The sequence below is a fragment of the Burkholderia sp. AU17457 genome, assembly GCF_002223255.1.
Taxonomy (GTDB): domain Bacteria; phylum Pseudomonadota; class Gammaproteobacteria; order Burkholderiales; family Burkholderiaceae; genus Burkholderia; species Burkholderia sola.
Genome location: NZ_NKFB01000002.1, coordinates 55,941 through 110,561, shown reverse-complemented (window position 1 = coordinate 110,561; position 54,621 = coordinate 55,941). Strand labels below are relative to the sequence as shown.

The following is a 54,621-nucleotide window of genomic DNA, read 5'->3' as shown; positions in this document are numbered from 1 at the left end:
GTTCGAGAAGGCGATCAACGACGCGCTCGATTCGCTGCGCAAGGACGGCACGCTGAAGAAGATCTCGACGCACTGGTTCGGCAGCGACGTGACGGTGCCGGTCGCGCAGTAAGCGGTTCGCCGCGCGTTCAATGCGTCACGCTTTTCGCGGCGGCGAAGGCGTGACGCGCGGTTGCAGCGCTCCCCTTCTTTCCTTTTCCTTTTTCGGTCAGGCCGACTCGTCGAAGCGGGCAAGCGGCATCTCACCGGTCGGCGTCGGCGCCGGGCGCGCCGCTATCTCGTACATGCTGCGGAACAGGCGGATTCTTGATCGCTGCAATGACAGCGATGGACAAAATAGCCGGCAACGACCGATGTTCGCGAAGCTGCGCACCGCGCGCTTCCTCGAAAGTGCGTCGAGCGCAACGGGCCGATCGTCCAGTATCCAGTGCGCGAGCTGCTCGGCCTGGCCGACGTCGACCGCATTGAGGACTGCGTTCTCGACTTTCTATCGCGGTAGGGCGACGCACAGGCCGGTTTTCATTTCAAGGCCGTGTGGTCGGCTGCCTCTCGCACTCCCAAACGGACATTCCATGCCAATGGCGACCGATATTTCGTCCATGGGGTCCAGTAAAATTAAATAATCAATTTATTAATTTTACAAAATCGAAAACTCGAACAAACCAGTACTTTATATCACCTTATATCGCCGCAATTTCATAAATTAAATCAAACCATATTTCATTTACCAAAATCACGATTCTTGTTAAATAAGGTTAACCCCAGCAAATATACCAGTCGCAAACTTCCCCACAGATCCTAATATTCATCTGCCGAGTCAATGCAATCTCGGTACCTCCCCAAAAAACGGGGTCTGAGTTTAACAAACGATTAATCGAGGGAAAAATGGGCCAATACATTATCGAGTACGCTCAAGATCCGGATTATCGGCTTGCTGTCACGGATCAAATTTCTGGAAGTGCTGTCGTACTCAGAAACAAGAAGGGGCTGACGGGGCGTCATTGCATTTGGGATATCAACTTTGACAACGGCATCATCGCGCTGAGCGGCAGTGGCGACGTGCTGGCAATCGGTGCGGACCGGATCGCACCGGAAGCGTATCTGAAGCTCAAGCCGACTTCCGAAGCAATACCTTGGGATTTCTTCGACAAGCCCGGATACATCGTGCCTTTCGCCGATCCCAACCTCTGCCTCGACGACAAGGACCGCGTCGTTCGGGACGGAAACCCGATCTGGCTCTACCCGGTCAACGGCTCGCCCGCCCAGCAATGGAAATTGGTCTCGCTGTTCAAACTCAAGACCCTCGAATAACACGACGATCAAAGTCGCGCCTCACTTAGGCCGCCCCGACCTTCGCTTCATACACAGCGCTCGAGTCGGATCACGCCACTAGTGCTGAAGCCCGCGGACCGAGAATCCGCGGGCTTTTTCGTTGTGGCCCGTCCCGACACAACTGAATTTACGCGTCCCTCCGGCGACACAGCGCATGTACGACTTGTTCCTGTCGAGGCTCGCGGCCGTTATCGGCGATCGTGAGCTCGACACGATCACGCCGACAGACGTGGCAGAAATCTGGCGAGCGACGTCGGAGAAGTGCGGCATCGTGACGGCAAACCGCACGAAATCCGTGCTGTCGCTCGTACTCAACTGCGGCAGACTCTGGAACATGATAACGATCGCGAACCCGTGCGCAAGGGGTACGTGGAAAGAAGGAGACTGGCCGGCAGAACATCCCCATCGATGACGAGTTGTATGCGTCGGTCTATGCTGTTGCGGATCAACCCCTTCGCAATGCGATGGACCTGGCTGATCTAGGCGCGCAACGGCCATCCGATGTTCTCGACGTGTTGAAGACGAACATCGTCAAAGGCAACCTGATCTTCCGCACACGTAAGGCCGGCGCGTTCGTCACCATCCAGATCCCTGACGACCTCGCTGCATGGATCGAGCGCCTCCTGGCGTGGCGCGGCACGAAGGTCGACATGTCGCCGTATCTGCTGCTCGACGAGGAAGGCTACCCGCCGACGAAGGGCAAGTTGCGCTCGCGATTTGATAAGGCGCGCGAGTTAGCCGGCATTGACAAGGCGCAGTTTCAGTTCCGCGACCTTCGCGCGCGCGGCGTAACGCACAAGACGATCGACGAAGGGCTCGAAGCAGGGTAGCGCCTGGTGGGCCACAGCGGGTCAGGGATGACGGCGCGCTACGTACGGGGCGCACGGCCGCTAAAGCCATCGCGTTGATTGCCTTGTTGCCGGCGGCGACACGCCGGCAGCTTCGGTGCGCGACGCTGCAATGCATCGAGCACGCGTAACAGGCCGCTCTTCAGCGGGCCCGCAACCGGCTTCTCGACTATAACGTGCGCCAGGAGCGCAGCTCCGATCACCATAACGATTACCGACCAGAACACTACGACCTGATTCACAGCCGTACCGACCGTGTTGAAAATCATGTAACCGACATTCTGGTGGATCAGGTACAGGGGGTAACTGACTGCGCCGAACCAGACCCACCGCGGGCTGGCGAGCATCGGCATGCGACGCAGTGCCAGCGCCAGCATAACCACGAAGAAAGAGGTCATCACGGCCGCCACGACCGCTGGGTCCAGTGCATTCTCGAAGTGGTCGCTGGAATACGACAGGAGCTGGAATTCGTGATGGAGCGACAGCATCCAGGCTGCGCAAACGAGTACGAGGCGCGACCACGACAGGCCACGTGCACGAATGAGGAAACACGCAGCGCCGGCAATGAAGAAACCGGCATAGTCCGTCACCAGAAAACCCTTGAGCTTGATGAACGGAAATAGGTCCACGAGCACGGTGGAGATGAGCCACACGAACAGCCAGCGCTCGGCGCGATGGATCTGGCCGACGATGAGTAGAATGCCGACCAGGCGATAGAACCGCAGCTCCGCGCCGAGCGACCAGTACGCGCCATCGATTGGATCGGCACCGAAGCCGCCGCCGAGCGTGACCATGTTCACGAGGTATTGCGGCCACGTCGCGACGAAGCGTTCACCGCCGATCGCGAGCGTCACGAGGAAGGTGATCGTGCAACAGACCCAGAAGGCGGGCAGCAGGCGAGACGCCCGTGACGCGATGAAACGCTTGATGCTTCCGTCGCCCGCCGTCATCAGGATCACGAAACCGCTGATCATAAAAAACAGGTGCACGCCCAGGAACCCGTACTGCGCGACAGGCTTGAGCGCCGGATAGTGCATGGTCGTCAGGTCGTCGGCGGCGTAGCCTCGAAATGCGTAGTGAAAGAACACAACGGCAACGGCGGCGATGAAGCGGAGAACATCCAGCTCGGGAATTCGGGAAGACTTCACGATCGATTTTTGTTGGATTTGTCGTTGTGGACTGCGCCGGCCGGGCGGCAGTTTGACCTCGCACGACGGTCTATTCGTGCGCGCTCGCCCATTATGGACGAGCTGGTCTTAGGGCGCCGTCTAGCGTCTTTTGGAAACGTGACGGGTGCTTTGGAAACGCGAAGGGGTTACGCAAACATCGCGTAACCCCTTGCTGGATATGGTGCCGGCTGCAGGACTCGAACCCGCCACCTGATGATTACAAATCAACTGCTCTACCAGATGAGCTAAGCCGGCGTAGCGCGAGATTCTACCTCATTTCACGATCTTGAGGCGAGGTCTGCTGCCGCCTTTCGAGCCGTCGCCGTCGGTTTTCGGCGGTTCGTCGGCGCCTTCGGAAGGCTCCTCGTTCGCGCCGCTGCCGACGACCGGCGCCAACGGCGATACGGACTCGTCACGCTGCGCGTCATCGGCTTGCACGACATCATCGTCGAACGCGCCCGAATCCTCGCCTTCGCCCGCGACCGCATCGACCTGGAACGCCATACCCTGCCCGTTCTCGCGCGCGTAGATCGCGAGCACGTTCGCCACCGGAATCTCGATCTTGTGCGCCTTCCCGGAGAACCGGGCCGTGAACTCGATCCACTCGTTGCCCATCTGCAGCTGGCTCGTCGCCTCGAAGCTGATGTTGAGCACGATCTCGCCGTCACGCACGAACTGACGCGGCACGCGCGTCGAGTTGTCGACCCTCACCGCGATATGCGGCGTGTAACCGTTATCGGTGCACCACTCGTACAACGCGCGCAGCAGATAAGGCTTCGTTGAAATCTCTTGCATCACAATCCTCGAACCCGGAGCGGGCGCGCGGCACGCCGCCACCCGCTCCGTCATGCCTTCATTGCAACATTAACGACGCATGACCTTTTCGGACGGCGTCAGTGCTTCGATGTAGGCCGGGCGGCTGAAGATCCGTTCGGCATACTTCATCAGCGGCGCGGCGTTCTTCGACAGCTCGATGCCGTAGTGATCCAGGCGCCACAGCAGCGGTGCGATCGCGACGTCGAGCATCGAGAACTCCTCGCCGAGCATGTACTTGTTCTTCACGAAGATCGGCGCGAGCTGCGTCAGGCGATCGCGGATCGCGAGGCGCGCCTTCTCGTGATTCTTCTCCGCCGCCTTGCCCTTCTCGTTCTCGAGCGTGCTGACGTGGACGAACAGTTCCTTCTCGAAGTTGAGCAGGAACAGGCGCGCGCGAGCGCGCTGCACCGGGTCGGCCGGCATCAGCTGCGGATGCGGGAAGCGCTCGTCGATGTACTCGTTGATGATGTTCGATTCGTACAGGATCAGATCGCGCTCGACCAGGATCGGCACCTGACCGTACGGGTTCATCACCGAAATGTCTTCCGGCTTGTTGAACAGGTCGACGTCGCGGATTTCGAAGTCCATGCCCTTCTCGAACAGCACCAGCCGGCAACGCTGGGAGAACGGGCAAGTTGTGCCGGAATACAGAACCATCATATTTGCGTTTCCTCAAAAAAGCCGAGGGCCGGCACGCGGCGCAACCCCTTTCACGGGTTCCGCCTTGCGCCGGCCCCACGCCGGTCAGGCGTGTTTACTTGATATCTTTCCAGTACGCGGCATTGAGCCGCCAGGCCAGGAAAGTCAGGACACCGAGAAAGATCAGCACCCACACGCCGAGGCGTTTGCGGGTCTGCTGGGCCGGCTCGGACATCCACGTCATATAGGCCACCAGGTCGGCCACCGCAGCATCGTAGTCGGGCGACGAGAGCGTGCCCGGCGTGACCTGCTGGAAGCCGACGAGCACGTGGGCCTTCTCGCCCGTCTCCTCGTCCGTCTTGTCTTCGAATTTGGCAACGCGCTGCCCCTGCAGCTGCCACAACACATGGGGCATGCCGACGTTCTCGAACACCGCGTTGTTCCAGCCGGTCGGCCGCGTATCGTCACGGTAGAAGCTCCGCAGATACGTGTACAGCCAGTCGCGGCCGCGCGCACGCTCCTCGACCGACAGGTCGGGCGGCGTGGTGCCGAGCCAGTTCTTCGCGTCGTCGGGCCGCATCGCCACGGACATCGTGTTTCCGACCTTGTCGGTCGTGAACAGGAGATTCGTTTCGATCTCCTTCTGGGATATGCCCAGATCCGTCAGACGGTTGTAGCGCATCAGGTTCGCGCTGTGGCAGTTCAGGCAATAGTTTACAAACAATTGCGCGCCGTGCTGAAGCGAAACGAGATTTTCCGTGTTATCGGGCGCCCGGTCGAGCGGAAAATTACCCTCCGCCCGCACGGCCGGCGCCGCCAGCAGCGCACAGGCGGTCGCCCCGATCAGCGCGAGTGTCGAAAGCAGTTTCTTCATGTCGTTCTCTCCTCGCTCACGTTAATGGGGCTTGAAGCGCACCCGTTCCGGCGGCTGCTTGAACGTGCCAAGCGGCGTCCAGACGGGCATGCCGAGGAAGAACGCGAAGTAGATCAACGCGCAGAACTGCGCGATCAGCGTCGCCGCCGGCGAGGGCGGCCGCGTGCCGAGGAACGCGAGGGTCAGGAACGCCGCGACGAAGATCCCGAGGAACACCTTGTGGAACAGCGGCCGGTAGCGGATCGACTTCACCGGGCTGCGGTCGAGCCACGGCAGGAAGAACAGCGAGATCACCGCCGAGCCCATCACGACGACGCCCCAGAACTTCGACTCCGTCAGGTACATGAACACGACGATCGCGGCGGCCAGCACCGGCAGCCCGACCTTCCACTTGCCGCGCGCGCGGATCAGCGCGAGCACGCCGAGCAGCGCGATCACGACCATCAGCACGATCTTGAACGGGTCGGTGGTCGCGCGCAGCATCGCGTAGAACGCGGTGAAGTACCAGACCGGCGCGATCTCGGGCGGCGTCTGCAGCGGGTTCGCCGGGACGAAGTTGTTCGCCTCGAGGAAGTAGCCGCCCATCTCCGGCGAGAAGAACACGATCAGCGCGAACACCATCAGGAACACGCACACGCCGAGGAAATCGTGCACCGAGTAGTACGGGTGGAACGGGATGCCGTCGAGCGGAATGCCGTTCTCGTCCTTCTTCGCCTTGATTTCGATGCCGTCCGGGTTGTTCGACCCGACTTCGTGCAGCGCAACGAGGTGCGCGACGACGAGTCCGACCAGCACGAGCGGGATCGCGATCACGTGGAACGCGAAGAACCGGTTCAGCGTGACGTCGGACACGACGTAGTCGCCGCGAATCCACAGCGACAGGTCCGGGCCGACGAACGGGATCGCCGAGAACAGGTTCACGATCACCTGCGCGCCCCAGAACGACATCTGGCCCCACGGCAGCAGGTAGCCGAAGAACGCCTCGGCCATCAGGCAGAGGAAGATCGCGCAGCCGAAGATCCAGACGAGTTCGCGCGGCTTGCGGTACGACCCGTACAGCAGCCCGCGGAACATGTGCAGGTAGACGACCACGAAGAACATCGATGCACCGGTCGAGTGCATGTAGCGGATCAGCCAGCCCCACGGCACCTCGCGCATGATGTACTCGACCGACGCGAACGCGAGCGTCGAGTCGGGCTTGTAGTTCATCGTCAGGAAGATGCCCGTGACGATCTGGTTCACGAGCACCAGCAGCGCGAGGGAGCCGAAGAAGTACCAGAAGTTGAAGTTCTTCGGCGCGTAGTACTCGGATACGTGTTTCTTCCAGGTGGACGTGAGCGGGAAGCGCTGGTCGATCCAGCCGGTGAAACCTGTCGTGGAGACTTCCTTGTTGTCGGCGGCCATCACGCTTCTCCTTTCTCGTCCTTGCCGATCACGAGGGTCGTCGCCGACGTGAACATGTAGGGCGGGATGTCGAGATTCTGAGGCGCCGGCTTGTTCTTGAACACGCGGCCGGCGAGGTCGTAGGTCGAACCGTGGCACGGGCACAGGAAACCGCCCGGCCAGTCGTCCGGCAGGTTCGGCTGCGGACCCGGCGTGAAGCGTTGGCTAGGCGTGCAGCCGAGATGCGTACACACGGCCATCACGACGAGAATGTTCTTGCGATCGGCCCGTGCACGATATTCGTTCGCGCAATACGCGGGCAACGGCATCGAATACGGGGATTTCGTGGTCGGATCGGCCACTTCCTTGTCGGCCTTGACCACGTCGGCCAGCATCGAATCGGTGCGATTCAGGATCCAGACGGGCTTGCCGCGCCACGGCACGGTGACCATTTCGCCGGGCTTCAGGCCGCTGATATCGACCTCGACCGGTGCACCGGCCGCTTTCGCTTTCGCGGACGGCGCAAGCGACGCCGCGAAAGGTATGACGGTGGCGACGCCTCCTACGCCACCTGCTACGGATGTCGCAATCAGCCAGGTACGGCGGCCGCTGTCGACGCGTTTCTCTTCCTTGTCTCGCATCACACGCCCCACTTCTGAGTTGGATTTTCCGTCACGACTTTCCATTCCGCCGCTAGTTTGCGCGAATGGAGTCGCCATTTACAAGGCCCGGAGATGAAAATCCCTTCGAAGTGTTTGATAGTTAAGGGTTATCCCCCACTATCGGAGCGATTAAATCATTTCTCTTTTAAGCAGGTGCTACATAGAGAAATTTCGATGCGCCGCCGCAAATTCGTTGCTCACACCGGATTATGAATATCGATAAAAAGGTGTTCGAGATCGAATTCCTCGGACAAGTGGCGCCCCAGCGCCTGGATTCCGTAGCGCTCGGTCGCATGGTGCCCCGCCGCAACGAACGCGACGCCGCTCTCCGCGGCTGCATGCGTGGTCGACTCGGACACCTCGCCGGTCAGGAACACGTCCGCGCCGGCGTCGATCGCCGCGTCGAAATAGCTCTGCGCGGCGCCCGTGCACCACGCGATGCGGCGCAGCTGCGTGTCCGGATCGCCGAGCACGAGCGGCGTGCGGCCGAGCGTGCGCTCGACCTTCGCGACGAAGTGCTCGAGCGTGACGGGCATCGGCAGCGTCGCCATCCAGCCGAGATCGCCTTCGCCGAAACGCTGCTCGCCGATCAGGCCGAGTTTTTCGCCGAGCTGCGCGTTGTTGCCGAACTGGGGGTGCGCGTCGAGCGGCAGGTGGAACGCGAACAGGTTCAGGTCGTTCGCGAGCAGCAGCTTCAGCCGCTGATACTTGCGGCCGGTGATCTGCGGCGCCTCGTTGCGCCAGAAATAGCCGTGATGGACGAGCACGGCATCCGCCCCCCATTCGAGCGCGGCTTCGAGGAGCGCGACCGACGCCGTCACGCCGGTGGCGATCTTCTCGATCTTGCGGCGCCCTTCGACCTGGAGGCCGTTCGGGCAATAGTCCTTGAAGCGCGCGGTTTCAAGGGTATTGTTCAAGTACAATTCGAGTTCGATCCGATCCATATAAACCTCTAATCCATTCAGATGCTTAGACGCTTCTGGCTGTTCTTCGCGCAGGCGGTGACCGTACTGCTCGCGCTGATGTTCATCGTCGTGACGCTCAAGCCGCAATGGCTGCAACGGCAAGGACAGCTCGGCAAGCAGCTCGCCACGCCGATCGTCGCGCTACGCGAAGTCGCGCCGGGCATCGGCGGCGCACCGGCGACCACGTCGTATGCCGAAGCCGCGCAGAAGGCGATGCCGGCCGTCGTCAACGTGTTCTCCAGCAAGGACGGCTCGCTGCCGCCCGACCCGCGCGCGAAGGATCCGCTGTTCCGCTACTTCTTCGGCGACCGCAACGCCCGCAAGCAGCAGGACGAACCGGCCGCCAACCTCGGCTCGGGCGTTATCGTGAGCCCTGAAGGTTACATTCTAACGAACCAGCACGTCGTCGACGGCGCCGACCAGATCGAAGTCGCGCTCGCCGACGGCCGCACGGGCACCGCGAAGGTGATCGGCAGCGATCCCGAAACCGATCTCGCGGTGCTGAAGATCAACATGACGAACCTGCCGACGATCACGCTCGGCCGCTCCGACCAGTCGCGCGTCGGCGACGTCGTGCTCGCGATCGGCAACCCGTTCGGCGTCGGCCAGACGGTCACGATGGGGATCATCAGCGCGCTCGGCCGCAACCACCTCGGCATCAACACGTTCGAGAACTTCATCCAGACCGACGCGCCGATCAACCCCGGCAACTCCGGCGGCGCGCTGGTCGACGTGAACGGCAACCTGCTCGGCATCAACACGGCGATCTACTCGCGCTCGGGCGGCTCGCTCGGCATCGGTTTCGCGATTCCGGTCTCGACCGCTCGCACGGTGCTCGAAAGCATCATCACGACGGGTTCGGTCACGCGCGGCTGGATCGGCGTCGAGCCGCAGGACGTCACGCCGGAAATCGCCGAGTCGTTCGGGTTGCAGCAGAAATCGGGCGCGATCGTCGCGGGCGTGCTGCAAGGCGGCCCGGCCGACAAGGCCGGCATCAAGCCGGGCGACATCCTGGTGAGCGTCAATAGCGAGGAAATCACCGACACGACGAAGCTGCTGAACGTCGTCGCACAGATCAAGCCGGGCACGCCGACCAAGGTACACGTCGTACGCAAGGGCAAACAGTTCGACGTGAACGTCGTGATCGGCAAGCGCCCGCCGCCGCCGAAGCAGACGCTCGACGAGCAGGACGGCGATAGCGAATGACGGTCGGCGGGCAGCGCACCGCCTGCCGGTCATGATGCGACGCGGAAACGGGAAAAGGCAGCCGGTTGGCTGCCTTTTTGCTTTGCTTCAAACGGCGTCTGGCGGAAGGTAGCTTTGCGATGCGCCGGCTGGCGGCCCAACGCGGTACCCGGCGCCCCCGGCCGGGCCGGAAAGCCGTCGCGGCGCCGCCGTCAACTCGCGGCTTCGCCGTTCCCCGCCTCACCCTCTTCCACCGGCTTCTTCGGCACGAAGAACCGCGCGGCCAAGAGGCCGATCTCGAACAGCACGATCAGCGGCAGCGCGAGCATCAGTTGCGAGAACACGTCTGGCGGGGTGACGACCGCCGCGACCACGAATGCGCCGACGATCACGTACGGCCGCATCTCCTTCAGCTTCTTCAGGGACAGCACGCCCATCCTGACGAGCAGCACGACGACGATCGGCACCTCGAACGTGACCCCGAACGCAATGAACATCCCGAGCACGAAGCTCAGGTAGTTGTCGATGTCGGTCGTCATCTCGGCGCCGAGCGGCGCGTTGTAATGCGCCATCACGCGGAAGATCGTCGGGAATACGAGGAAGTACGCGAACGCCATCCCGCACAGGAACAGCACGTAGCTGCTGCCGACGAGCGGCGTGACGAGCTTCTTCTCGTGCTGGTACAGCCCCGGCGCGACGAACGCCCAGATCTGGTACAGCACGATCGGCAGCGCGATCACGAGCGCGACGAGCATCGTGACCTTCATCGGCACGAAGAACGAGCCGGTGACGTCGGTGACGATCATCTTGCCGTCTTTCGGCAAGTTCTCCATCAACGGCCGCGCGAGCAGCTTGAAGATGTCCGGCGCCCAGTACACGAGCCCGACGAACACGACGATCACGGCCAGCCCCGCGCGAATGATGCGATCGCGAAGCTCGACGAGATGGGAAATGAAGGTTTCTTCCGGGGCGTCGCCCGGGTTCTGCTGGGGGTCGCTCACACCGGCCCTCGGTAGGATTGACGAGCGAGCATGCGCTCGACTCAGAAGAAGCGCGTCGGCCGGCGCAGGCTGGCCGGCTGGTGGCGCGCGACACGCGCGGCGCCCGACTGCACGTGCGTGCGGCGGGTCGTCGCGCGCTTGTACCAGACGGGCGTCGCCGCCTGCTTGATGCGCCAGTTGCGACGCTTCGGCGCAAGCGCGGCCGTGCTGCCGCCACGCCACGACGGCGCCGCGGGCGTGTCGCTACCGTGCACGCCGGCATCGACCGAGCCTTCGTTGAGACCGCCGACCGCGGAATGCCACGTGTCGTTCAGTTCCTTCTCGTGCTCGCGCAGGTTGTCGTGAATCGTCGTCTCGACATTGCGCGCGGCCGATTCGAAATCGGTCTTCATCGTCCGCAGCGCGTCGAGTTCGATTTCGCGCGAGACCTCGGCCTTCACGTCGTTGATGTACCGCTGCGCGCGGCCGAACAGCGCGCCTGCCGTACGCGCGACGCGCGGCAGGCGCTCGGGGCCGAGCACCACGAGCGCGACGACGCCGATCAGCGCCATCTTCGAAAGACCGAGATCCAGCATCGCGAATGCCTCAGCGTGCCGGCGTTACGCCTTGTTCGAATCGGAACGCGTCGTTTCCTTCGCGTTGACGTCGACCGCGCCCGAACGCGGCAGTTGCTGCGCGTCCGCCGGCGTTTCGCCTTCCTTCATGCCGTCCTTGAAACCCTTCACGGCGCTACCGAGGTCGTTGCCGATGTTGCGCAGCTTCTTCGTACCGAAAACCAGCGCGACGATCAGCAGCACGATCAGCCAGTGCCAAATGCTCAATCCACCCATGATGAAACCTCTCCTCAACCACGCCGCGGTGCGGCGTAAATTGCCGGCGACGCGCCGGCTTCGACTATCGGATGCGGGGAAACGCCCCGCGTCGTCAACCCATCCGTTGCCACGGGCGCGGGCCGGCCAGGATATGCGCGTGCAGGTGATAGACCTCCTGCCCGCCGCCCGGGCCCGTGTTGATCACCGTGCGAAAACCGGTTTCGCCGCCCGTATACGCGACGCCGAGCTGGTCGGCCAGACGCGCGACGAGCAGCATCAGCCGGCCGAGCATCGGCGCATCGGTGTCGACCGCCGCGGACAGCGTCGGCAGGTGCCGGCGCGGAATCACGAGCACGTGCGTATCGGCCGCCGGTCGGATGTCGCGGAACGCGACGAATTCGTCGTCCTCGTGCACCTTCGTGCTCGGGATCTCGCCTGCCGCGATCTTGCAGAACAGGCAATTCGGATCGTGACTCATGTTGCTCCTGCAAACGCCCGCGTGCGGCCGGTCAGAACCACGCCTGCGGATCGAGCGTCTTGTTGTCGTTCAGGTACAGCCAACCCTTGATGATACGGTACAGCGTCCAAATCCACGTGACAAACATCACGACGAATCCGACCACGACGAACATCAGCGCGAACCCGATCACGTACGCGATCAGCGCGCGCCAGAACGTGCGGATCTGCCACTCGAAGTGATCGGCGTACGGCGTGCCGGCCACGTCGCCGCGCTTCACGTAGTTGATGATGATCGCGATGATGCCCGTGACGCCGCCCGTCAGCCAGTGAATTGCATAAAGACCGTACAGCACGTGGGTCAGCGTGCGCAGCCCGTTCAGGCGCTCGGCATCCGCGGCTCCCGGCACCGCCGGCGTCGGAAACTGGTTCGACGTATCGTTCATGATGCTACCCCCGTTAGATGACAATTCTTACAGCTTACCGCACTGTTGCCACCGCGGCGGGCCCTGTTCGTCACCCGCCGTTTTCCTCGCGCTCGCGGCGCTTGCGCAGCGCTTTTTCCTCGATGCCCGACAAGCCTTCGCGGCGCTCGAGTTCGGCGATCACGTCCGCCGGGCTCAGGTCGAAATGCGACAGCATCACGAGGCAGTGGAACCACAGGTCGGCCACCTCGCCGACCAGCGCGCTCGGCGCGCCGCCCTGGCGCACGTCCTTCGCGGCCAGCACGACTTCCGTCGCCTCTTCGCCGATCTTCTTCAGCACGGCGTCGTCGCCCTTGTGGAACAGGCGCGATACGTACGATTGATCGGGATCGCCGCCCTTGCGGCTGTCGATCACGGCCGCCAGGCGCAGCAGCGTGTCTTCGGTCGATTGCGTCATTTGTAGATGTGTTCGGGGTCTTTCAGCACCGGCTCGACCGCGACCCAGTCGCCGCTGTCCACCGTACCTTCGAATTTCTGGAAGAAGCACGAATGCCGGCCGGTGTGGCACGCGATGCCCGACACCTGCTCGACCTTCAGCAGCACGACGTCCTCGTCGCAGTCGAGCCGCACCTCGTGCACGTGCTGCACGTGGCCCGACTCCTCGCCCTTGAACCACAGGCGCTTGCGCGAACGCGAATAGTAGACCGCGCGCTGCGTCTCGATCGTCTTCGCGAGCGCTTCGCGGTTCATCCACGCGAACATCAGCACGTCGTTCGTCGACGCCTCCTGCGCGATCACCGGCACGAGGCCGTTGTCGTCCCAGCGGACCTTGTCGAGCCACGCGGGCACCGATTTCGTTTCGGTATTCATCACAGCCTCACCGCGATGCCCTGGTCGGCCATGAAGCGCTTCGCCTCGCCGACCGTGTGCTCGCCGTAGTGGAAAATGCTCGCGGCCAGCACCGCGTCGGCGCGGCCGTCCTTGATGCCGTCCGCGAGATCCTGCAGGCAGCCGACACCGCCCGATGCGATCACCGGCACCGGCACCGCGTCCGACACGCCGCGCGTGAGCGCGAGGTCGAAGCCCGACTTCGTGCCGTCGCGGTCCATGCTCGTGAGCAGGATCTCGCCCGCGCCGAGCTCGGCCATCTTGCGCGCCCATTCGATCGCGTCGAGGCCCGTGTTCTTGCGGCCGCCGTGCGTGAACACTTCCCAGCGCGGCGTCTCGCCGTCGGCAGACACGCGCTTCGCGTCGATCGCGACGACGATGCACTGCGAGCCGTACTTGTCGGCCGCGTCGCGCACGAGCTGCGGATTCGCGACCGCCGACGAATTCATGCTGACCTTGTCCGCGCCCGCGTTCAGCAGGCGCCGCACGTCCTCGACGGCGCGCACGCCGCCGCCGACGGTCAGCGGAATGAAGACCTGCGACGCGACGGCTTCGATGATCGGCAGGATCAGGTCGCGCTGGTCGGACGTCGCGGTGATGTCGAGGAAGGTCAGTTCGTCGGCACCCTGGTCGTCGTAGCGGCGGGCGATTTCGACGGGGTCGCCGGCGTCGCGCAGCTCGACGAAATTGACGCCCTTGACGACACGCCCGGCGGTCACGTCCAGGCAGGGGATGATGCGTTTAGCTAGAGCCATGATGTTGCGCCAAATGCCGCGCTGGGACGGCCGGTTGCGGAAGCCTCGCGCGAGGCTTCCGGTCGGGGCCGCCCGCGGGCAGCCCCGGCGAACGGGACGATCGCGGTTACGCGTTGTCGAGTTCGCCGTTCAGTTCGTCCGCGCGCTTTTGCGCGGCCGCGAAATCGAGATCGCCGGAGTAGATCGCCCGGCCGCAGATCACGCCTTCGACGCCGTGCTCTTCCACTTCGCACAGGCTCTCGATGTCCGTGAGGTTCGACAGGCCGCCCGACGCGATCACCGGGATGCCGACCGCCTGCGCAAGCTTCACGGTCGCGTCGATGTTGATGCCTTGCAGCATCCCGTCGCGGCCGATGTCCGTGTAGACGATCGATTCGACGCCGTAGTCCTCGAACTTCTTCGCGAGATCGATCACTTCGTGGCCGGTCAGCTTGCTCCAGCCGTCGGTCGCGACCTTGCCGTCCTTCGCGTCCAGCCCGACGATGATGCTGCCGGAGAACGCGGTGCACGCGTCCTGCAGGAAGCCCGGGTTCTTCACTGCCGCGGTGCCGATGATCACGTAGGACAGGCCGGCGTCGAGATACTTCTCGATCGTCTCGAGGCTGCGGATGCCGCCGCCGAGCTGGACCGGGATTTCGTCGCCGACTTCGTCGAGGATCGCTTCGATCGCCTCGAGGTTCTTCGGCTTGCCGGCGAATGCGCCGTTCAGGTCGACGAGATGGAGCCGTCGGGCGCCGAGATCGACCCACTTGCGGGCCATCGCCGCCGGGTCCTCGGAGAAAATCGTGGCCTGGTCCATATCGCCCTGTTTGAGGCGCACACACTGACCGTCTTTGAGGTCGATGGCCGGAATCAGCAACATAGCAATCGGGTGTCGTCGTGGAAAATGAAAAGAATCAGGCGCGTACCGGCCAAACCGGTGCCGCGCCGTCTCGCTAGTTTAGTACAACTCTTTCGGTGCTTAAGCGCGCGCGCCATGCACGACAGGCCGTTCGGCCAGGTCGACTGTGGCTCGCGCGCCACGTTTTACGGCTTCCAGTGTACGAAGTTGCGATACAGACGCAACCCGACTTCCGCGCTCTTCTCCGGGTGGAATTGGGTCGCGAAGATGTTGTCCCGCGCGACCGCGGACGTGAACGGCGCGCCGTAGGCCGTTTCGCCGACCGTGTGCGCCGGGTTGTCCGGGCTCACGTAATAGCTGTGCACGAAGTAGAAATACGCGTCGTCGGGCACGCCGTCCCACAGCGGGTGCGGCTGCGCCTGGCGCACGCGGTTCCAGCCCATCTGCGGCACCTTGAAGCGCGAGCCGTCGTCCTGCACGCGGCCGTCGAGCTCGAAGCGCACGACCTTGCCGGGCAGGAGGCCCAGACCCTTCGTGTCGCCTTCCGCGCTCCAGTCGAACAGCATCTGCTCGCCGACGCACACGCCGAGCAGCGGCTTGGTGCGCGATGCGTCGATCACGGCCTCCTGCAAGCCCGATTCGCCGAGGCAGCGCATGCAGTCGGGCATCGCGCCCTGGCCGGGCAGCACGACGCGGTCGGCCGCGCGAATCGCGGCCGGCGTGTCGACGATCGCCACGTCGGCGGCCGGTTCGGCCTTCTTGAGCGCCTGCGCGACCGAGCGCAGGTTGCCCATCCCATAATCCACAATCGCAATCGAAGTTTTCATCTCAGTGCAGGCAGTAGCGCCCTCAGTCCATTGACGATGAATTCCACCGCCAGCGCCGACAGCATCAGACCCATCAGCCGCGTGGCGATGTTGATGCCGGTGCGGCCGATCCAGGTCGCGATCGGCTCGGCGAGCCGCATCGCGACGAAACACAGAAAAGCCAGGACCGCGCCGATCGCGACCAGCCCGGCCCGCTCATACCAGTGATGCGCGTTCGCCGCATAGATGATCACCGTGCTGATCGAGCCGGGGCCCGTGAGCAGCGGAATCGCCAGCGGCACGACCGCGATGTTGTCCTTCAGCTCGGCTTCGTGGCGTTCCTCCGGCGTCGATCGCGTGTTGCCGATCTGCGCGTTCAGCATGTTGATCGCCATCAGCAGCATGATGATCCCGCCGCCCACTTCGAGCGACCCGACCGAAATGCCGAAGAAGTTGATGATCTGCTGCCCGAGCAGCGCGGTCACCGTCATCACGCAGAACACCGACACCGATGCGATCCGGATCGTGCGCCGCCGCTCGTCGTCCGTCTGCTGCGCCGTCAGGCTCAGGAAGAACGGCACCGCGCCGACCGGGTTGATCAGCGCGAGCAGCGAAATGAACGATTTGAGCAGATCCATCGCAAGCCGGCGCGCCGCGCCGAAGCCGTGAGGTTGTCCTTGGCGTCGTCCGTTCGGAAGTTAGAGGCTGCCTTTCGTCGACGGAATCTGCCCCGCCGCGCGCTCGTCGAGTTCCACCGCCGCGCGCAGCGCGCGGCCGAAGGCCTTGAACACCGTCTCGAGCTGATGGTGCGCGTTGATCCCGCGCAGGTTGTCGATATGCAGCGTGACGCCCGCGTGGTTCACGAACCCGCGGAAGAACTCGATCGACAGGTCGACGTCGAACGTGCCGATCCGCGCGCGCGTGAACGGCACGTGGAATTCGAGGCCCGGCCGGCCGGAGAAGTCGATCACGACGCGCGACAGCGCCTCGTCGAGCGGCACGTACGAATGGCCGTAGCGGCGGATGCCCTTGCGGTCGCCGATCGCCTTCGCGACGGCCTGACCGAGCGTGATGCCGACATCCTCGACCGTGTGGTGATCGTCGATATGCGTGTCGCCATGCGCTTCGACCTCGAGATCGACCAGACCGTGTCGCGCGATCTGGTCGAGCATATGGTCGAGAAACGGCACGCCGGTGGCCAGCTTCTGCCGGCCGGTGCCGTCGAGATCGAGCTTCACACGGATCTGCGTTTCGCTGGTATTGCGAACGACTTCCGCCACACGCATGGCAATTCCTTGATTGAGTCTGATGTAAATGGGGATTGATCGTCGCGCGCCGCCGCGCCCTGGGCTCAACCGGGCAGCGCGAGTTTCAAGGCGGCCAGCAGGCGGGCGTTTTCGTCGGGAGAACCGACGGTCAGCCGCACGCATTCGGCCAGTAACGGATGCATTTTACTCACGTTTTTGACCAGCACCCGCTCGGTGAGCAGCGCATCGAACACGGCCGCGGCGTCCGGCACGCGCACCAGCAGGAAATTGCCGGCGCTCGGGAACACCGTCGCGCCCGGCAGCGCGGCCACCGCCTGCGCGAGGCGCGCGCGTTCCGCGCGCAATTCGGCCGCCTGCGCGTCGAGCACGTCGAGGTGGTCGAGCAGGAAATCGGCGGTCGCCTGGGTCAGCACGTTGATGTTGTACGGCGGGCGCACCTTGTCGAACTCGTTCAGCCACGCGGGCGTGCCGACGAGATAGCCGAGGCGGATGCCCGCGAGGCCGAGCTTCGACACCGTGCGCATCACGACGACGTTGTCGAACTCGCCCGCGCGCGGCAGCCACGAGCGCTCGGCAAACGGCTGGTACGCCTCGTCAATCACGATCAGGCTGTGCCGCGCGGCCGCGACGATCCGCTCGACATCGGCGTCGTCGTACAGCGTGCCGGTCGGGTTGTTCGGATACGCGAGATAGACGATCGCCGGCCGGTGCTCGGCGATCGCCGCGAGCAGCGCGTCGGCATCGAGCGTCAGGTCCGCCTTCAGCGGCACGCCGACGAACTCGAGCTGCGCGAACTTCGCCGAGAGCTCGTACATCACGAAGCCCGGCACCGGCGCGAGCACCTTCGCACCCGGCTTCGCGCACGCGACCGAGATCATGCTGATGATTTCGTCGGAACCGTTGCCGAGCAGCACGTCGCAGCCGGCCGGCACGCGCATCGCATGGCGCAGCTTGTCGAGCAGCGCGGCCGGGCGCGGCGCCGGGTAGCGGTTCAGCGCGACCTGCGCGAGCCGCTCGCCGAGCGCCGCCGCGAGCGGCTCCGGCAGCGAATACGGATTCTCCATCGCGTCGAGCTTCACGAACCCGCTCGCGTCGGGAACCGGATAGCTCGTCATCGCGAGCACGTCGCGGCGGATGATGTCTTGTGGCGTCGTCATGGTCTCAAGCCGGCGTGCATCGCGCCGGCATCAAATGGTCGGCAAGGCGGCGGCTGCCGCCCTGCGCTCGTCCCCTGCCCCGATCCGGGGCGGCCGGGCGGGCACCTCGGCGCCCGCCCGGCCCGCGCACCCGGCGCGGTCAGCCCTTCATCCGGAACTCGGCGCTCCTTGCGTGCGCCTGCAGCCCTTCGCCGTAGGCGAGTTCGGACGCGATCTCGCCGAGCGTCTGCGCGCCCTCCGCGCTGACCTCGATCAGGCTCGAGCGCTTGATGAAGTCGTACACGCCGAGCGGCGACGAAAAGCGCGCGGTGCGCGACGTCGGCAGCACGTGGTTCGGGCCCGCGCAGTAATCGCCGAGACTCTCGCTCGTGTAGCGGCCGAGGAAGATCGCGCCCGCGTGGCGAATCTGCTGGCCCCATTGCTGCGGCTCCAGCGCGGAAATTTCGAGGTGTTCCGGCGCGATGTCGTTCGCGATCCGGCACGCCTCGGCCATGTCGCGCACCTTGATCAGCGCACCGCGGCCTTCGAGCGACGCACGGATCACGTCCTGGCGCGGCATCGTCGGCAGCAGCTCGTCGATCGCCTTCTCGACGCGATCGAGGAACGCGCCGTCCGGGCACAGCAGGATCGACTGCGCGAGTTCGTCGTGCTCGGCCTGCGAGAACAGGTCCATCGCGACCCAGTTCGGATCGGTCGTGCCGTCGCACAGCACGAGGATTTCCGACGGCCCGGCGATCATGTCGATGCCGACCGTCCCGAACACGCGGCGCTTCGCCGACGCGACGTACGCGTTGCCGGGACCGCAGATCTTGTCGACGGCCGGCACCGTCGCCGTGCCGTACGCGAGCGCGCCGACCGCCTGCGCGCCGCCGATCGTGAACACGCGATCGACGCCGCCGAGCAGCGCCGCGGCGAGCACGAGGTCGTTCTTCACGCCGTCCGGGGTCGGCACGACCATCACGATCTCGCCGACGCCCGCGACGCGCGCGGGAATCGCGTTCATCAGCACCGATGACGGATACGCGGCCTTGCCGCCCGGCACGTACAGGCCGACGCGGTCGAGCGGCGTGACTTTCTGGCCGAGCACCGTGCCGTCGCTTTCCGTGTACTGCCAGCTATGCGTGCCGCACTCGATCTTCTGCTTCTCGTGGTACGCGCGCACCCGCGCCGCGGCCGCTTCCAGCGCCGCGCGCGCCTTCGGCGCGAGGCCGTCGAGCGCCGTCTGCAGCGCGTCCTGCGGCAGTTCGAGCGCGGCGACGCTGTCCGCGCTCAGCCGGTCGAAGCGGTTCGTGTATTCGAGCACCGCGGCGTCGCCGCGCGACTTCACGTCGGCGAGGATCTGCGCGACCGACTGCTCGATCGCTTCGTCTTCGCTCGCCTCGAACGCGAGCACGGCGCGCAGCGCGGCGCCGAAGCCTTCGTTCGTCGAATCGAGCTTGCGGATGGTGATGGACATGGGAGTTCCGTTACGGTGATGCGCTCAACCGCCATTCTGCGACGCGCGTTCGAACGCGTCGAGGATCGGCTTGAGCGCCGCGCGCTTCAGCTTGAGCGCGGCCTGGTTCACGACGAGGCGCGACGAGATCGCCATGATCTCCTCGACCTCGACCAGATTGTTCGCCTTCAGCGTGCCGCCCGAGCTGACGAGGTCGACGATCGCGTCGGCCAGCCCGACCAGCGGCGCGAGCTCCATCGAGCCGTACAGCTTGATCAGGTCGACGTGCACGCCCTTCGCGGCAAAGTGTTCGCGCGCCGTTTCGACGTATTTCGTCGCGACCCGCAGGCGCGCGCCCTGGCGCACCGCGTTCGCATAGTCGAAACCGGCGGACACGGCCACCGACATCCGGCAGCGCGCAATGTTCAGATCGATCGGCTGGTACAGGCCCGAGCCGCCGTGCTCGACCAGCACGTCCTTGCCGGCCACGCCGAAATCGGCCGCGCCGTATTCGACGTAGGTCGGCACGTCGCTCGCGCGCACGATGATCACGCGCAGGTTCGGATCGGTCGTCGGCAGGATCAGCTTGCGCGACGTTTCCGGATCCTCGGCCACCTGCACGCCGGCGGCGGCCAGCAGCGGCAGGGTTTCCTCGAAGATCCGGCCCTTCGACAGGGCAAGGGTCAGCGGCGCGGTCATGCTTGGCTCCCGGAGAGGCGGCGCACGTTCGCGCCGACGGCGGTCAGTTTGGTTTCCATGCGGTCGTAGCCGCGGTCCAGGTGATAGATGCGGTCGACGAGCGTTTCGCCGTCCGCGCGCAGCCCGGCGATCACGAGGCTCGCCGACGCACGCAGGTCGGTCGCCATCACGTTCGCGCCGGACAGCTTGTCGACGCCGGTCACGAGCGCCGTGTTGCCGTCGATCGTGATGTTCGCGCCGAGCCGGTTCAGCTCCTGCACATGCATGAAGCGGTTCTCGAAAATGGTTTCGACGACCTGCGCGGTGCCCGTCGCGACCGTATTGAGGGCCATGAACTGCGCCTGCATGTCGGTCGGAAACGCCGGGTATTCCGACGTGCGGATCGTCACCGCCGACGGGCGGCGGTCCATCTTCACGCGCAGCCAGCTGTCCCCTTCCTCGATCGACACGCCGGCTTCGCGCAGCTTGTCGATCACCGCGTCGAGGATGTGCGGGCGCACGCCCGTCAGCATCACATCGCCGCCGGCCGCCGCGACCGCGCACAGGAACGTGCCGGCCTCGATACGGTCTGGGATCACCGAATGGCGCGCGCCGTGCAGCCGCTCGACGCCCTGGATCACGAGGCGATCGGTGCCGATACCGTCGATTTTCGCGCCCATCGCGACCAGCAAGTGTGCGAGATCGCTCACTTCCGGCTCGCGCGCGGCGTTTTCGATCACCGTCTCGCCGTCGGCGAGCGTCGCGGCCATCAGCAGGTTTTCCGTTCCCGTCACCGTGATCATGTCGGTCACGATGCGCGCGCCCTTCAGGCGCTTCGCGCGCGCTTCGATGAAGCCGTGCTCGATGCTGATCTCCGCGCCCATCGCCTGCAGGCCCTTGATGTGCTGGTCGACCGGCCGCGCGCCGATCGCGCAGCCGCCCGGCAGCGACACCTTCGCCTCGCCGAAGCGCGCGAGCAGCGGCCCGAGCACGAGGATCGACGCCCGCATCGTCTTCACGAGCTCGTACGGCGCGACGAGGTTGTCGACGCGCGATGCGTCGAGCTGCACACGGCAGCCGTCCGTTTCGCTCTTCACGCCCATCTGGTTCAGTACCTTCAGCGTGGTGCGCACGTCCTTCAGGTTCGGCACGTTGTCGAGTTCGACCGGCTCGGCGCTGAGCAGCCCCGCGCACAGGATCGGCAGCGCGGCGTTCTTCGCGCCCGACACGACGATCTCGCCCGACAGCCGGCGACCGCCTTCGATCACGAGCTTGTCCATCCCCTGTCCCTGCGATTCCCCGTTGGCGGCCGGGTGTGCCGTGGCGACGCTCTGGACGGCGTCGCGCTCGTTGACGGTGACTTGCACTCAGTGATTTCCGTTTATGCGTTCTGCCATTCGGCGGGCGTCAGCGTCTTCATGCTGAGCGCGTGAATTTCCTGCTTCATGCGATCGCCGAGCGCCGCATAGACGAGCTGGTGCCGCTGGATCGGCCGCTTGCCTTCGAAGGCCGCCGACACGATCGTCGCGAAGAAATGCTGGCCGTCGCCTTCGACTTCCAGATGCGTGCAGGCGAGACCGCCGGCGATGTATTGCTTGACCTGTTCGGGAGTCGGCAACATGGTGTAAGGCTCCTGTCGGCGCGCGCCGCCCTGCGGCGGCCGCGGCCTGTCGATATCAATGACGCAGTTTGTAGCCGGTCGCGAGCAGCCGCATCGCGATCAGCGCGAGCAGCACGAAGAAACCGGTGACGATCGCGAGGCTCGCGAACGGGTTGACGTCGGACGCGCCGAAGAACCCGAAACGGAAGCCGTCGATCATGTAGAAAAACGGGTTGAGACGCGACACTTCGCGCCACACGGGCGGCAGCGAGTGCGTCGAATAGAACACGCCGGACAGGAACGTCAGCGGCATGATCAGGAAGTTCTGGAACGCGGCGAGCTGGTCGAACTTCTCGGCCCAGATCCCGGCGATCAGGCCGAGCGTGCCGAGGATCGCGGAGCCGAGCAGCGCGAACGCCATGATGAACAACGGCGCCGCGAAGTGCATCGGGACAAACCAGATCGTCACGACGAACACGCCGGCGCCGACCGCGAGCCCGCGCACGACGGACGCGAGCACGTACGCGCCGAAGATGTCGCGGTACGACAGCGGCGGCAGCAGCATGAACACGAGGTTGCCGGTGATCTTCGACTGGATCAGCGACGACGAGCTGTTCGCGAACGCGTTCTGCAGCACGCTCATCATCACGAGGCCGGGCACGAGAAAGCTCACGTACTCGACGCCCGGATACACTTCGACGCGGCCGGACAGCGCGTGGCCGAAGATCGTCAGGTACAGCAGCGCCGTGACGATCGGCGCGCACACCGTCTGGAACGACACCTTCCAGAAACGCAGCAGTTCCTTGTAGAACAGCGTGCGGAACCCGCTTCCCGGCACGCGCCGGGCCGCCCCTTCGAGCGGCAGCGAACGCAGTTCGCGTGGGGAGTGTTGATTCATGCCAGACCCTCGATCACCTCGGCCCCGTTCATCACCTGGACGAACACATCCTCGAGGTCGGCCTTGCGGACCTCGATCTCGTCGAACGTGCAGCCGGCCGCGCGGCATTGCGCGAGGATGCGTTCGACCTCGTCGTAGCTCGCGAGGCGCAGCAGGTGCTCGCCCGGCGCGCGCGCGGCCGGGTCGGTTTCCAGCCCGCGCAGTTCGGCCGGCAGCGCGCCGGTCGCGAACCGCAGGTACAGCTGCAGGCCCGCGAAGCGGCGCAGCAGCGCGTCGGTGCGATCGAGCGCGACGACTTCGCCGCGGCGCAGCATCGCGATGCGGTCGCACAGCGACTCGGCTTCCTCGAGGTAGTGGGTGGTCAGCACGATCGTGTGACCCTCGCGGTTCAGGCGCGAGATGAATTTCCACAGCGTCTGGCGCAATTCGACGTCGACGCCGGCGGTCGGCTCGTCGAGCACGATCACCGGCGGCCGGTGCACGAGCGCCTGCGCGACGAGCACGCGGCGCTTCATCCCGCCCGACAGCGCGCGCATGTTCGCGTCGGCTTTCTCGGTGAGATCGAGATTGGCCATCACTTCGTCGATCCAGTCGTCGTTGCGGCGCAGCCCGAAATAGCCGGACTGGATCCGCAGCGTCTCGCGGACGGTGAAGAACGGGTCGAAAACGAGTTCCTGCGGCACGACGCCGAGCGAGCGGCGGGCGTTGCGGAAGTCCTGGACGACGTCGTGACCGCGCACCGAGATACTGCCTTCGTCGGCCCGGGCGAGCCCGGCGAGGATACTGATGAGCGTGGTCTTGCCTGCGCCGTTGGGGCCGAGCAGACCGAAAAACTCGCCTTCCTCGACCGACAGGCTGACGCCCTTGAGCGCCTGAAGCGACTTGTAGCGCTTCTTGACGTGACGGATTTCTATGGCTGACATGACTGTGCGCGACGCCAGGGCCGCGACGCCTATTCTGTGCTTGCTGCGAAAGAAAATGGGGGCCGGACGCCGATTGGCTGCCCCGCAAAACGCTTGATTATAGGGCAAACCGGCTGGGGGAGCCGGCGCCGGCGGCGCGCGGCCCGAAGCGTGCGCGCGCCGGCTGGCGCGGCAGGCTTCGATCGGACAGGGTCAATGTCGGCCGGTGCCTTCGATGAGCGCGTCGACGCCGTAGGCGCGCGCGAGGCTGGCGAGCTTCGGAGGGAGATTGAGGATGTCGAGGGCTGCACCGCGCGTCTTGGCGGCACGTTGCCATGCGAGCAGCACGGCGAGCGCGGACGAGTCGAACTGCGTGAGCGCCGCGCAATCGACGGCGGTCGCGCCCGCGCCGATGCGCGCAAGACCGTCCGCGAGCGCGGACTTCGCGCTCGCGACGGTCAGCGAGGAGCCGGCTTCGAAGCCGCTCACGACGCTTGCTTGCCGGCGGCAAGTTGCTGGTTGCGCTGCGTCAGGAACTGGATCAGCCCTTCCACGCCGCTTTGCTGGATCTTTTCGTTGAACTGCTGCTGGTACGTCTGGATCAGCCACGCGCCGAGCACGTTCAGGTCATACACCTTCCAGCCGTTCGCCGTCTTGTACAGGCGGTAATCGATCTGGACCGGCTGGCCGTTGTTCATCGCGACCGTCTTGACCACGACGTCGGTATCGGCCGGATCGGCGCGGAACGGCGGGTACTGGATCTGCTGGTCCGGCTTCAGCTGCGCCAGCGCGCCCGAATACGTGCGGATCAGCAGCAGCTTGAACTGCTCCTGAACCTGCTGTTGCTGCTCGGCCGTCGCCGTGCGCCAGTTGCGGCCCATCGCGAGCTGCGTGGTGCGGCGGAAATCGGTGTACGGCAGGATGTCCTTGTTGACGATCGAGATGATGCGGTTGGTGTCGCCCTGCTTGATCGTCTGCTGCTTGACTTCGTCGAGCACCTGCTGCGTCGCCGTCTTGATCAGCGCCTGCGGGTTCGACTGGTCGACTTGCGCGTGAGCCGCGCTGCCGAACGAGAACAGCGCCGCGAAAACGGGGATCAGGAACAGTTTTTTCATCATAGTGGCCTGCATGAATGAGTCGATGCGAAGGTTGGAGCAGGTAGCTTACGCGCAAGTTCGCATACGCTACCGACTGAATCGTTTCCGGCTGTAACGAATGTAAATCCGTCAGTGCAGCCGGATGCTCGGGAACCGGAGCCCGCCCGGCGACGGCGGCGCCACCTGCATCGCCGGCACGTTCGTCTCGCTGGCCGGGTTCGGCGATTCGGCCGTGCCCGAGGCCGGCGCAGCAACCGCCGCGCCCGATGCCGGCGCCGGCGCCGCGCCGCCCACCGCTGCCGCGCCCGCCGTACCGGCCGCGCCGGCTGCCGCCGGTGCCGCGCCGTCTTCCGGCAGATCGTACTTCGGCAGCGCATCGTTGCTCGACGTCGCGGCGGCCTCGCCGCGCGCGTTGCTGATCAGCATCTGGCGACGCTGCAGGTACGCGTTGCGCACGAACGAATACTTGTCGAGCGCCGCGGCATCCAGCACGTCGCCCGCGCCGAGCAGGTTCGAACGCGTGTTGACCAGGTTCACGCCGAACAGGCCCCAGCTCAGACCGTCCGGCTTCACGTAGGTGAGCGGGTTGCCGACGTAGTCGACGCCGAGGCCGGCCGTGTCGCGCAGCGTGCTCGGGCCGAGCAGCGGCAGCACCAGATACGGGCCCGACGGCATCCCGTAGCGGCCCATCGTGATCCCGAAGTCGGCCGTGTGCTTCGGCAGCTTCGCGATCGTCGCGACGTCGAACAGGCCGCCGACGCCGAACACCGTGTTGATCACGACGCGCATGATGTCGCCGACGCCGTCCGCGATCCGCAACTGCACGATGTTGTTCGCGGCGATGTACACGTCACCGATGTTCGAGAAGAAGTTCGTCACGCTGTCGCGCACCGGCTGCGGCACCACGTACTGGTAGCCCTTCGCGACCGGTTTCAGCGCGTACGTGTCCACCGTGTCGTTGAACTTGTACATCGACCGGTTGAAGCCTTCGAGCGGATCGCCCTTGGTCGGCGCCTGCACGGTCGCGCAGCCGCTCAACGCGGCGACTGCCGCCATCGCCAGCGCGGCGTGCCTGATGCGGATCGTGTGCATGGTCATTCCCTCTTGTTTTCTCTCGTGTGGTTATTGGCCGGCCGAACCGGACACCGCCGACGCCGGCACCGCCACCGGTGCGGGTGCGGCAGGTGCGGCGGGCGCACCCGATGCGCCGGCCGCCGGCTTCGCACCGCCCGCATCGGCGGCCTTGCTGTACAGGAACTGGCCGATCAGGTTCTCGAGCACGATCGCCGATTGCGTCATCGTGATCGTATCGCCCGCCTTCAGCATTTCGGTGTCGCCGCCCGGCTCGAGGCCGATATATTGCTCGCCGAGCAGGCCCGACGTCAGGATCTTCGCCGACGAATCCTTCGGGAACGGGTATTGGCCGTCGACGTCGATCGTGACGAGCGCCTGGTACGTGTTCGTGTCGAAGCCGATCGACTTCACGCGGCCGACCACGACACCCGCGCTCTTCACGGCCGCGCGCGGCTTCAGCCCGCCGATATTGTCGAATTTCATTCTCACCGAGTAGGTCGGCTGAAACGACAGCGAGCTCATGTTGCCGACCTTCAGCGCCAGGAACAGCACCGCAAGGAAGCCCACCACCACGAACAGGCCGACCCAGAAGTCGAGAGCAGTCTTTTTCATCGTCATCCCAAAATTTGGCTTGGCTGAGGCTTAGCTGAACATCAGCGCGGTCAGCAGGAAATCGAGGCCGAGTACGGCGAGCGACGCGAACACGACCGTCTTGGTGGTCGCGCGCGACACGCCTTCGGGCGTGGGCTTCGCTTCATACCCTTGAAACAGTGCAATGAAGGTCACGGCGAACCCGAACACGATGCTCTTGATCACGCCGTTGCCGACGTCCGCCCAGACCTGGACCCCGCCCTGCATCTGCGACCAGAACGCGCCCGGATCGACGCCGATCAGCACGACGCCGACGAAGTAACCGCCGAGCACGCCGACCGCGTTGAAGATCGCGGCCAGGAGCGGCATCGCGATGATGCCCGCCCACATGCGTGGCGCGATCACGTTCTTGATCGGGTCGACCGCCATCATCTCGAGCGCGGTGAGCTGCTCGCCGGCCTTCATCAAGCCGATCTCGGCCGTCAGCGACGTGCCCGCGCGGCCCGCGAACAGCAGCGCGGTGACGACCGGCCCGAGCTCGCGCACGAGCGACAGCGCGACCAGCAGGCCGAGCGCCTGCTCGGAACCGTAGCGGTTCAGCGTGTAGTACCCCTGCAGGCCGAGCACGAAGCCGACGAAGAGCCCCGACACGGCGATGATCACGAACGAATAGTTGCCGAGGAAGTGGATCTGCTTCGTGACCAGCCGCGGCCGGCGCAGCAGCGGGAAAAATTCCAGCACGAGGCGCACGAACAGGCGCGTGCCGTAGCCCGCGCGCTCGAGGCCGCCGATGACGTAACGTCCGATCGCGCTGATCATGCGCGTCCTCCGCCGAGCCCGAAATCCGCCGCCAGCGGCGGGCTCGTGTAATGAAATTTGAACGGGCCGTCCGGCGCGCCGTCGATGAATTGCCGCACGCTCGGATCGGTCGACGCGCGCAGCTCGTCGGGCGTGCCCTGCGCGAGCACGCCGCCGTTGGCCAGAAAATACACGTAGTCGGCGATCGCGAACGATTCCGGCACGTCGTGCGTGACGAGGATCGACGTCGCGCCGAGCGCCTCGTTCAGCGTGCGGATCAGGTTCGCGGTGATGCCGAGCGAGATCGGATCGAGGCCGGCGAACGGCTCGTCGTACATGATGAGCTGCGGATCGAGCGCGATCGCGCGGGCGAGCGCGATGCGGCGCGCCATCCCGCCCGACACCTCGGACGGCATCAGGTCGCGCGCGCCGCGCAACCCGACCGCGTTCAGCTTCATCAGCACGAGGTCGCGGATCAGGTCTTCGGGCAGGTCGGTATGCTCGCGCAGCGCGAACGCGACGTTCTCGAACACCGACATGTCGGTGAACAACGCGCCGAACTGGAACAGCATGCCCATCTTGCGGCGCAGCGCATACAGGCCGTCGCGCGTTTGCGCGCCGACGTCGGCGCCGTCGAACAGCACCTGGCCGCGGTTCGCGCGCACGAGGCCGCCGATCAGGCGCAGCACGGTGGTCTTGCCGCAACCCGAGCCGCCCATGACCGCGACGACCTGCCCGCGCCCGAAGCGCAGGTTCAGGTTGGACAGGACGAGGCGGTCGCCGTAGCCGAAGTCGACGTCGCGAAGTTCCAGCAGGGTCTCGGTAGGAGTGGGGCTCACGGAGCTGACAGTCCTTTTACGCAGAACGCCGAATTATAGGGCCTGCATTGGAATGATGTCGTGACGCCGTTCCGGGCCCTGCGGTCAATGATTGTCAAATTGTCGGGCAAAGCACTGCTGCAGCGCAACAAGCGCCGCCCGATAGTCGTCCGCGCCCGTGACCGCGCTGACCACCGCGACGCTGCCGACGCCCGTCGCCAGCACCGCCGGCAGCGTGTCGAGCGCGACCCCGCCGATCGCGACGAGCGGCGCGCTCGCGCCGGCGAAGCGCGCGTAGCGGGCAATCCGGGCGAGGCCCTGCGGCGGCGCGGCGACGGCCTTGGTGGCGGTCGCGTACACGGGGCCGAGCGCGAGATAGCTCGGCCGCTCATGCAGCGCCCGCAACATCTCGTAATAACCGTGGCTCGAAAGTCCGAGCCGCAGGCCCGCGCGCGCGATCGCGGCCAGATCGGCCGTTTCGAGGTCCTCCTGGCCGAGATGCACGCCGTACGCCCCTTCTTCTGCAGCGATTTGCCAGTGATCGTTGATGAACACGCGCGCATCGGGATAGCCGCGCCCGGCCGCGACCGCTCGCGCGATTTCCCGGCGCAGCGCGTCCGGGGTCGCATCCTTCACGCGCAGCTGCACGGTTCGCGCGCCGCCGTCGAGCACGCGCTCGACCCATTCGGCGCTCGGCACGACCGGATAGAGGCCGAGCCGCGCAGGGCACGGCGCGAACGCCGGTTCCGGCGCAGGCGGCAGCCCGGCGACGCGCGGGAACCGCGCGGCATCGACCGGCCACACATCGGCGGCGCGCGTCTCGTCACCGTCGCGCCACGCCAGCGCGAGCACCAGCGCGTCGACCGGCGCGAAGCCGCAATCGAGGAACGCGGCGAGCGCCGCGATCCAGTCGTCCGCGAGCGGATGCGCGGCATCGAGCGCGTAGCGCACGCCGGCCGCGTGCAGCACGGCGCCCTGCTCGTTGAATTCGATCGCGACCGCCGGCGACGCAGGCCGCGACACGGCGGACGCGCGCGCCTGCGCGGCACGGTCGCCGGCCGACACAATCAGCACGTCGCCATCGGCGGGCACGTCGGGCGCCGCCACGCAGAGCCGCCACGGCGCCGCGCCGTCCGGCCAGTCGCCGAGCCGCGCGCGAATTCGCTCGGCCGCTTCGGCCAGCTCGTCGGCCGGCGGCCAGAACGCATCGGCGAAGCGCGCGCTCATGCGCCGCCCCCATCCTGGTGCCAGAACGGCATCCCGACGACCGGCGTGCTCGCGTGCGCGGTTTCGCGGGCATCCATCGGGCCGGCGAGATACGCGGCGCGGCCGGCCTCGACGCCCTGCGCGAATGCGCGCGCCATGATCTCCGGGTGCGTGGCCTGCGACACGGCCGTGTTCAGCAGCACGCCGTCGAAGCCCCACTCCATCACCTGGCACGCGTGCGAGGGCACGCCGAGCCCCGCGTCGACGATCAGCGGCACGTCCGGCAACCGTTCGCGCAGCACGCGCAGCCCGTACGGGTTCACGACACCCTTGCCGGTGCCGATCGGCGCGCCCCACGGCATCAGCGCCTCGCAGCCGACGTCGAGCAGGCGCCGGCCGATCACGAGATCCTCGGTGCAGTACGGCAGCACCTTGAAGCCGTCCTTGACCAGTTGCGCGGCGGCTTCGATCAGCCCGACCGGGTCGGGCTGCAGCGTGTAGTCGTCGCCGATCAGTTCGAGCTTGATCCAGTCGGTATCGAAGACCTCGCGCGCCATGTGCGCGGTCGTCACGGCTTCGGCAACGGTCTGGCAGCCGGCCGTGTTCGGCAGCAGCGGCACCGCGTGGCGCTTGAGCAGGTCGAAGAAGCCGGCTTCGGCCGTGCCGCCCGTCATCTGGCGGCGCAGCGCGACCGTCACCATCCCGGGACGCGACGCGGCGATCGAATCGGACAGCGACTGCAGCGACGGATAGCGCGACGTGCCGAGCAGCACGCGGCTTGCGAAGGTGACGCCGTACAGCGTCAGCGCGTCGGCGGAGGGGTGGGACGTCATGTCGTTTTCCTGGAAGAGCGGGGACGAACCGGCGGCGCTCAGCCGCCCGCGACGGGGTGCACGACGTCGAGCCTGTCGCCCGCCGCGAGCGCGCGCGCCGCATGCTGCGTGCGCGCGACGAAGTTGCCGTTCAGCGCCACCGCGTACGGCGGACGCGCGCCGTACGCGGCAAGCGCGTCGGCCACCGTCGCGCCGTCGGGCAACGTCAGGGTGTGTTGATTGATCTGGATATCCATGAGGCTGGGTCGGATTCGGTCGGCGGCGCGCGTCAGGCCGGCTGGCGCGCGTCGTTGCGGTGATGAAGCAGCGTCGGCCAACGGGCGGCGTCGCGCCACGCGGCGAACGCGTCGGGATTGCCGAGCGCGCCGCCGAGCGCGGCCTGCGCGAACGCGACGGCCGCGTGCGCGACTTCCGGCGCGATCATGAAGCCGTGCCGGTACAGGCCGTTGACGGCGAGCGTCGACGCGCCGTCCCAGATCACCGCCGGGCGATGATCGGGCAGCGTCGGCCGGCACTGCGCGTTGAGTTCGAGGATGCGCGCCTCGCCGAACGCCGGATGCACGGAGAATGCCGCGCTCAGCAGTTCGAGCGCGGAGCGCACGCTGACGGGCGACATGTCCTCGCCCTCCACCTCGGTCGCGCCGATCACATAGAGATCGTCCTGCTTCGGCGCGACGTACAGCGGGTAGCGCGGATGCAGCAGCCGCACGGGCCGGGTGAGCCCGATGCCGGGCGCGTGCACGCGCGCGACTTCGCCGCGGATGCCGCGCAGCGCGGGCAGCGCGGGTTTCGCGCCGAGCCCGCGGCAATCGATCGTGAAATGGGCGGCGGGCAGGTTCGCGTCGTCGACCGGCGCGTGCCAGTGCAGCGCGACGCCGCGTTCGGCGAGGCCCGCCGCGAGCGCGCGCAGCGCCTGGCGATTGTCGAGCTGCCCTTCGCGCGGCAGCATCAGCCCGCGCGCGAAGCGGCCCGCGAGCGCGGGTTCGGCCGCGTCGACCTGCGCGCCGGCGAGCGTCACGAAGCCGCCATCGAACAGTTCGGCCGGCGCGTTCGCGCGCACGCGCCGCTCGAACAATGGCGCCTCCGCGCGGTCCGCGTGATGCCAGACGACGAGCGTGCCGTGCTGTTGGAAGAAGACGGGTTCGGGCAGTTCCGCGAGCCACTGCGGCCAGCGCGCGAGGGAAGCTGCGCCGAGCTCGGTGATCAGCAGTTCCGCGCTCGCCGCTTCCGCGAGCGGCGCAAGCATCGCGGCCGCGATCCACGCGGCCGACTGCTCGCCGTCCGGGCCGCCGCGCTCGTGGAGCGCGACGCGATGCCCGTCGCCGGCGAGGCGCCACGCGATCAGGCGGCCGACGAGACCGCCGCCGAGCACCGCGAAATCGGGCCGTGCATCCCGGACGTTCATCGCACGCCCTCCGCGCGCTCACGCGCGACGAACGCCGACGCGCACGCGCCGCCACATGCGAACGCACGCGGCATCGGGCCGGGGACCCTGCAAAAGACTGAAGATTGTGCGGCCATCATTCCTTCCGTAACGCGCAATGCGCGTACCCAAAAGGACGAAACCGGCAGCAAAGGCCGGCCGGGCGGGACTCGGGCGCTGACCATGTGGGATGGCGGCCAGCGCGGCCCGGCGGGATCAGAAACTTCCCTCGCCGGTATTACCCGGATCGGGTGCGAAGGGTCTTTCTCAGCCTCGCCGCGCTGCCCGGAACATCCGCCGGCCGCGCCACGAAGCACCCCTGTTTCGTCGTCGGCCATTAGACCATAAAAGCGGAAAGCGCCGCAAACTGTCCCCCTTGCGGCAAATTCGCCGGCGCGCCGCGCCGCTCTGGCACAATGCCCGCAGGCCGGCCGCGCGAGCGGCCGGTTGCCGCGTCACCGCCGGTCTTTAAGTGCCGTTTAAGCCGCACGGGCGACCATCCGGACGCCCGCCGTCAGTCGGCGCCGCGCCCCGGCATGCCGTATCGCGGCGCGCGCCCGGTTTCGCCCGGCCCGCGCGCCGGCTCATCATCAGGAAGCACATGACCCAATCGATCGATCCCGTCCGCTCCGCCTCCGACGCGCCGCAGGACGAGCGCCCGGTATCCGCATGGAGCCTCATCAAGCCCTACTGGGTATCGTCCGAATGGAAAATCGCGTGGGGCCTGCTGGTCACGATCATCGCGATCAACCTCTGCGTGGTCTGGATCAACGTCCGGCTGAACAAATGGAACGCGCAGTTCTACAACGCGCTGCAGTCGAAGGACGTCCACGACTTCCCGAACCTGCTGATGCAGTTCTCCGCGCTCGCCTTCGCATTCATCATCCTCGCCGTGTACGGCCGCTACCTGCGGCAGATGCTCGGCTTCCGCTGGCGCCAGTGGCTCACCGACCGCTTCCTCGGCCAGTGGCTCGGCGATCGCGCGTTCTACCGGATCGAGCGTGACCGCCTCGCGGACAACCCCGACCAGCGGATCACCGACGACCTCCAGTCGTTCGCGACCACGACGCTCGCGCTGTCGCTCGACCTGCTGTCCACGGTCGTCACGCTCGTGTCGTTCATCACGATCCTGTGGTCGCTCGCCGGCGCGCTGACGTTCACGCTCGGCGCGACGCCGATCGCGATTCCCGGCTACATGGTGTGGGCGGCCGCGCTGTACGCGGTAGTCGGCTCGCTGATCATCCAGAAGGTCGGTCATCCGCTCGTGTCGATCAACTACCAGCAGCAGCGCGTCGAGGCCGACTTCCGCTTCGGGCTGATCCGCGTGCGCGAGAACGCCGAGCAGATCGCGTTCTACGACGGCGAGAAGACCGAGACCGGCAACGCGCAGACCCTCTTCATGCGCATCCGCGACAACTGGTGGCGCGTGATGAAGTACACGAAGCGGCTCACGTTCGTGCTGAGCTTCTACGGGCAGATCGCGATCATCTTCCCGCTCGTCGTGGCCGCGCCGCGCTACTTTGCCGGTGCGTTCTCGTTCGGCGTACTGATGCAGATCTCGTCCGCGTTCGGCACCGTCAGCGATTCGTTCTCGTGGTTCATCAACAGCTACTCGACCCTCGTCGAATGGCGCGCCACCGTCAACCGTCTGCGCGAATTCAAGCGCGTGATGGGCACGTCGCACCTGAAGGAAAGCCTGTCGCCCGCGACCGAGCACGGCGGCATCAACCTGCATTACGTCGACGCCGCGAAGCTGTCCACGTCGTCGCTGAAGCTCGCGCTGCCGAACGGCAACGCGCTCGCGAACATCGGCGACGTCACGATCGAGCCCGGCTCGCGCTGGCTCGTGACCGGCAAGTCGGGTTCCGGCAAGAGCACGTTCATGCGCGCGCTCGCGGGCCTGTGGCCGTTCGGCGACGGCGCGATCGACGCGCCGGTCGGCGCGCGGATGATGTTCGTGCCGCAAACCAGCTACTTGCCGATCGGCACGCTGAAGGCCGCGCTCACCTATCCGGCGACACCCGACGCGTTCAGCGACGAAGCGTGCCGCGATGCGCTGCGCGCGTGCCGCCTCGAGGATTACGTCGAGCGCCTCGACGAAACCGCGCACTGGACCCGCGTGCTGTCGCCGGGCGAACAGCAGCGCCTGGCCGGCGCGCGCGTGCTGCTGCACAAGCCCGACTTCCTGTTCCTCGACGAAGCGACCAGCGCGCTCGACGCCGACAACGAAGCGCGCCTCTATCACCTGTTCGCCGAGCGGCTGCCGAAGGCCGCGATCGTCAGCATCGCGCACCGCGAGTCGCTGGCCGCGTTCCACGTCGGCACGATCAATGTCGAGCGCGTGAACGACGACGACAAGGTCGCCGCGTGAGCCCACGCGCCGCGCACCTCGCGCGCATCGCGCTGATCACCGGCGCAGGTGCGGGGATCGGCGCGGCGCTCGCGCGGCGGCTCGCGGCACCCGGCGTCGCGCTGGCGCTGCATGCGCGCGGCGCGGACGATGCGGCACACGCGCGGCTCGCCGACGTCGCACAAGCGTGCACGGCGGCCGGCGCGGAATGCCTGACGCTGACCGGCGATCTCGGCGAGCCGGGTATTGCGGCCGCGCTCGTCGATGCCGTCGCCGCCCGCTTCGGCGGGCTCGACCAGCTCGTCGCAAACGCCGGCTTCGCCGCGCGGCAATCCTTTTCCGATCTCTCCGTGGATGCACTCGCATCCGCGTTCGCGGCGATGCCCGGTGCGTTCTCCGCGCTCGCGGGCCGCGCGCGGCCGCTGCTCGAAGCGTCGGCAGCACCACGAATCGTCGCGGTCAGTTCGTTCGTCGCGCACCGCTACCGCGCCGATGCGCCATTCGCGGCGACCGCCGCCGCGAAGGCCGCGCTCGAATCGCTGGTGCGTACCGCAGCCGCCGAATTCGCCGCGCACGGCATCACCGTCAACGCGGTCGCGCCGGGCTTCACGCGCAAGGACCACGGGCCGAGTGCCGGCAACGCCGCCGCGTGGGCGCAGGCCGAACAGGCGACGCCGCTCGGCCGCATCGCCGAACCCGACGACGTCGCCGCACTGATCGCGTTCCTGCTGTCGGACGCGGCACGGCAAATCACCGGCCAGGTCATCCACGTCGACGGCGGCCTGACGCTCTGACGCGTCTTTCCGCCAGCCAGCTTTCCCGCACGACCCTGCATCCGCCTTTTTGGCGCGCCGAATCGCGCCCGTAAAATAACCGCGACGCGGCAGCGCCGGACGAGACAAGACGAGAGAGGGCGGCAAGCATGCAGGCATTCCAGTGGTTCAACGAATTGTCGACGCGCGAGCGCCGGACGCTGTACGCCGGTTTCGGCGGCTATGCGGTCGATGCGTTCGACTTCATGATCTATTCGTTCCTGATTCCGACGCTGATCGCCACCTGGGGCATGACGAAGAGCGAGGCCGGGATGATCGCGACCAGTTCGCTGATCTCGTCGGCGATCGGCGGCTGGGTCGCCGGCATCCTCGCCGACCGCTACGGCCGCGTGCGCGTGCTGCAGTGGACGATCGCGACGTTCGCGCTGTTCACGTGCCTGTCCGGCTTCACGCATTCGTTCTGGCAGTTGCTCGCGACGCGCACGCTGCAGGGTTTCGGCTTCGGCGGCGAATGGTCGGTCGTGACGATCATGATGGCCGAGACGATCCGCTCGCCCGAGCATCGCGCGAAGGCCGTCGGCACCGTGCAGAGCAGCTGGTCGTTCGGCTGGGGCGCGGCCGCGATCCTCTACTGGGCGTTCTTCGCGCTGCTGCCCGAGCAGGTCGCGTGGCGCGCGTGCTTCTGGATCGGCATCGTGCCCGCGCTGTGGATCCTGTACATCCGCCGCAACGTCAGCGATCCCGATATTTATACGGCCACGCGCCGCGCGCGCGACGAAGGCCGCGTGTCGGGCCACTTCCTCGAGATCTTCTCGCCGCCGCACCTGCGCGCGACGCTGTTCGGCAGCGCGCTGTGCACCGGCATGCTCGGCGGCTACTACGCGATCACGACGTGGCTGCCCACCTATCTCAAAACCGTGCGCCACCTGTCGGTGTTCAACACGAGCGGCTATCTGGTCGTGCTGATCGTCGGCTCGTTCGTCGGCTACGTGGTCGGCGCGATCCTGTCCGACCGGCTCGGCCGCCGCGCGTCGTTCATCCTGTTCGCGATCGGCTCGTTCTCGCTCGGCATGGCGTACACGATGCTGCCGATCACCGATACCGCGATGCTGCTGCTCGGCTTTCCGCTCGGCATCGTCGTGCAAGGCATCTTCGCGGGCGTCGGCGCGTATCTGTCGGAACTGTATCCGGGCGCGATCCGCGGCTCGGGCCAGGGCTTCTGCTACAACCTCGGCCGCGGGCTCGGCTCGTTCTTTCCGATCCTCGTCGGCGCGCTGTCGCAATCGATGTCGCTTGTGAAAGCGATCGGCCTCGTCGCGGGCGGCGGCTACCTGCTCGTGATCGTCGCGGCGCTCGTGCTGCCGGAAACGCGCGGCAAGTCGCTCGCCGACGATCCGGCCGTCGCGTCGTGAGCCACCGTTTCATCCCGGACACCGCATGCACGTGATCGTTCTCGGCGCCGGCGTGATCGGCGTCACCACCGCGTGGCACCTGCGCGAAGCAGGCTGCGACGTCACCGTGATCGAACGCGAGGCCGACGTCGCGCAAGCGACGAGCCTCGGCAACGCGGGCGTGATCGCGCCCGGCTACGTGACGCCGTGGGCCGCGCCCGGGATGCCCGGCAAGATCCTCAGGTACCTGTTCAAGCCCGCGTCGCCGCTGATCTTCCGGCCGACGCTCGATGCCGCCCAGTGGCGCTGGATCGCGCGCTGGCTGCGCGAATGCGAATTCGGGCGGTTCCGCGTGAACAAGCAGCGGATGCAGCGCATCGCGTATTACAGCCGCGCGTGCCTGCATGCGTTTCGCGAGCGCTATCCATTCGACTACGGCGCGAGCCGCGGTTACCTGCAACTGCTGCGCGGCGCGTTCGACGTCGAGATGGCGCAGCCCGCGCTGAAGGTGCTGCGCGACGCCGGCATCGCGTTCCGCGAACTGGACGCGGCCGGCTGTACCGCGATCGAGCCGGGCCTGCGCTGGGCGCGGCAGGCCCCCGTCGGCGGCATCTACCTGCCCGACGACGAAGCCGGCGACTGCGCGCGCTTCACCCGCGAATTGCGGGCGCTGTGCGAAGCGAACGGCGTGACGTTCCGATTCCGCACCGCGATTCGAGCGCTGGATGTCGCGGGCGGCCAGGTGCGCGGCGTGCGGGTCGACTCGCTCGAAGCAGGCACGGCCATTCAACGCGATGCACTGCTCGCCGCGGACGCGATCGTCGTCGCGCTCGGCGTCGACAGCGCCGGCCTGCTGCGACCGCACGGCATCGACGTGCCGCTGTATCCGGTGAAGGGCTACTCGGCGACGCTCATGGTCGTCGACGACGAAAAGGCGCCGTGCGCCGCGCTGATGGACGAATCGCTGAAGACCGCGATCACGCGCTTCGGCCCGACGCTGCGCGTCGCGGGCACCGCGGAACTCGGCAACCGCCACGCAACGCTGCGGCAGCAGGCGCTCGACACGCTGATGAAGGTGCTCGACGACTGGTTCCCGCATGCGGCCGACCGCGCATCGGCGCGTTTCTGGGTCGGCCGGCGGCCGATGACGCCCGACGGGCCGCCGCTGCTCGGCCCGAGCGGGATCGACGGCCTCTGGCTCAACGTCGGCCACGGCTCGACGGGCTGGGCGATGTCGATGGGATCGGGAAAGGTGGTCGCGGATCTCGTCACCGGGCGCGCACCGGAGATCGATCTGTCCGGGCTGACGCTCGCGCGCTACGACCGGTAGTGCGGCCGGCGGGGTAGTACCGTCGATGCGATCGATGCGCGGCCGCGACCGGTATGGCGCGCGGCCGTCCGCGCGTGTCGCTACCGCGGCGTCCATCGGCCTTCGGCCGCGGCGATCGGCGCCGACACGATCGGCCGATGCGACACGCCCGCCTGCGACAGCCGGCTTTCGAACAGCGTCAGCGCATCGACGCGCACCTCGACGGGCCGCCCCGGCGCGCCGCCGTGCGCGGGCTGGCCGACCGCATCGCGCGGCAGCCGCGCGAGCGTCACGTGCGGCCGGAACGGCCGCCGGTCGGTCGGCACGCCGAGTTCGCGCAGCAACGCCACCAGCCCGGCATTCAGCGCGACGCACGCGGCATCGGCCGCGAGTTCCGCGACGATCAGCCGCGCGCGCGGCAGGCTCGGCCACCACGCGATCCGCTCGACCGGCAACGGCGGCAGCGCATGCGCGGCCGCGAGCGCGGGCAGATGCGCGGCCAGTGCGTCGCACCGCTCCCGCTCGATTGCGCCGATGAACGCGAGCGTCATGTGCAGTTGCGCGGGTAGCGTGCGCCGCGCGCCACGCGTGACGGGCAACGCGTGCAGCGCGTCGCGCGACGCCGCATCGGGCATCAGCGCGACGAACGCACGAAGCCGGTCGCCGTTCATTCCAGAGTCCCTGTCAACGAATCCCTGATTTGATCAGATTAGGCGACGCCTGGCGGAAATGACGCGGCTGCGCCAGCACGCAGCCGCCCGGGCATAAAAAAACCGGGCGCCCTCTCGGACGCCCGGCGTTCATCGAAACCCGCTCGCGCGATTCGGCTCAGCGCGGCAGTTCCGAATGCCCCATCAGGTACGCATCGACCGAGCGCGCGCACTGGCGGCCTTCGCGGATCGCCCACACCACGAGCGACTGGCCGCGGCGCATGTCGCCTGCCGCGAACACCTTGTCGACCGACGTGTAGTACGAACGATCGCCTTCGGTCGCCGCGCGCGCATTGCCGCGCGCATCCTTCGCGACGCCGAACGCGTCGAGCACCGGCGCGGCCGGCTGCGTGAAGCCCATCGCGAGCAGCACGAGATCGGCCTTCATCTCGAACTCGGAACCCGGCACTTCCTGCATCTTGCCGTCCTTCCACTCGACGCGCACCGCGATCAGCTTCTCGACCTTGCCGTTCTTGCCTTCGAGACGCTTCGTCGCGACCGCCCAGTCGCGCTCGCAGCCTTCCTCGTGCGACGACGACGTGCGCAGCTTGATCGGCCAGTACGGCCACACGAGCGGCTTGTTTTCCTCTTCCGGCGGCTGCGGCAGCAGCTCGAACTGCGTGACCTGCTTCGCGCCGTGACGGTTCGACGTGCCGACGCAGTCCGACCCCGTATCGCCGCCGCCGATCACGATCACGTGCTTGCCCTTCGCGAGCAGCTGGTCGGTCAGCTTGTCGCCCGCGTTCACGCGGTTCTGCTGCGGCAGGAAGTCCATCGCGAAGTGAACGCCCGCGAGTTCGCGGCCCGGCACCGGCAGGTCGCGCGGCGTTTCCGAACCGCCGGCGATCACGACCGCGTCGAATTCTTCCTTCAGCGTATCCGGCGAAATGGTTTCCTTCGCGAGGCTGCCGATCGACTCGGGCAACGGATCCTTGCCGATGAACACGCTGGTGCGGAACGTCACGCCTTCCGCTTCCATCTGGCGCATGCGGCGGTCGATCAGCCACTTCTCGAGCTTGAAGTCGGGGATGCCGTAACGCAGCAGGCCGCCAATGCGATCGTTCTTCTCGAACACCGTCACGTCGTGACCGGCGCGCGCGAGCTGCTGCGCGGCGGCCAGGCCCGCGGGGCCCGAACCGACGACCGCAACCTTCTTGCCGGTCTTGTGCTCGGCCGGCAGCGGCTTCACCCAGCCTTCGCCCCAAGCCTTGTCGATGATCGCGTGCTCGATCGACTTGATGCCGACCGGGTCGTCGTTGATTCCGAGCGTGCACGCCGCCTCGCACGGCGCCGGGCAGATGCGGCCCGTGAACTCGGGGAAGTTGTTGGTCGAGTGCAGGACTTCGATCGCCTGCTGCCAGTCCTGGCGGTAAACGAGATCGTTGAAGTCCGGGATGATGTTGTTGACCGGGCAGCCGTTGTTGCAGAACGGGATGCCGCAATCCATGCAGCGCGCGCCCTGGACCTTCGCGTCCGCGTCGGTCAGCGCCGCGACGAATTCCTTGTAGTGCTTCACGCGCGTGAGCGGTGCTTCGTACGCCTCGTGGCGGCGTTCGAACTCCAGAAAACCGGTTGCCTTGCCCATAAGGTGCTCTTCTGTTCGGTGTATCGGGTGGGGGAGCCGCGCGCGGCCGTCAGGCGCGCGCGGCATTCGCTATGTCGTTCGTCGCTCAGGCGGCCAGCACTTCCTTCGCCGCCTTCTTCGCACCGATCTCGCCCAGCGCGCGCTTGTATTCGTGCGGGAACACCTTCACGAACTGGCGGCGCGCCGCGTCCCAGTTTTCCAGCAGCGACTTCGCGCGCGGCGAACCCGTGAACTGGAAATGACGCTCGACGAGCCCCTTGAGCAGCGCTTCGTCCGTCGTGCCTTCGTGCCAGAGCGCGCGGTCGACCGTGCGCTCCTGCTCGGCCTGCTGCAGCACCGGCTCGAGCGCGACCATCGACTTGTTGCACTTGGCCGCGAACGCGCCTTCCGGATCGTAGATGTACGCGAGGCCGCCCGACATGCCGGCCGCGAAGTTGCGCCCGGTCTCGCCGAGCACGACGACCGTGCCGCCCGTCATGTATTCGCAGCCGTGGTCACCGGTGCCTTCGACGACCGCCGTCGCGCCCGAGTTGCGCACGCAGAAACGCTCGCCGGCCACGCCGCGGAAGAAGGCTTCGCCTTCGATCGCGCCGTACATCACCGTGTTGCCGCAGATGATGTTTTCCTCGGACTTGCCGCGGAAGTCGTTGGTCGGGCGGATGATGATCCGGCCGCCCGACAGGCCCTTGCCGACGTAGTCGTTGCCGTCGCCGACGAGGTCGAGCGTCACACCCTTCGCGAGGAACGCACCGAAACTCTGCCCGGCGGTGCCCTTCAGCTGGATGTGCACCGCGTCGTCGGCCAGACCGTCGTGGCCGTGCTTCTTCGCGATCACGCCCGACAGCATCGCGCCGACGGTGCGGTTCACGTTGCGCACCGGCTGGATGAACGACACATGCTCGCCGTTCTCGATCGCAGCCTTCGCCTTCTCGATCAGCACGTGGTCGAGCGCGCGCTCGAGGCCGTGATCCTGCACGTCGACGTGACGGCGCGCGACGTCCTCGCACTCTTCCGGCTGGTAAAACACGCGCGAGAAGTCGAGGCCCTTCGCCTTCCAGTGCTCGATGCCCTTGCGCGTGTCGAGCAGATCGGCGCGGCCGATCAGGTCGTCGAACTTCGCGATGCCGAGCTGCGCCATGATCTCGCGCACTTCCTCGGCGACGAAGAAGAAGTAGTTCACGACGTGCTCGGGCTGGCCCTTGAACTTCGCACGCAGCACCGGATCCTGCGTCGCGACGCCGACCGGGCACGTGTTCAGGTGGCACTTGCGCATCATGATGCAGCCTTCGACGACGAGCGGCGCCGTCGCGAAGCCGAATTCGTCCGCGCCGAGCAGCGCGCCGATCACGACGTCGCGGCCCGTCTTCATCTGGCCGTCGGCCTGCACGCGGATGCGGCCGCGCAGGCGGTTCAGCACCAGCGTCTGCTGCGTTTCGGCGAGGCCGAGCTCCCACGGCGTGCCCGCGTGCTTGACCGACGACAGCGGCGACGCGCCCGTGCCGCCGTCATGGCCGGCGATCACCACGTGATCGGCCTTCGCCTTCGCGACACCGGCCGCGACCGTGCCCACGCCCACTTCCGACACGAGCTTCACGGAGATGCTCGCGCTCGGGTTCACGTTCTTCAGGTCGTGGATCAGTTGCGCCAGATCCTCGATCGAGTAGATGTCGTGGTGCGGCGGCGGCGAGATCAGGCCGACGCCCGGCACCGAGTAACGCAGCTTGCCGATGTATTCCGACACCTTGTGGCCCGGCAGCTGGCCGCCTTCGCCCGGCTTCGCGCCCTGCGCCATCTTGATCTGGATCTGGTCGGCCGATGCCAGGTACTCGGCGGTGACGCCGAAGCGACCCGACGCGACCTGCTTGATCTTCGAGCGCAGCGAATCGCCGTCCTTCAGCGGAATGTCGCTGACGATCTCGTCGCCGATCACCGACTTCAGCGTCTCGCCCGACTTGATCGGAATGCCGCGCAGTTCGTTGCGGTAACGCTTCTGGTCCTCGCCGCCTTCGCCGGTGTTCGACTTGCCGCCGATCCGGTTCATCGCGACCGCGAGCGTCGCGTGCGCTTCGGTGCTGATCGAACCGAGCGACATCGCGCCCGTCGCGAAGCGCTTGACGATCTCCTTCGCCGGCTCGACGTCGTCGATCGGGATCGCCTTGGTCGGCTCGACCTTGAACTCGAACAGGCCGCGGAACGTCATGTGACGCTTGGTCTGGTCGTTGATCAGGTGCGCGTATTCCTTGTACGTCTGGTACGAGTTGCTGCGCGTCGCGTGCTGCAGCTTCGCGATCGAATCCGGCGTCCACATGTGGTCTTCGCCGCGCACGCGGTACGCGTACTCGCCGCCCGCGTCGAGCATGTCGCGCAGGACCGGGCTGTCGCCGAACGCATCGCGGTGCAGGCGGATCGCCTCTTCCGCGACTTCGAACAGGCCGATGCCGCCGACCTTCGACGCCGTGCCCTTGAAGTACTTCTCGACGAGGTCGCTCGACAGGCCGAGCGCTTCGAAGATCTGCGCGCCCGTGTACGACATGTACGTCGAGATGCCCATCTTCGACATCACCTTCTGCAGGCCCTTGCCGACCGCCTTCGTGAAGTTGTAGACGGCCTTCTCCGGCGACAGGTCGCCCGGCAGGCCTTCGGCCATCTTCGCGAGCGTTTCCATCGCGAGGTACGGGTGCACGGCTTCCGCGCCGTAGCCCGCGAGCAGCGCGAAGTGGTGCGTTTCGCGCGCGGAGCCTGTCTCGACGACGAGGCCCGTGCTCGTGCGCAGCCCTTGCTGGACGAGGTGCGTGTGGATCGCCGACGTGGCGAGCAGCGCGGGAATCGCGACGTGCTCCGCGTCCGTCTTGCGGTCCGACACGATCAGCATGTTGTAGCCTGACTTGACCGCGTCGACGGCTTCCGCGCACAGCGACGCGAGGCGCGCCTCGATGCCTTCCTTGCCCCAGGCGACCGGATAGCAGATGTTCAGTTCGTACGCGCTGAACTTGCCGCCCGTGTACTGGTCGATCGCGCGGATCTTCGCGATGTCCTTGAAGTCGAGCACCGGCTGCGACACTTCGAGACGCATCGGCGGGTTGATGTTGTTCGTGTCGAGCAGGTTCGGCTTCGGGCCGATGAACGACACGAGCGACATCACCATGTTCTCGCGGATCGGGTCGATCGGCGGGTTCGTGACCTGCGCGAACAGCTGCTTGAAGTAGTGATAGAGCGTCTTGTTCTTGTTCGACATCACCGCGAGCGGCGAGTCGTTGCCCATCGAACCGACGGCCTCTTCGCCCTGCTGCGCCATCGGCGCCATCAGGAACTTCAGGTCTTCCTGCGTATAGCCGAACGCCTGCTGGCGGTCGAGCAGCGCGGCGCCCTGCGTGCGGCCGGCCGCGACGTCCTCGGCCTTCGGCTCGATCTCGTCGAGCTTGATGCGCACCGCGTCGATCCAGCTCTTGTACGGCTTCGCGTTCGCGAGGTTGTCCTTCAGTTCCTTGTCGTCGATGATGCGGCCGTGCTCCATGTCGATCAGGAACATCTTGCCCGGCTGCAGGCGCCACTTCTTGACGATCTTCGATTCGGGGATCGGCAGCGTGCCGGCTTCCGACGCCATGATGACGAGGTCGTCGTCGGTCACGATGTAGCGCGCCGGGCGCAGGCCGTTACGGTCGAGCGTCGCGCCGATCTGGCGGCCGTCGGTGAACGCGATCGCGGCCGGGCCGTCCCACGGCTCCATCATCGCGGCGTGGTATTCGTAGAACGCGCGGCGGTTCTCGTCCATCAGCGTGTGCTGTTCCCACGCTTCCGGGATCATCATCATCACCGCGTGCACGAGCGGATAGCCGGCCATCACCAGCAGTTCGAGACAGTTGTCGAACGATGCGGTATCCGACTGGCCCGGATAGATCAGCGGCCACAGCTTCGGCAGGTCGTCGGCGAGCACGTGCGACGCGATCGCGCCGGTACGCGCGTTCAGCCAGTTCACGTTGCCCTTCACGGTGTTGATCTCGCCGTTGTGCGCGATCATCCGGTACGGGTGAGCCAGCTCCCATGCCGGGAACGTGTTGGTCGAGAAGCGCTGGTGCACGAGCGCGAGCGCCGACACGACGCGCGGGTCCTGCAGGTCGCGGTAGTACACGCCGACCTGGCCCGCCAGCAGCAGCCCCTTGTAGACGACCGTGCGCGCCGACATCGACGGCACGAAGTATTCCTTGCCGTGCTTGAGCTTCAGCGCCTGGATGCGGTGGCTCGCCGTCTTGCGGATCACGTACAGCTTCCGCTCGAGCGCGTCCGTCACCATGATGTCCTTGCCGCGGCCGATGAAGATCTGGCGGATCAGCGGCTCGCTCGCCTTGACCGTCGGCGAGATCGGCATCGCATGGTCGACCGGCACGTCGCGCCAGCCGAGCACGACCTGGCCTTCGGCCTTCACCGTACGCTCGAGCTCCTGCTCGCATGCGAGACGCGAAGCGTTCTCCTTCGGCAGGAAGATCATCCCGACCCCGTATTCGCCGGCCGGCGGCAGGTCCACGCCCTGCTTCGCCATTTCCTCGCGATAGAACGCGTCCGGAATCTGGATCAGGATGCCCGCGCCGTCGCCCATCAGCGGATCGGCGCCCACCGCGCCGCGGTGGTCGAGATTCTCGAGAATCTTCAGACCCTGCTGAATGATCTCGTGACTCTTCTTGCCCTTGATGTGAGCGACGAAGCCGACGCCGCAGGCGTCGTGTTCGTTTTGCGGGTCGTACAGACCTTGTGCGGCGGGCACCGCGGCGAGCGGCTGCTGGTGGTCGTTCATGGGGACACCGTCGTAAAGGGGGCCTGGAGGCCGTTGAACCGTTTTCTTGTTGCCATCGATCCCGCTCCCGGCGGGAGACGGCGCGGCCGACCGTGGTTGGGCAAGCTTCGCCCGGGCCACCGGAATTCGGAATATACGCGACGAATCAAGGGAATAGCAACAAAAACCGCTTGATCGAACCCCAATTAAATGAATGCCTTGATGTGGTGCCATTTTATTGGGGCCGTATCGTTTTGGTGCAAAAAGAAGCGGCGCCCGGAGCGCCGCTTCTGGCCCGCCTTTCCGGCGTTACTGCTGGATCGGCGGCGTGTTCTCGCGCACCTTTCTGGGGCGTCCGCGCGGCAACGGCGAGACGCGCCGGTTCGCGGTGCGCGCCGCCCATTCGCGGTAATTCTCGCCGCCCAGCACCCAGCCCTTCAACGTCGCCTGCTGCAACTGGTCGGCCTGCCGCTCGTCGAGCGGCTGCTCGCACAGCTCCTTGTACGCACGCTGTCGGTCGAACGGCGTGTTGCCGAGCGCCCAGTAGAGCGGATGGTCGGTGATCAGGCTGTCGACGGTAAGCCCGACGTGATGCCGGTAGCTCGACCAGCGATAGGCTTCGGGCGTCGCGACGAGCTGCGAGCGCACCGGGCTCATCTCGACCACGCGGCTCGCGAGCAGGAAATAGCGCTCGCCTTCGATCACCGTCGCCCGGTAGCGGCCTTCCCACAGGGTGCCCCGCCGCGAATAACGCCGGTTGAAATGCGCGACGTAGCGGCGGCCGACGGCCTGCATCGCCTTGGGCAGGCTGGCCTCGTCGCTCGGCGTCACGAGCAGTTGCACCTGGCGCGGCAGCAGCACGTAGGCATGCACCGACAGGTGGTGATCGCGTGCGGCGGCCTTCAGGCAATCGATGAAGAGTTCGTAGTCCTGGTCGTCGACGAACGCGGGTTGCTGATCCAGGCCGCGCAGTATCACGTGCTGCGGCTGGTCGGGAACGTAGAGTCGTGCTAACCGTGCCATGCTGAATGTCCGTTTGAACGCGTTAGGAAATACCCGGAGGTCCGAAATTGCGCACCTGCGTAGAATGCCTGTCCCTGCGGCGCGCGTAAGCGTACGGTCGTGCGAATCCTAGGGAGAAAACTCTAACTTACGAGCTTGTTTGGTTTTAAACGCAGTCGTCATAATGAGCACGCCTTTGATCGGAGGAGACACAATGAAACGAAAACTGGCCATTACGGGGGCTGCAGCGCTCGCATTCGCGGGCGGTACGGCACATGCACAATCCGCAGGTGACTTCTACGTCAGCACCGGGTGGTTCCACCTTTCGCCGCAGGACAGCAGCGACCCGCTGTTCGTCTACCGCGTAGGCGGCACGCCCATCAACCAATCCATTCCCAACACCGGCGCCGGCATCAACGACGCCGATACGCTTGGGCTCGCAACGGGCTACTTCATCACCGACCATATCTCCACCGAGCTCGTGATGGGGATACCGCCGAAGTTCGACATTACCGGCAAGGGTCAGTTCGAAAGATTCGGCGTACTCGGTCGTGCGTACCAGTGGAGCCCCGCCGTGTTGCTTCGCTACCACTTCAACGACGCCAATGCGAAGTTCCGTCCGTATGTCGGCGTCGGCGCGACGTACGTCTGGTTCACCGGCGCCAAGATCACGAACGGCAGCTTCGAGAACGGCGTGCTCGGCGGCCCGACCAGCGCGACGACCAGCAACCAGTGGGCGCCCGTCTTCAACGCCGGCTTCACGTACAACTTCACGAAACACTGGTTCGCGGGGCTGTCGCTCTCGTACGTCCCGGTCAAGGTGACGGCAACCTTCACGACGGCGCGCCGGACGCCGGTCGGCACCCTGACCGAAACGTCGAAGGCGAGGATCTCGCTGAACCCGATCGTCACGTACCTGAACGTCGGCTATCGCTTCTAAGCGTAGTCGAATATTTGGGGAATGGTTAATCCTGCTGCAATTTGTAGCGGAATTTTCCTGGCGTAACGTCTCCACGATGCAAAACGCCCCGGCGGGAATCCCGTCGGGGCGTCGTTTTTTCGCGTCAGGCACGTTCCGAGCAAGGGTTTCGCCGGACGCCGCCGCGGCCGGGACCGTGGCTGGCGCCATCAAACGGCGTCGATGTCGTCCAGCGCGTCGGGCGCGATCAGGTCGATGCGATCCGTGCACACGGCATCGACGCCCCAGCGCGCGAGTTCGCGCGCCCGTTCGAGGTCGTTCACCGTGTAAACCAGGATGCGCAGCCCGGCCGCCTTGATCGCGCGCACGAGCGGTTCGTCGAGCCGGTTGTGGTCAGCATGCAACGATACGCAGTCCAGCGCATCGATCACCTGCGCATGCCAGTCGTCCGGCACGACTTCGTAGAGCATCCCGCGCGGCAGGCCAGGCACGGTCGCCCGCGCCTGCTGCAATGCGTCGAACGAGAACGACGACAGCAGCGGCGCCACGGCGGCATCGCGCCAGTACGCGGCCGCGTCGGCCGCCACGCGCTGCCCGGTTTCGCGCTCGCGCCCCGGGCACGGCTTGATCTCGACGTTCGCGGCCAGCCCGTGCGCGATGCAGCGCGCCGCGGCCGCCTCCAGCGTCGGCATCCGTTCGCCTGCGAAGCGGGCATCGCGCCACGCGCCCGCGTCGAGCGCGGCCAGCGCTGCATAACGCATGCCCGCCGCCGCGCCGTGGCCGTTCGAGGTCCGGTCGACCGTGTCGTCGTGCAGCAGGAACGTCACGTCGTCGGCCGACAGCTTCGCGTCGAACTCGACCATCCGGTGACCGCGCCGCGCGCCCTCGTCGAGCGCGGCCAACGTGTTCTCCGGCGCGAGCGTGCCGCCGCCGCGATGGGCGACGACGCGCGGATAGGGCCAGTCGGTGTGGGGGATCATCGTCGGTCTCTCGGCAGTCGGACGGTTTCAGCCGGCACGCTTGCCGGTTTCGGGATCGAAGAAATGCAGTCGGTGCGCGGGCAACGCAGCCGCCAGCGCCGTGCCGCGCGCGGGGCGGTCCGCGTGCGGCAGGCGCACCGCGACGTCGTGATTGCCCCAGCGGCCGTGCGCGAGATTGTCCGCGCCGAGCAGCTCGCACGAATCGACCGGCAGCGTCGCCTGCGCGACGCCCGGCTGCGGCGTCATGTGTTCGGGCCGCACGCCGAGCACCCAGTCGCGCCCGACGGCGATCTCGCGGCCGATGCCGGGCGCACCGGCGACCGGCAACGCGGGGCCGCCGCCCGCGACCGTGAAGGTCGCGCCGTCTTCCGACAGCCGGCCGTGCATCAGGTTCATCGCGGGCGAGCCGATGAAGCCCGCGACGAACACCGTCGCCGGTTTCTCGTACACGTCGACCGGCGCGCCGATCTGCTCCGCGTAACCGCGATTCATCACGATCACCCGCTGCGCGAGCGTCATCGCCTCGATCTGGTCGTGCGTCACGTACACGCTCGTCGTCGCGAGCCGCGCATGCAGCCGCTGGATCTCGAGCCGCATCTGCACGCGCAGCTTCGCGTCGAGGTTCGACAACGGCTCGTCGAAGAGGAACACCGACGGCTCGCGCACGATCGCGCGTCCCATCGCGACGCGCTGCCGCTGTCCGCCCGACAGTTCGCGCGGCCGCCGCGCGAGCAGCGGCTCGAGCTCGAGGATCTTCGCGGCCGCGGCCACCCGCGCATCGATCGTCGCGCGCTCGATCCCGCGGATCTTCAGCCCGTAGCCCATGTTCTGCGCGACCGTCATGTGCGGGTACAGCGCATAGTTCTGGAACACCATCGCGATGTCGCGGTCCTTCGGCTCCAGCGTGTTGACGACCCGGTCGCCGATCGCGATTTCGCCGTCCGTCACGCTCTCGAGCCCCGCGATCATCCGCAGCAACGTCGACTTGCCGCAGCCCGACGGGCCGACCAGCACGATGAATTCGCCGTCGGCGATCTCCACGTCGATGCCATGCAGCACGTGCTGCTTGCCGTCGTAGGATTTCCTGACGCCCTTCAAGCTCAGCGCAGCCATACCTGGTCCTTCTCCCGGTTACTGTCGGTCATTCATTTCTCGGAATCGACGAGGCCGCGCACGAACCAGCGCTGCATCGCCAGCACGACGACGAGCGGCGGGATCATCGCCAGCAGCGTCGCCGCCATCACGTATTGCCATTCGGTCGCGGCGTCGCCGCTCGCGATCATCGTCTTGATGCCCACCACCGCCGTCGACAGCGATGCTTCCGTCGTGATCAGGATCGGCCACAGATACTGGTTCCAGCCGTAGATGAACGTGATCACGAACAGCGCGGCGATGCTCGTCTTCGACAGCGGCAGCACGACGTCCCAGAAGAAGCGCAGCGGCCCCGCGCCGTCGATGCGCGCCGCGTCCATCAGCTCGTCGGGCAGCGTCATGAAGAACTGGCGGAACAGGAACGTCGCGGTCGCCGATGCGATCAGCGGCAGCGACAGCCCCGCGTAGGTGTTCGTCAGATGCAGCGTCGACACGACCTGCACGGTCGGGAAGATCCGCACTTCCACCGGCAGCATCAGCGTGACGAAGATCAGCCAGAACGCCGTATTGCGGAACGGGAAGCGGAAATAGACGATCGCGTACGCGGACAGGATCGACACCGCGATCTTGCCGACCGCGATCCCGAGCGCCATCGCGAAGCTGTTCACGAGCAGCCGGCCGAACGGCGCCGTCGTGCCGCCGCTGCCGTGCCCCCAGATGTACGCGATGTTCTCGAACAGGTGCGTGCTCGGCACGAGCGACAGCGGCACCGTGAACACTTCCTGCGCGTTCATCGTCGCCGCGCAGAACGCGACGTAGACGGGAAACACGATCAGCACGACACCCGCGATCAGCACCGCGTGGCAGAACAGGTCGAAGCCCTTGCGATTTTCGATCATGCGTATTGCACCCTGCGCTCGACGAAGCGGAACTGGATCACCGTGAGCCCCACGACGATGATCATCAGCACGACCGACTGCGCGCCCGAGCTGCCGATGTCGAGCCCCTGGAAGCCCTCCGCGAAGATCTTGTAGATCAGCGTCTTGGTGCTCTGCGCCGGGCCGCCGCCGGTGGCCGCGTCGATCACCGGGAAAGTGTCGAAGAACGCGTAGACGAGGTTCACGACCAGCAGGAAGAAACTCGTCGGCGACAGCAGCGGCAGCACGATGTTGAAGAAGCGCCGCACCGGCCCCGCGCCGTCGATCGCCGCCGCCTCGATCAGCGAGCGCGGAATCGCCTGCAGCCCCGCGTAGAAGAACAGGAAGTTGTAGCTCACCTGCTTCCACACCGACGCCAGCACGACGAGGAACATCGCCTGGCCGCCGTTCAGCGCGTGATTCCAGACGATACCGCCCTTCGCGAGCGCATACGTGATCAGGCCGATGCTCGGGTTGAACAGGAACGCCCACAGCACGGCCGCGATCGTCGGCGCGACCGCGTACGGCCAGATCAGCAGCGTGCGGTACGCGCGCGCGCCGCGAATCACGCGGTCGGCGCATGCGGCCAGCAACAGCGACACGACGAGCCCGCTCACCGTGACCAGCGAACTGAACACGAGCGTCGTGCGGAACGAATCGAGATACAGCGGATCGGCGAACAGGTGCGTGAAATTCGCGAAGCCGACGAATTCGCTCGACGTGCCGAACGCGTCCTGCATCTGCGTGGACTGCCACAGCGCGACGCCGGCCGGCCACAGGAAGAACACGGCGGTGATCGCGAGCTGCGGCGCGATCAGCAGGTACGGCACCGGGCTCGTACCGAAACGGGAACGGGATTGCATCGCGGGTGTCCGGTCAGGCGAAACGGAAGGGAAATCGCGCCGCCGGACGGCACGCGCTGACGCGCGGCGCCGCCGGCGGCACGGAGCGATGCGTGCTCAGCCGCCCGACTTCTCGAAGCGGCGCAGCAGTTCGTCGCCGCGCGACGCGGCCGAATCGAGCGCGTCCTTCGGCGACTTCTTCTGCGCCCAGACCTGTTCGAACTCCTCGTCGACGACCGTGCGGATCTGCGGCATGTTGCCCAGCCGCAGCCCCTTCGTGTACGGCAGCGGCGGCTTGTTCAGCATCTGCTTGATCGCGGTTTCGGCGCTCGGGTTCTTCGCGTAGAAGCCCTGCTGGCGCGTCAGGTCGTACGCGGCGGTCGTGACCGGCAGGTAGCCCGTGTCCTGGTGCCACTTCGCGGCGACGGGCGGCGAAGCCAGGTAAGAGAGGAATTTCGCGACGCCCTTGTAGGTCGCCGGATCCTTGCCGGCCAGCACCCACAGGCTCGCGCCGCCGATGATCGCGTTCTGCGGCGCGCCTTTCACGTTCGCGTCGTACGGCATCATGCCCGTGCCGTAGCTGAACTTCGCGAACTTCTGCACGTTCGCGAGCGCGCCCGACGACGTCGTCAGGATCCCGCAGTCGCCGCTGTAGAACTTCGCCGACGCTTCATCCTTGCGGCCCGCGTACGTGAACGTGCCGTCCTTCGCCATCTGCTGGAGGAAGGCGATATGTTCGATCTGCTGCGGTTTGTTGAACTCGAGCACGGCGTCGGTGCCGTCGAAGCCGTTGTTGCGGCTCGCGAACGGCAGCCCGTGCCACGCGCTGTAGTTTTCGAGCTGGATCCAGCCCTGCCAGCCGGTCGTGAAGCCGCACGCCATCCCCGACTTGCGCAGCTTCTCGGCATCGGCCTTCACGTCGGCCCACGTCTTCGGCGGCTGGTTCGGATCGAGGCCGGCCTTCTTGAACGCGTCCTTGTTGTAATACAGCACCGGCGTCGAGCTGTTGAACGGCATCGACACCAGGTGGCCCGTCTTCGCGTCGCTGTAGTAGCTCGCGATGGTCGGCACGAACGCCTTTTCGTCGAGCGTCACGCCGGCCTGCTTGAACACGTCGTAGACGGGCACGACCGCCTTCTTCGCCTGCATCATCGTCGCCGTGCCGACTTCATAGACCTGCAGGATCGCCGGCGCGTTGCCGCTGCGATAGGCCGCGATGCCGGCCGCGAGCGCCTGGTCGTAGGTGCCCTTGAAGACCGGCACGATCTTGTAGTCGCTTTGCGACGCGTTGAACTGGTCGGCGATCGCGTTGACCCGCTCGCCGAGCGCGGCCTCCATCGCATGCCAGAACTGGATTTCCGTCGCGGCGAGCGCCACGTGCTGCACCCCGAACATCAGCGCGCCGCCGAGCGCAATCGAACGAACCAGTGTCCCCGCAGGCTTCTTCTTCATCGACCTCTCCTATGAAAACGTTACCAACAGCGTGTGCAACATTCCCGTCGCCATTGAACCGGCGAAGTCTAGTGATCGTTTGTGACAGTCAGTTGTCGTTGATGACGAACAGGCGCTGATATTCCTTCAGCGCGAAGCGGTCGGTCATGCCGGCGATGTAGTGCGCGACGAGACGCGGCTGCTGCGCCGCGTCGTCGGACTGGTACGGCGGCGGCAGCAGGCGCGGATCGTCGATGAACGCGTCGAACAACCCCGTGACGACGCGTTGCGCCTTGCTTGCCATGCGCATCACCTTGTAGTGGCGATACAGGTTCTTGAAGAGGAAGCGCTTGAGGGCCGCTGCCTGCTCGGCAACCTCGGGGCTGTGCGACACGAGCGGCGGCGCGGCGCGCACATCGTCGAGCGACGCGGGCACGACGCGGGCGAGATTGCGCGTCGTCTCGTCGATCAGGTCGACGATCAGCGTGTTGATGATGCGGCGCACCGTCTCGTGCACGAGACGACGGCCTTCGAGGTGCGGGAATTCGGCCAGCGCCGCTTCGTAGTGACGCTGCCACAGCGCGACTTCCGCGAGCTGCTCGATCGTGATCAGGCCGGAGCGCAGGCCGTCGTCGACGTCGTGGTTGTTGTAGGCGATCTCGTCCGCGATGTTCGCGAGCTGCGCCTCGAGCGACGGCTGGCGGCCCTGCAGGAAGCGCTCGCCGAGCGCGCCCAGCTTGCGCGCATTCTCGCGCGAGCAGTGTTTCAGGATGCCTTCGCGCGTCTCGAAGCACAGGTTCAGCCCGTTGAACGCGCCGTAGTGCTCCTCGAGCTCGTCGACCACCGCAAGGCTTTGCAGGTTGTGCTCGAAGCCGCCGTGCTCGCGCATGCACGCGTTCAGCGCATCCTGCCCCGCATGGCCGAACGGCGTATGGCCGAGATCGTGCGCGAGCGAGATCGCTTCGACGAGATCCTCGTTCAGTCGCAGGTTGCGCGCGACCGAGCGCGCGATCTGCGCGACTTCGAGGCTGTGCGTGAGGCGTGTGCGGAACAGGTCGCCTTCGTGATTGACGAAGACCTGCGTCTTGTATTCGAGCCGGCGGAACGCGGTCGAATGGACGATGCGGTCGCGATCGCGCTGGAATTCGGTGCGCGCCGCCGGCGGGGTTTCCGGATGGCGGCGGCCGCGCGACTGCGACGCGTGCGCGGCATACGGAGCGAGATGGGCTTCCAGCGCCGCCAGCGTCGGCGGCTCGGCCACCGGCGCGACGGACGCGCGGCCGGCTTCGGGCAGTGTGCTGCTGGATGTCTCGCTCACGTCTCCTCCATGTCAGGGGCGCCGGCGAATCCGGGCCGCCGTTAGCGGGTCGTCCGCGCCAGTGTAGCGAATACCGCTTCGTCCGGCGCCTGCGTGATCAGCGTATCGCCGAATCGCTTCAGCAGGATGAACTTGATCGCGCCGGCCTCGGCCTTCTTGTCGACACGCATCAGGTCCATGTAGCGCGCATCGCCGAGCGCGGGCCCGCGGGTCGGCAGATGCGCGGCCGCGATCACCGCATCGAGACGCTGCCGCGACGCTTCGTCGAGGAGGCCGAGCCGCACCGACAGGTCGCCGGCCATCACCATCCCGCAGCCGACCGCCTCGCCGTGCAGCCATTCGCCGTAGCCGAGCCCGGCCTCGATCGCATGGCCGAACGTGTGGCCGAAGTTCAGGATCGCGCGCAGGCCGCCTTCGCGCTCGTCGGCCGCGACGACGCTCGCCTTGATCTCGCACGAACGCTTCACCGCGTGCGCGAGCGCAGCGGGCTCGCGACGGTTCAGCGCATCGACGTTCGCCTCGATCCAGTCGAAAAACTCCGCATCGGCGATCGCGCCCGTCTTGATGACTTCGGCGACGCCGGCCGCCAGTTCGCGATCGGGCAGCGTCGTCAACGCGCCGATGTCGGCGATCACGGCCTGCGGCTGGTAGAACGCGCCGATCATGTTCTTGCCGAGCGGGTGGTTGATGCCCGTCTTGCCGCCGACCGACGAATCGACCTGCGACAGCAGCGTCGTCGGCACCTGGATGAACGGCACGCCGCGCATGTAGCATGCGGCGGCAAAGCCCGTCATGTCGCCGACCACGCCGCCGCCGAGCGCGACGAGCGTCGTCTTGCGGTCCGCGTGATCCGTCAGCAGGCCGTCGAAGATCAGGTTCAGCGTTTCCCAGTTCTTGTACGCCTCGCCGTCCGGCAGCACGACCGTCGACACGCGCTTGCCGAGCGGCGCGAGCGCCGCGCGCAGCGCGTCGCCGTAGAGCGGATCGACCGTCGTGTTCGTGACGATCGTGACGGACGAACCCTTGATATGGGGCGAGAACAGCTCGGTGCGGCCGATCAGGCCGGCGCCAATATGAATCGGATAGGCGCGGTCGCCCAGATCGACGTTGACAGTAATCATGCTTGTAGCGGCTTGGCGATGACGCCGGCCAGTTCGAGTTGCATCAACACCATGTTGACGAGACCGTTGACCGACGGACGGCCGGTCTCGATGACGAAATCCGCGCATTCGCGGTACAGCGGGTCACGCACTTCGTACAGCGCTTCGAGACGCCCCTTCGGATCCTCGGTCTGCAACAGCGGGCGGTTCTTGTCCTTGCGCGTGCGCAGCCACAGATCGTGCGGATTGGCACGCAGGTAGACGACGATGCCGTGGCTTTTCAGGCTGTCGCGATTTTCCGGGCGCAGCACCGCGCCGCCGCCCGTCGCGAGCACGATGTTCTCGCGCTGCGCGAGCTCGGCGATTACCTGCGTTTCGCGATCGCGAAAGCCGGCCTCGCCCTCCAGCTCGAAGATCACCGGAATGCGCGCGCCCGTACGGGCCTCGATTTCGTGGTCGGAGTCGAAGAACGTCCTGTCGAGACGACGCGCGACCGCAC

Annotated in this window: 58 protein-coding genes, 1 tRNA gene, 1 pseudogene and 1 riboswitch (2 of these 61 running past the window's edge); of the genes and pseudogenes, 11 read left to right on the top strand and 49 right to left on the bottom strand. The window is 66.4% G+C overall.

The window, feature by feature from the left end; translation table 11 throughout:
* The 5 genes and pseudogenes from CFB49_RS01890 to CFB49_RS36640 all read left to right on the top strand — a co-directional run.
* Positions 1–112, top strand: partial view of a transporter substrate-binding domain-containing protein gene (locus tag CFB49_RS01890; protein ID WP_069619451.1) — the end only. It extends 689 nt beyond the left edge of the window; 112 of the gene's 801 nt are visible here — the last part of the coding sequence; its start codon lies beyond the left edge, outside the window; it ends in the stop codon at positions 110–112.
* A gap of 234 nt (positions 113–346) precedes the next feature.
* Positions 347–499, top strand: a pseudogene (locus CFB49_RS37060) (phage virion morphogenesis protein); the annotation flags it as partial.
* 386 nt (positions 500–885) lie between these two features.
* Positions 886–1,311 carry an RICIN domain-containing protein gene (locus CFB49_RS01880; RefSeq protein ID WP_069619450.1) on the top strand — a complete coding sequence of 142 codons (426 nt, stop codon included), beginning with the start codon at positions 886–888 and terminating at the stop codon, positions 1,309–1,311.
* Between the two features lie 175 nt (positions 1,312–1,486).
* A complete protein-coding gene (locus CFB49_RS35420) occupies positions 1,487–1,744 on the top strand; it encodes a hypothetical protein (protein ID WP_141723442.1) in 258 nt (85 codons plus the stop codon).
* A 52-nt stretch (positions 1,745–1,796) separates the two neighbouring features.
* Positions 1,797–2,162, top strand: a complete 366-nt coding sequence (locus CFB49_RS36640) for an integrase (RefSeq protein ID WP_249190554.1) — start codon at positions 1,797–1,799, stop codon at positions 2,160–2,162.
* A gap of 38 nt (positions 2,163–2,200) precedes the next feature.
* Here CFB49_RS36640 and CFB49_RS01865 read toward each other — a convergent pair whose 3' ends face one another.
* The 8 genes from CFB49_RS01865 to CFB49_RS01830 all read right to left on the bottom strand — a co-directional run bounded on the left by CFB49_RS01865 (position 2,201) and on the right by CFB49_RS01830 (position 8,667).
* The gene (locus tag CFB49_RS01865) at positions 2,201–3,328 is read right to left on the bottom strand and encodes an acyltransferase family protein (RefSeq protein WP_256979894.1); all 1,128 of its coding nucleotides are present in this window, start codon (positions 3,326–3,328) and stop codon (positions 2,201–2,203) included.
* A gap of 200 nt (positions 3,329–3,528) precedes the next feature.
* Positions 3,529–3,604 (bottom strand) — tRNA-Thr (locus tag CFB49_RS01860).
* 18 nt (positions 3,605–3,622) lie between these two features.
* Complete coding sequence (locus tag CFB49_RS01855) at positions 3,623–4,144, bottom strand: ClpXP protease specificity-enhancing factor (protein ID WP_069619443.1); 522 nt, start codon at positions 4,142–4,144, stop codon at positions 3,623–3,625.
* A gap of 69 nt (positions 4,145–4,213) precedes the next feature.
* Entirely contained in the window at positions 4,214–4,825 is a 612-nt protein-coding gene (locus tag CFB49_RS01850) for a glutathione S-transferase N-terminal domain-containing protein (protein ID WP_006400565.1), read from the bottom strand.
* Positions 4,826–4,919: 94 nt separating this feature from the next.
* The gene (locus CFB49_RS01845; RefSeq protein ID WP_006477108.1) at positions 4,920–5,678 is read right to left on the bottom strand and encodes a cytochrome c1; all 759 of its coding nucleotides are present in this window, start codon (positions 5,676–5,678) and stop codon (positions 4,920–4,922) included.
* 21 nt (positions 5,679–5,699) lie between these two features.
* Positions 5,700–7,082, bottom strand: a complete 1,383-nt coding sequence (locus tag CFB49_RS01840; RefSeq protein ID WP_069619442.1) for a cytochrome b — start codon at positions 7,080–7,082, stop codon at positions 5,700–5,702.
* Positions 7,082–7,702 carry a ubiquinol-cytochrome c reductase iron-sulfur subunit gene (gene petA, locus CFB49_RS01835; protein ID WP_034209785.1) on the bottom strand — a complete coding sequence of 207 codons (621 nt, stop codon included), beginning with the start codon at positions 7,700–7,702 and terminating at the stop codon, positions 7,082–7,084. Before petA ends, CFB49_RS01840 begins: the two co-directional genes overlap by 1 nt.
* Positions 7,703–7,920: 218 nt before the next feature.
* The gene (locus CFB49_RS01830) at positions 7,921–8,667 is read right to left on the bottom strand and encodes a Nif3-like dinuclear metal center hexameric protein (RefSeq protein WP_069619441.1); all 747 of its coding nucleotides are present in this window, start codon (positions 8,665–8,667) and stop codon (positions 7,921–7,923) included.
* A gap of 21 nt (positions 8,668–8,688) precedes the next feature.
* Between CFB49_RS01830 and CFB49_RS01825 the strand changes: the two genes are divergently transcribed.
* A complete protein-coding gene (locus CFB49_RS01825; RefSeq protein WP_089434462.1) occupies positions 8,689–9,894 on the top strand; it encodes a Do family serine endopeptidase in 1,206 nt (401 codons plus the stop codon).
* A 191-nt stretch (positions 9,895–10,085) separates the two neighbouring features.
* Here CFB49_RS01825 and tatC read toward each other — a convergent pair whose 3' ends face one another.
* The 29 genes from tatC to CFB49_RS01680 all read right to left on the bottom strand — a co-directional run bounded on the left by tatC (position 10,086) and on the right by CFB49_RS01680 (position 31,617).
* Positions 10,086–10,874, bottom strand: a complete 789-nt coding sequence (tatC, locus tag CFB49_RS01820) for a twin-arginine translocase subunit TatC (RefSeq protein ID WP_050013119.1) — start codon at positions 10,872–10,874, stop codon at positions 10,086–10,088.
* A 41-nt stretch (positions 10,875–10,915) separates the two neighbouring features.
* Positions 10,916–11,449, bottom strand: a complete 534-nt coding sequence (gene tatB / locus CFB49_RS01815) for a Sec-independent protein translocase protein TatB (protein WP_069619439.1) — start codon at positions 11,447–11,449, stop codon at positions 10,916–10,918.
* A gap of 24 nt (positions 11,450–11,473) precedes the next feature.
* Complete coding sequence (tatA, locus tag CFB49_RS01810; protein ID WP_006477115.1) at positions 11,474–11,704, bottom strand: Sec-independent protein translocase subunit TatA; 231 nt, start codon at positions 11,702–11,704, stop codon at positions 11,474–11,476.
* Positions 11,705–11,798: 94 nt separating this feature from the next.
* Positions 11,799–12,164, bottom strand: a complete 366-nt coding sequence (locus CFB49_RS01805) for a histidine triad nucleotide-binding protein (RefSeq protein ID WP_069619438.1) — start codon at positions 12,162–12,164, stop codon at positions 11,799–11,801.
* 31 nt (positions 12,165–12,195) lie between these two features.
* The gene (locus CFB49_RS01800) at positions 12,196–12,588 is read right to left on the bottom strand and encodes a DUF4870 family protein (RefSeq protein ID WP_069619437.1); all 393 of its coding nucleotides are present in this window, start codon (positions 12,586–12,588) and stop codon (positions 12,196–12,198) included.
* Positions 12,589–12,658: 70 nt separating this feature from the next.
* Complete coding sequence (locus tag CFB49_RS01795; RefSeq protein ID WP_011546603.1) at positions 12,659–13,024, bottom strand: phosphoribosyl-ATP diphosphatase; 366 nt, start codon at positions 13,022–13,024, stop codon at positions 12,659–12,661.
* Complete coding sequence (gene hisI / locus CFB49_RS01790; protein WP_069619436.1) at positions 13,021–13,437, bottom strand: phosphoribosyl-AMP cyclohydrolase; 417 nt, start codon at positions 13,435–13,437, stop codon at positions 13,021–13,023. Before hisI ends, CFB49_RS01795 begins: the two co-directional genes overlap by 4 nt.
* Positions 13,437–14,210 (bottom strand): imidazole glycerol phosphate synthase subunit HisF, encoded by a 774-nt coding sequence (gene hisF / locus CFB49_RS01785; protein WP_089466500.1) that lies wholly within the window; start codon positions 14,208–14,210, stop codon positions 13,437–13,439. The genes hisI and hisF overlap by 1 nt, the downstream gene beginning before the upstream one ends.
* A gap of 106 nt (positions 14,211–14,316) precedes the next feature.
* Entirely contained in the window at positions 14,317–15,072 is a 756-nt protein-coding gene (hisA, locus tag CFB49_RS01780; RefSeq protein WP_006477123.1) for a 1-(5-phosphoribosyl)-5-[(5-phosphoribosylamino)methylideneamino]imidazole-4-carboxamide isomerase, read from the bottom strand.
* A 164-nt stretch (positions 15,073–15,236) separates the two neighbouring features.
* Positions 15,237–15,878, bottom strand: coding sequence for an imidazole glycerol phosphate synthase subunit HisH (hisH, locus tag CFB49_RS01775; RefSeq protein WP_069619434.1), 642 nt, complete (start codon positions 15,876–15,878; stop codon positions 15,237–15,239).
* Entirely contained in the window at positions 15,875–16,495 is a 621-nt protein-coding gene (locus tag CFB49_RS01770; RefSeq protein WP_050013125.1) for a YchE family NAAT transporter, read from the bottom strand. The genes hisH and CFB49_RS01770 overlap by 4 nt, the downstream gene beginning before the upstream one ends.
* A 60-nt stretch (positions 16,496–16,555) precedes the next feature.
* The gene (gene hisB, locus CFB49_RS01765; protein WP_011546606.1) at positions 16,556–17,143 is read right to left on the bottom strand and encodes an imidazoleglycerol-phosphate dehydratase HisB; all 588 of its coding nucleotides are present in this window, start codon (positions 17,141–17,143) and stop codon (positions 16,556–16,558) included.
* A gap of 65 nt (positions 17,144–17,208) precedes the next feature.
* The gene (hisC, locus tag CFB49_RS01760) at positions 17,209–18,282 is read right to left on the bottom strand and encodes a histidinol-phosphate transaminase (RefSeq protein WP_069619431.1); all 1,074 of its coding nucleotides are present in this window, start codon (positions 18,280–18,282) and stop codon (positions 17,209–17,211) included.
* Between the two features lie 139 nt (positions 18,283–18,421).
* On the bottom strand, positions 18,422–19,738 hold the full coding sequence (gene hisD / locus CFB49_RS01755) for a histidinol dehydrogenase (protein WP_027783351.1): 1,317 nt from the start codon (positions 19,736–19,738) through the stop codon (positions 18,422–18,424).
* Positions 19,739–19,762: 24 nt separating this feature from the next.
* Complete coding sequence (gene hisG / locus CFB49_RS01750) at positions 19,763–20,416, bottom strand: ATP phosphoribosyltransferase (protein WP_050013128.1); 654 nt, start codon at positions 20,414–20,416, stop codon at positions 19,763–19,765.
* Positions 20,413–21,762: a UDP-N-acetylglucosamine 1-carboxyvinyltransferase gene (murA, locus tag CFB49_RS01745; protein ID WP_089490604.1), complete on the bottom strand. Its 1,350-nt coding sequence runs from the start codon at positions 21,760–21,762 to the stop codon at positions 20,413–20,415. Before murA ends, hisG begins: the two co-directional genes overlap by 4 nt.
* 14 nt (positions 21,763–21,776) lie before the next feature.
* Positions 21,777–22,016 (bottom strand): BolA family protein, encoded by a 240-nt coding sequence (locus tag CFB49_RS01740; RefSeq protein WP_006477131.1) that lies wholly within the window; start codon positions 22,014–22,016, stop codon positions 21,777–21,779.
* 55 nt (positions 22,017–22,071) lie between these two features.
* Positions 22,072–22,893, bottom strand: coding sequence for an ABC transporter permease (locus CFB49_RS01735; protein WP_249190555.1), 822 nt, complete (start codon positions 22,891–22,893; stop codon positions 22,072–22,074).
* Positions 22,890–23,816, bottom strand: coding sequence for an ABC transporter ATP-binding protein (locus CFB49_RS01730; RefSeq protein WP_050013130.1), 927 nt, complete (start codon positions 23,814–23,816; stop codon positions 22,890–22,892). Before CFB49_RS01730 ends, CFB49_RS01735 begins: the two co-directional genes overlap by 4 nt.
* A 192-nt stretch (positions 23,817–24,008) precedes the next feature.
* Complete coding sequence (locus tag CFB49_RS01725) at positions 24,009–24,284, bottom strand: STAS domain-containing protein (protein ID WP_050013131.1); 276 nt, start codon at positions 24,282–24,284, stop codon at positions 24,009–24,011.
* Entirely contained in the window at positions 24,281–24,910 is a 630-nt protein-coding gene (locus CFB49_RS01720) for an MlaC/ttg2D family ABC transporter substrate-binding protein (RefSeq protein ID WP_012492305.1), read from the bottom strand. The genes CFB49_RS01725 and CFB49_RS01720 overlap by 4 nt, the downstream gene beginning before the upstream one ends.
* 111 nt (positions 24,911–25,021) lie before the next feature.
* Positions 25,022–25,984: an MlaA family lipoprotein gene (locus CFB49_RS01715; RefSeq protein ID WP_089490637.1), complete on the bottom strand. Its 963-nt coding sequence runs from the start codon at positions 25,982–25,984 to the stop codon at positions 25,022–25,024.
* Between the two features lie 30 nt (positions 25,985–26,014).
* The gene (gene mlaD / locus CFB49_RS01710; RefSeq protein ID WP_089434456.1) at positions 26,015–26,584 is read right to left on the bottom strand and encodes an outer membrane lipid asymmetry maintenance protein MlaD; all 570 of its coding nucleotides are present in this window, start codon (positions 26,582–26,584) and stop codon (positions 26,015–26,017) included.
* Between the two features lie 24 nt (positions 26,585–26,608).
* Positions 26,609–27,376, bottom strand: a complete 768-nt coding sequence (mlaE, locus tag CFB49_RS01705; protein ID WP_050013133.1) for a lipid asymmetry maintenance ABC transporter permease subunit MlaE — start codon at positions 27,374–27,376, stop codon at positions 26,609–26,611.
* Positions 27,373–28,194, bottom strand: a complete 822-nt coding sequence (locus CFB49_RS01700) for an ABC transporter ATP-binding protein (RefSeq protein WP_050013134.1) — start codon at positions 28,192–28,194, stop codon at positions 27,373–27,375. Before CFB49_RS01700 ends, mlaE begins: the two co-directional genes overlap by 4 nt.
* An 84-nt stretch (positions 28,195–28,278) precedes the next feature.
* Positions 28,279–29,400 (bottom strand): thiamine phosphate synthase, encoded by a 1,122-nt coding sequence (thiE, locus tag CFB49_RS01695; protein ID WP_089490603.1) that lies wholly within the window; start codon positions 29,398–29,400, stop codon positions 28,279–28,281.
* Entirely contained in the window at positions 29,397–30,212 is an 816-nt protein-coding gene (locus tag CFB49_RS01690) for a thiazole synthase (protein WP_069619428.1), read from the bottom strand. Before CFB49_RS01690 ends, thiE begins: the two co-directional genes overlap by 4 nt.
* A 38-nt stretch (positions 30,213–30,250) precedes the next feature.
* The gene (gene thiS, locus CFB49_RS01685) at positions 30,251–30,448 is read right to left on the bottom strand and encodes a sulfur carrier protein ThiS (RefSeq protein ID WP_069619427.1); all 198 of its coding nucleotides are present in this window, start codon (positions 30,446–30,448) and stop codon (positions 30,251–30,253) included.
* Positions 30,449–30,480: 32 nt separating this feature from the next.
* A complete protein-coding gene (locus CFB49_RS01680; protein WP_089490602.1) occupies positions 30,481–31,617 on the bottom strand; it encodes an FAD-dependent oxidoreductase in 1,137 nt (378 codons plus the stop codon).
* A 225-nt stretch (positions 31,618–31,842) separates the two neighbouring features.
* Positions 31,843–31,966, bottom strand: a riboswitch (TPP riboswitch).
* Between the two features lie 270 nt (positions 31,967–32,236).
* Here CFB49_RS01680 and CFB49_RS01670 point away from each other — a divergent pair.
* The 4 genes from CFB49_RS01670 (at position 32,237) to CFB49_RS01655 (ending at position 37,479) form a co-directional block, all read left to right on the top strand.
* Positions 32,237–34,006, top strand: coding sequence for an ABC transporter ATP-binding protein/permease (locus tag CFB49_RS01670; RefSeq protein WP_089490601.1), 1,770 nt, complete (start codon positions 32,237–32,239; stop codon positions 34,004–34,006).
* Positions 34,003–34,779 carry an SDR family NAD(P)-dependent oxidoreductase gene (locus CFB49_RS01665; RefSeq protein WP_069619424.1) on the top strand — a complete coding sequence of 259 codons (777 nt, stop codon included), beginning with the start codon at positions 34,003–34,005 and terminating at the stop codon, positions 34,777–34,779. Before CFB49_RS01670 ends, CFB49_RS01665 begins: the two co-directional genes overlap by 4 nt.
* Positions 34,780–34,907: 128 nt before the next feature.
* Positions 34,908–36,170, top strand: coding sequence for an MFS transporter (locus tag CFB49_RS01660; protein WP_059640189.1), 1,263 nt, complete (start codon positions 34,908–34,910; stop codon positions 36,168–36,170).
* A gap of 25 nt (positions 36,171–36,195) precedes the next feature.
* Positions 36,196–37,479 (top strand): D-amino acid dehydrogenase, encoded by a 1,284-nt coding sequence (locus tag CFB49_RS01655; protein WP_089490600.1) that lies wholly within the window; start codon positions 36,196–36,198, stop codon positions 37,477–37,479.
* Between the two features lie 80 nt (positions 37,480–37,559).
* Here CFB49_RS01655 and thpR read toward each other — a convergent pair whose 3' ends face one another.
* From thpR to CFB49_RS01630, 4 genes are all read right to left on the bottom strand, one after another.
* The gene (thpR, locus tag CFB49_RS01650; RefSeq protein WP_089490599.1) at positions 37,560–38,129 is read right to left on the bottom strand and encodes an RNA 2',3'-cyclic phosphodiesterase; all 570 of its coding nucleotides are present in this window, start codon (positions 38,127–38,129) and stop codon (positions 37,560–37,562) included.
* A 157-nt stretch (positions 38,130–38,286) separates the two neighbouring features.
* Entirely contained in the window at positions 38,287–39,753 is a 1,467-nt protein-coding gene (locus CFB49_RS01645; RefSeq protein ID WP_089490598.1) for a glutamate synthase subunit beta, read from the bottom strand.
* Between the two features lie 85 nt (positions 39,754–39,838).
* Positions 39,839–44,542: a glutamate synthase-related protein gene (locus CFB49_RS01640; protein ID WP_069619420.1), complete on the bottom strand. Its 4,704-nt coding sequence runs from the start codon at positions 44,540–44,542 to the stop codon at positions 39,839–39,841.
* Between the two features lie 288 nt (positions 44,543–44,830).
* Positions 44,831–45,544 (bottom strand): transposase, encoded by a 714-nt coding sequence (locus CFB49_RS01630; protein ID WP_027783329.1) that lies wholly within the window; start codon positions 45,542–45,544, stop codon positions 44,831–44,833.
* Positions 45,545–45,737: 193 nt separating this feature from the next.
* Between CFB49_RS01630 and CFB49_RS01625 the strand changes: the two genes are divergently transcribed.
* The gene (locus tag CFB49_RS01625) at positions 45,738–46,463 is read left to right on the top strand and encodes an OmpW/AlkL family protein (protein WP_069619419.1); all 726 of its coding nucleotides are present in this window, start codon (positions 45,738–45,740) and stop codon (positions 46,461–46,463) included.
* Between the two features lie 188 nt (positions 46,464–46,651).
* Here the strand turns inward: CFB49_RS01625 and ugpQ are convergent, their stop codons facing one another.
* The 8 genes from ugpQ to aroK form a co-directional block, all read right to left on the bottom strand.
* Positions 46,652–47,422: a glycerophosphodiester phosphodiesterase gene (gene ugpQ, locus CFB49_RS01620; protein WP_089490597.1), complete on the bottom strand. Its 771-nt coding sequence runs from the start codon at positions 47,420–47,422 to the stop codon at positions 46,652–46,654.
* A gap of 27 nt (positions 47,423–47,449) precedes the next feature.
* Complete coding sequence (locus CFB49_RS01615) at positions 47,450–48,535, bottom strand: sn-glycerol-3-phosphate import ATP-binding protein UgpC (protein ID WP_069619417.1); 1,086 nt, start codon at positions 48,533–48,535, stop codon at positions 47,450–47,452.
* Positions 48,536–48,567: 32 nt separating this feature from the next.
* Positions 48,568–49,413 (bottom strand): sn-glycerol-3-phosphate ABC transporter permease UgpE, encoded by an 846-nt coding sequence (ugpE, locus tag CFB49_RS01610; protein WP_069619416.1) that lies wholly within the window; start codon positions 49,411–49,413, stop codon positions 48,568–48,570.
* Complete coding sequence (gene ugpA / locus CFB49_RS01605) at positions 49,410–50,294, bottom strand: sn-glycerol-3-phosphate ABC transporter permease UgpA (protein WP_006481867.1); 885 nt, start codon at positions 50,292–50,294, stop codon at positions 49,410–49,412. Before ugpA ends, ugpE begins: the two co-directional genes overlap by 4 nt.
* Before the next feature lie 96 nt (positions 50,295–50,390).
* A complete protein-coding gene (gene ugpB / locus CFB49_RS01600) occupies positions 50,391–51,725 on the bottom strand; it encodes a sn-glycerol-3-phosphate ABC transporter substrate-binding protein UgpB (protein ID WP_069619415.1) in 1,335 nt (444 codons plus the stop codon).
* A gap of 88 nt (positions 51,726–51,813) precedes the next feature.
* A complete protein-coding gene (locus tag CFB49_RS01595; RefSeq protein ID WP_089434448.1) occupies positions 51,814–53,022 on the bottom strand; it encodes a deoxyguanosinetriphosphate triphosphohydrolase in 1,209 nt (402 codons plus the stop codon).
* A 41-nt stretch (positions 53,023–53,063) separates the two neighbouring features.
* On the bottom strand, positions 53,064–54,143 hold the full coding sequence (gene aroB, locus CFB49_RS01590; protein WP_089434447.1) for a 3-dehydroquinate synthase: 1,080 nt from the start codon (positions 54,141–54,143) through the stop codon (positions 53,064–53,066).
* Positions 54,140–54,621: the 3' portion of a shikimate kinase AroK gene (aroK, locus tag CFB49_RS01585; protein ID WP_069619412.1), read on the bottom strand. It continues 73 nt past the right edge of the window; the window shows 482 of its 555 coding nt (coding positions 74–555); the start codon falls outside the window, past its right edge; the stop codon is at positions 54,140–54,142. The genes aroB and aroK overlap by 4 nt, the downstream gene beginning before the upstream one ends.

What these genes read in the sequence shown, in the direction of transcription:
- CFB49_RS01880 (WP_069619450.1), top strand. Translation starts at nt 886, where the DNA reads ATGGGCCAATACATTATCGAGTACGCTCAAGATCCGGATTATCGGCTT.
- CFB49_RS35420 (WP_141723442.1), top strand. Translation starts at nt 1,487, where the DNA reads ATGTACGACTTGTTCCTGTCGAGGCTCGCGGCCGTTATCGGCGATCGT.
- CFB49_RS36640 (WP_249190554.1), top strand. Translation starts at nt 1,797, where the DNA reads ATGGACCTGGCTGATCTAGGCGCGCAACGGCCATCCGATGTTCTCGAC.
- CFB49_RS01855 (WP_069619443.1), bottom strand. Translation starts at nt 4,144, where the DNA reads ATGCAAGAGATTTCAACGAAGCCTTATCTGCTGCGCGCGTTGTACGAG.
- CFB49_RS01850 (WP_006400565.1), bottom strand. Translation starts at nt 4,825, where the DNA reads ATGATGGTTCTGTATTCCGGCACAACTTGCCCGTTCTCCCAGCGTTGC.
- CFB49_RS01845 (WP_006477108.1), bottom strand. Translation starts at nt 5,678, where the DNA reads ATGAAGAAACTGCTTTCGACACTCGCGCTGATCGGGGCGACCGCCTGT.
- CFB49_RS01840 (WP_069619442.1), bottom strand. Translation starts at nt 7,082, where the DNA reads ATGGCCGCCGACAACAAGGAAGTCTCCACGACAGGTTTCACCGGCTGG.
- petA (WP_034209785.1), bottom strand. Translation starts at nt 7,702, where the DNA reads ATGCGAGACAAGGAAGAGAAACGCGTCGACAGCGGCCGCCGTACCTGG.
- CFB49_RS01830 (WP_069619441.1), bottom strand. Translation starts at nt 8,667, where the DNA reads ATGGATCGGATCGAACTCGAATTGTACTTGAACAATACCCTTGAAACC.
- CFB49_RS01825 (WP_089434462.1), top strand. Translation starts at nt 8,689, where the DNA reads ATGCTTAGACGCTTCTGGCTGTTCTTCGCGCAGGCGGTGACCGTACTG.
- tatB (WP_069619439.1), bottom strand. Translation starts at nt 11,449, where the DNA reads ATGCTGGATCTCGGTCTTTCGAAGATGGCGCTGATCGGCGTCGTCGCG.
- tatA (WP_006477115.1), bottom strand. Translation starts at nt 11,704, where the DNA reads ATGGGTGGATTGAGCATTTGGCACTGGCTGATCGTGCTGCTGATCGTC.
- CFB49_RS01805 (WP_069619438.1), bottom strand. Translation starts at nt 12,164, where the DNA reads ATGAGTCACGATCCGAATTGCCTGTTCTGCAAGATCGCGGCAGGCGAG.
- CFB49_RS01800 (WP_069619437.1), bottom strand. Translation starts at nt 12,588, where the DNA reads ATGAACGATACGTCGAACCAGTTTCCGACGCCGGCGGTGCCGGGAGCC.
- CFB49_RS01795 (WP_011546603.1), bottom strand. Translation starts at nt 13,024, where the DNA reads ATGACGCAATCGACCGAAGACACGCTGCTGCGCCTGGCGGCCGTGATC.
- hisI (WP_069619436.1), bottom strand. Translation starts at nt 13,437, where the DNA reads ATGAATACCGAAACGAAATCGGTGCCCGCGTGGCTCGACAAGGTCCGC.
- hisF (WP_089466500.1), bottom strand. Translation starts at nt 14,210, where the DNA reads ATGGCTCTAGCTAAACGCATCATCCCCTGCCTGGACGTGACCGCCGGG.
- hisA (WP_006477123.1), bottom strand. Translation starts at nt 15,072, where the DNA reads ATGTTGCTGATTCCGGCCATCGACCTCAAAGACGGTCAGTGTGTGCGC.
- hisH (WP_069619434.1), bottom strand. Translation starts at nt 15,878, where the DNA reads ATGAAAACTTCGATTGCGATTGTGGATTATGGGATGGGCAACCTGCGC.
- CFB49_RS01770 (WP_050013125.1), bottom strand. Translation starts at nt 16,495, where the DNA reads ATGGATCTGCTCAAATCGTTCATTTCGCTGCTCGCGCTGATCAACCCG.
- hisB (WP_011546606.1), bottom strand. Translation starts at nt 17,143, where the DNA reads ATGCGTGTGGCGGAAGTCGTTCGCAATACCAGCGAAACGCAGATCCGT.
- hisC (WP_069619431.1), bottom strand. Translation starts at nt 18,282, where the DNA reads ATGACGACGCCACAAGACATCATCCGCCGCGACGTGCTCGCGATGACG.
- hisD (WP_027783351.1), bottom strand. Translation starts at nt 19,738, where the DNA reads ATGTCCATCACCATCCGCAAGCTCGATTCGACGAACGAAGGCTTCGGC.
- hisG (WP_050013128.1), bottom strand. Translation starts at nt 20,416, where the DNA reads ATGACCGCGCCGCTGACCCTTGCCCTGTCGAAGGGCCGGATCTTCGAG.
- CFB49_RS01740 (WP_006477131.1), bottom strand. Translation starts at nt 22,016, where the DNA reads ATGTTGCCGACTCCCGAACAGGTCAAGCAATACATCGCCGGCGGTCTC.
- CFB49_RS01735 (WP_249190555.1), bottom strand. Translation starts at nt 22,893, where the DNA reads ATGAATCAACACTCCCCACGCGAACTGCGTTCGCTGCCGCTCGAAGGG.
- CFB49_RS01730 (WP_050013130.1), bottom strand. Translation starts at nt 23,816, where the DNA reads ATGTCAGCCATAGAAATCCGTCACGTCAAGAAGCGCTACAAGTCGCTT.
- CFB49_RS01720 (WP_012492305.1), bottom strand. Translation starts at nt 24,910, where the DNA reads ATGAAAAAACTGTTCCTGATCCCCGTTTTCGCGGCGCTGTTCTCGTTC.
- CFB49_RS01715 (WP_089490637.1), bottom strand. Translation starts at nt 25,984, where the DNA reads ATGCACACGATCCGCATCAGGCACGCCGCGCTGGCGATGGCGGCAGTC.
- mlaD (WP_089434456.1), bottom strand. Translation starts at nt 26,584, where the DNA reads ATGACGATGAAAAAGACTGCTCTCGACTTCTGGGTCGGCCTGTTCGTG.
- mlaE (WP_050013133.1), bottom strand. Translation starts at nt 27,376, where the DNA reads ATGATCAGCGCGATCGGACGTTACGTCATCGGCGGCCTCGAGCGCGCG.
- thiE (WP_089490603.1), bottom strand. Translation starts at nt 29,400, where the DNA reads ATGAGCGCGCGCTTCGCCGATGCGTTCTGGCCGCCGGCCGACGAGCTG.
- CFB49_RS01690 (WP_069619428.1), bottom strand. Translation starts at nt 30,212, where the DNA reads ATGACGTCCCACCCCTCCGCCGACGCGCTGACGCTGTACGGCGTCACC.
- thiS (WP_069619427.1), bottom strand. Translation starts at nt 30,448, where the DNA reads ATGGATATCCAGATCAATCAACACACCCTGACGTTGCCCGACGGCGCG.
- CFB49_RS01680 (WP_089490602.1), bottom strand. Translation starts at nt 31,617, where the DNA reads ATGAACGTCCGGGATGCACGGCCCGATTTCGCGGTGCTCGGCGGCGGT.
- CFB49_RS01670 (WP_089490601.1), top strand. Translation starts at nt 32,237, where the DNA reads ATGACCCAATCGATCGATCCCGTCCGCTCCGCCTCCGACGCGCCGCAG.
- CFB49_RS01660 (WP_059640189.1), top strand. Translation starts at nt 34,908, where the DNA reads ATGCAGGCATTCCAGTGGTTCAACGAATTGTCGACGCGCGAGCGCCGG.
- CFB49_RS01655 (WP_089490600.1), top strand. Translation starts at nt 36,196, where the DNA reads ATGCACGTGATCGTTCTCGGCGCCGGCGTGATCGGCGTCACCACCGCG.
- thpR (WP_089490599.1), bottom strand. Translation starts at nt 38,129, where the DNA reads ATGAACGGCGACCGGCTTCGTGCGTTCGTCGCGCTGATGCCCGATGCG.
- CFB49_RS01645 (WP_089490598.1), bottom strand. Translation starts at nt 39,753, where the DNA reads ATGGGCAAGGCAACCGGTTTTCTGGAGTTCGAACGCCGCCACGAGGCG.
- CFB49_RS01640 (WP_069619420.1), bottom strand. Translation starts at nt 44,542, where the DNA reads ATGAACGACCACCAGCAGCCGCTCGCCGCGGTGCCCGCCGCACAAGGT.
- CFB49_RS01630 (WP_027783329.1), bottom strand. Translation starts at nt 45,544, where the DNA reads ATGGCACGGTTAGCACGACTCTACGTTCCCGACCAGCCGCAGCACGTG.
- CFB49_RS01625 (WP_069619419.1), top strand. Translation starts at nt 45,738, where the DNA reads ATGAAACGAAAACTGGCCATTACGGGGGCTGCAGCGCTCGCATTCGCG.
- ugpQ (WP_089490597.1), bottom strand. Translation starts at nt 47,422, where the DNA reads ATGATCCCCCACACCGACTGGCCCTATCCGCGCGTCGTCGCCCATCGC.
- CFB49_RS01615 (WP_069619417.1), bottom strand. Translation starts at nt 48,535, where the DNA reads ATGGCTGCGCTGAGCTTGAAGGGCGTCAGGAAATCCTACGACGGCAAG.
- ugpE (WP_069619416.1), bottom strand. Translation starts at nt 49,413, where the DNA reads ATGATCGAAAATCGCAAGGGCTTCGACCTGTTCTGCCACGCGGTGCTG.
- ugpA (WP_006481867.1), bottom strand. Translation starts at nt 50,294, where the DNA reads ATGCAATCCCGTTCCCGTTTCGGTACGAGCCCGGTGCCGTACCTGCTG.
- ugpB (WP_069619415.1), bottom strand. Translation starts at nt 51,725, where the DNA reads ATGAAGAAGAAGCCTGCGGGGACACTGGTTCGTTCGATTGCGCTCGGC.
- aroB (WP_089434447.1), bottom strand. Translation starts at nt 54,143, where the DNA reads ATGATTACTGTCAACGTCGATCTGGGCGACCGCGCCTATCCGATTCAT.